The following is a 57,671-nucleotide window of genomic DNA, read 5'->3' as shown; positions in this document are numbered from 1 at the left end:
TTTACCACTCCTTCTTTTTTACATACTCTTTACGTTTTCCATATTTTATAGAAATAACACCTACTTCCATTGTAAAGAAAGAGAATTTCATCTTCAAATTTGGTGCACAAACTTATGTATAAATAGGTAACTGTCGTGTCTTATAAACAACATGTTTAATATGCTATAACAGTAACCAATTGAAAGTAGGTGAAATATACATGTGCGCTGGTCTTCTCGCTCAGTTTCCAGAGGAACCGAAAGAACCAAAACCCGCCTTGTCGCTTGATCAAGAATTTTCTATTAACGCAACCATTTATAGTGCTCGTGCTTGGTTATCTAATGATGAAACTTTTCCACAAACGATTTGGAAAGGCTCTCGCTTTGCTTCCGCATCACACGCTGGCAAGTCCATCTTACCAATCGGTACTGTAAAAATTTTAAACTTATCTGATGATACAATAACAGTTACTGCATCATCAGAATCAGATGATACTCTCAAAATAGTCGTACCCCCTCATTCTGAAGGTGTTTTAACATCTAACGCATTATCTGACGTGCAAGCAAGTACATCAGGAGGAGCAAGTAAAGTCACATTCCTCTTTCATATCTTTTTCTCAAGGGATCCTGGTTCAGATAAAAAACCATAAAAAAGGTACAGTTATGCACTGTACCTTTTTCACGCGCTCTATTCTCTTGATTTGATTAGTTCAATATTATAAGTTTCGATATCTGTTAACTTTCCTTTAAAATAAGGATTTTCTCTATACCAAGACTGTGTTGCAAAATACGCTTGCATATCTTTCGTTTGAAAAATATGTCCATGCCTTGCATATATTTCATTTCTAGCAATTTTCAACTGTTCTTTCGATAAATAGGTTAAATCTGTGCTCGTTAATTTTCGAATATCACTATCAGGAAAGATGAAACCATTATATACATACCCAGTCGCGGGCGTTGGAGTAACATTATAAACAACTGTTTTTTCTGCACTTTTCGTTTGGAATGGAAGATTATAAGACGAAAGTGCCGTTACCGTCTCTACTTTTGTCGTTTCCCGTCCATTTTCTCCATTTCGTTCTAAATAAATTTTCGCGCTTCCATCAGTCGCTACAGGCCCCCATGTAATTTCTTCTCCTGCGAGCGCTGTAACTGGTTTTTGATTTACGTACAATGTTGCACCAGGCGCGTTCGTTTGAACTGTAATATATTGACCTTGCAACGTTAAATCTATCGTTACGTTATTTTGGCTTTGTTTCATAAGTACAACCTTTTCCTCACGTGATAGTTTTACATAGTCATTTTTATATTCTGATTGAAACACTTGATTTCCCGGAAGAAATGGCCCATATTGCTTCTCAAACTTTTTGTCATCTGTCTTATCAATTTCTTTTCCGTTCATTTTTAACGATACGCCTTTTTCATTTGTAAGCAAAGTTGTATAGTACGTCTTCGCTTTCAATTTATACCGATCAAATATAAAGAAATACTTTCCGTCTTTCGTTAATGAAAAATCAGCTCTTTCTATTCCGTCCCGTTGTTTTTCACCTTGTCTCAAATATCCTTTTAATTCATTTACGTAAGATGGATTTTCTTTTATATATGAAAATAGAGGCGTTAAACTCTCTCTCGTTATCATAACCGACGGATCATCTGCCGTAACGATCTCAGCTAATTTCTCTCCGTCCCGCTCTTGTAAAATCGTAATCATCCGGTCTACTTGTGCCACCTGTGTATAATACGATGATCCGTACAAATACAATCCAATAATCGCTATAACAAATAGTGCTAACAGTGTAATGCCAACTTTTGTACCACTGCTCATGTTCTTCTTTACTACAGGACTTCCCCTCTTCATCCCGCAGTTTTGACAAAATTGTACACCATCTTCAAACTGAACTCCGCACTTTGTACATACATTCATTCAGTCAACCACCTTTTCATTAGAAGCCAGTTATCCCCTGTGTTAAGGCTTGAATTATCGTGCTAATGTAAGACCAAAGTACAATGAACGTTGCAATTCCAATTAAAACATTTGCAATAATAAGTGTGTAAACGAGATCTAATCCACCATTGTCTAGTTTTAATACGGCTACAGTTATACTAATCCCTATATAAGTTGCAACTACCGATAATAATATCGGTAAGAAAAAGATTAATAAAAAACTAAAAAGAAAAGAAAGAACTAATATGACAATAGCCGGCGTCGCTATCGTTCCCCATATACCAAATACTTCAAGAAACGAAAAAGATGATTTCATCATCTTACCACTTACAAAAATAATAAATCCAACAAATAAAGTTAAAATTAATAAAAAGAAAAAGACCGTTATAGATTCTCCAAAAAACGTGGGAGTAGATATATCTGGTGCAAATGTTCTCGTAACTGCTGATGCTGCACTCATCATTCTATAAAAAATACATGCTCCTAAAAAACAAATAAGAACAAGACTTAAAATTCCATTTCGCACTTCAATAGTGCCGCTTTTCATAATCGCTGTCGGTGCTTGTAATGCATGTTTAAAAAATTGAAAATAGCCGCTCGCAAACCGCTTCGCTTGTTCTACCGTTTCATTTGGACGCGTTTCCTTTTCTTGTGCCGCGCGCGCTTGTTCCGGCCCTTCTTCTTTGCCACTACTTGCCACTACTTCTTCCGTTAACGAATGTCCACAATTCCCGCAAAACTTTGCCTCTACTGCATGTTCTGTATGACATGACGGACATTTCATTCTCTTATCCCTCCTTAAGCATATACCTTATAGGGTGTTACAAGTTCAATATATGAATTTGTACATAAAACATGACTACAAGAAAAAGATTCTGAAATCCTTCTTCCGAAAGAAAATATATGTGCTAGCAATCTTGAAAAAAAATGCTATTATGAAACAGAATAAATAATATTTTTAACAGATTGGATGAAAGAAAATGGAATTGGTAAACTCAATTTTTCAAATACTCCTTACAAGCGTAATCCAATTATTATCTTTAATTGGCGTTATCATTGTAATTGGATTTCTATTAGGCTATTTAGAATCTCTCACACGCATGTATTGGTCGAGAGCTTTTGGAAGAAAAGGATTCCTATTAACGGCTTGGGTCGGTGTTCCGATTCACGAACTTGGACATGCCATTATGTGCGTACTGTTCCGTCATAAAATTGTGGCGACTCAGTTCTTCCCAACAGATACAAGTCAAGGGGCTTTAGGTTATATACAACATCAATACAATCAAAAAAGTGTGTATCAACGAATTGGGAATTTCTTTATCGGCATTGGGCCTATTATTTCTGGTATTACTGCATTAATCCTTTTAATGCGCTATTTCGTACCAGAATCATATTTTTTATTTAATACAACTCTCGAAAAAACGATTGCTTCTACTTCTATTAATGTAGAAATGATTCAAAACATGCTCTTGTCGACGTTTGTATTATTGAAAAGCTTATTTACAATCGGCAATTTATTGAATCCTTCCTTTTGGTTATTTTTATTTATCGCCATTTGCATTTCCGCACATATCGCTTTAAGTAAACCAGACATTAAAGGATCAATAGACGGTGTTGTCGTCATGTTTATCGTGTTATTTTTATTCAACATAATAGCAGGACTGTTTCAATACGACAGTAATCAGCTAATTGGACAGGTTATGAAATATAATATGTATCTCATTGCGTTTTCTAGTGTGGCACTGCTGTTCTCTTGTCTTTCTACACTCGTTAGTTTTTCGTTTTATAAAATAAGAAGAGGGCGTTCTTTTTGAACGCCCTCTTCTTATTAATTATTCCCCTTATAATCACAATGCTCAACAGGCACACGAGCATGCCCCTCTTCATCGGTACACCATGACTGTGATTGGAATGCAAGAAAGATACCAATCCATTCTTCTTCCTTTTCAAAGTGAATAAGTATTCCTCCATCTTGCCAGATGCCATCATCACCTTGCCATTTTTCTACATTCCCTTGATTCATGTGAATATCATGTATACCGTTTCCTGGTTTGAAATGAAAATAAGAATCTGGTGTGTTTTCTTCTGGTCCCCATCTTTCGCCAAACGCGTAAATAATTGCTTTTTCTTCCATCGCTCGCTTTATATAACGTTCTATTTTTTCGTTTAAATCATTATCTGCTCCTGCTTTTTCGGGAGGCAAAGGAATCATTTGTTTTGAGTCAAATAGATTTCCTCTTACATAATCTAAAGCTACTTTCGGTTCATTATTTTTTACTTCCGTAAAACCAAATGGTAATGTCGGTAAAATATGAATCGCCTCTGACCTAATATTGTTATTCGCAAAATATAAAACTTCTGACGGATAACTTTGCGACTTTACGTTAATAGCAATACGATAATCTACTCCAGTCTCGCCCTGTAAATGAACTTGATAATGAGGTGTCTTCCCTTTTCCAATCTTTGATTGTATAACTGTACCTTTTAACACACCGTAGTTTTTTAGGGGCATACATTTCATCTCCTATTCATCTAGTAGAAGCTATTCATATTTAAATCATTATCCATTCATAAAAAAAATCCTCCTATGTTAGGAGGATTTTTAATTTCTCAACATATACCAAACAATAACCTCTACCAATACAAGCAAAACCGCACCAAAGATCATTAACGTCGTCTTCTTTAATAGTTCATTTTCACGGTAAGGGATATTACATAAGTAAGCACCTAGTGTAATCCGTGATGGACAAGCGATTGTCGCTACTGATGATGCGGTGTTTTGAAGTGTTGTGACATATTGCCACGGGAGTGCTACGTTTTGTGCGGTTTGCATTTGTAGTTTTATAAACATTGCATTTGATCCTGCGTTACTACCTGTTAAAAATCCACCAATAGCGCCAATAAACGGCGCAACGAAAACGAAAAAGGTTCCAAATGTATCACCAGCTGTCTTTGCGAGTAATGAATGCATGCCTGATGCACCCATTAGTTCTGAAATGGCGATAAACATTGTCGTAGTAATAGCAAAAGGAATCCATTGTTTGATTGTTTGCGAGAGTGATTTTTTAATAATATTAGACGGGATGCGGAAGAAAATAATAGTAAATAAGCAAGTCATACCGAGCCAAAATCCTGGTGAATATAGTAACTCTAGTTTGTAAGAGTATGATTTCAAATCAAGAACCCCATATGATCTGAACAAATCATGTAATGCTGGAACGAGGCGAGAAAGTAAAATACAAACTGTTAGAAATATATAAGGGCTAATAATTTTTATAATGGATACTTCTCTCTCCGTTGCAGCCGCATGTTCTGTTATAAGATTTTGCCCACTTTTTCCTTTTAATTTAATGATAAGAAAGCCAAATGTAATCGTTACGATAGAACTTAATATCCCGGCTAGTTCAACACTTACGTACGCATTAGAAAGATAGATTCCGAGAGAAAATAATAGAAAGAATCCTACTCCTTCTTTCCACTTTTCTATAACCGCTTGCCAGCCGCCAACAACGTGTAAAGAAAGAATAACAAAGTAAGCAAACATCGGAATACTTAATAGCGCTGTATTTGTACCAAGTGTTGTAAGAGGCATATTTATTAGCTGCGAACCGATAATCGTACCAGTTGCCATTGCGCCCCATGAACTAGCTAGTAAGCCGATAAATGAGAGCAGTACAGCTTGAAATGGTTTATATCCTAGTGAAAGAAAAATAGGTGCTGCAACCATGAAGCCAATTCCGAATCCACTTACCGATTCAATTAGTGGGCAAATACCAAAGCACATAAGAAGCATTTGTAATAAACGATCTTGCGTCACTTCTTCTAAAAAACGCGCTACTTGGTCGATGTACCCCATTTTGTTCATGAGGTGAAATAAAAAAATACCGAAAAATAAAACGTACCCGACAATAAAACAAATTAACCATCCTTTAATCGTTGCGTGCACAGTTTCACTTATCCCTAATTGAAACATTGGCGAGAGTAAAACGATTCCAACAGACACAGCATAAGAAATTAACGAAGACCTTAATGACGTTTGTTTAAATAAAAATAAACAAATGAAAATCATCATAATTGGGATAAGTGCCAACAATATGGCCATGTTATCATCTCATTTCGTTTAAAATACAATTTTTAACTATTATATAACAGATGTTGTAATTTTCAATTGTTTTTAAGACAGATTTAAAAAAGGAGCCAAACGGCCCCTTTTCATTCACTCCCATTTTCTATTATCCTGAAAAACTGTCTGCTGTCCGATTATTTTTTTCAACACAACAAACACAATGTAAGTACATATTGCTTGCAATGCAATATTCCAAAATTTCATTAATGTAAATGAATGAATCCGTAGAAATAATTCGTTTAATAATACAATCGAAACGATACTAAATAATTCTATACTAATCGAAAATAGACATATTTCTAAAATAGACTGTTCTTGAATGCGATTTAAGTTGGAAAAGATAAATACATATCCTAAAAATAGAGCCATCAACTCTATTTTCGTCATGCTAATGAGCCAAGCGTATAGCGGTACAGTTAAAAGAAGATATAGTAGTTTACGTCTTAGCATGCCTTCTCACCCTCTAGATTATATGTATTTTCTGTATATTTTAACATTTATTACGCAAAACAAAAAGAAGAGACTACGCCTCTTCTTTTTGTTTTGTTGCCTGTATTAATTCACATATTTCTTCTCGTTTTTCATTTTCTAATAACTCAATCACTTTACTTCCAACGACAACACCGTCACATATTGTAACCATTTCTTCTACATGTTCTTTTGTTGAAATGCCAAATCCAGCGACTACTGGTAAGTTGACGTGTAATTTTACTTTTTCTAAGTAACTATGAATCTCCTCTTTAAAGTTTTGACGTACTCCCGTTACGCCCGCTACTGTAACAGCATAAACGAACCCTTCTGATTCACTCGTGATTTTTCCAATTCTTTCAATAGGGCTCGTTACGGTAACGAGTGGAATAAGCGCAATGTTTGCCTCTCGAAGTAACGGCGCAATAATATTTTGTTCTTCATACGGTAAGTCTGGAACGATAATACCATCCACACCGGCCTCTAAGCACTTCTCTACAAATCGTTCTTTTCCGAATGCGAGTACTGGATTTAAATATGTCATGAGTACAAACGGAATTTGCACTTCTTTCCTTACCTCTATTAATGCTTGAAAAATACCTTTTACTGTTACACCGCTATCTAGCGCTCGTTTCCCTGCTCTTTGAATCGTTGGACCGTCTGCGACTGGATCCGAAAACGGAATGCCGATTTCAACGATGCTCGCTCCTGCTTCATCTAAAAAACGAATTCTTTCTTTTAATTTTTCAAAGCCACCATCTCCGCCCATTACGTACGGAATAAATGCTTTCTTACCATTTTCAAACGCTGCTTTAATTTTTTCTACTCCCATTTTTTACACCTCTTCCATATAACGTTTTATACTCTCTACATCTTTATCACCACGGCCAGATAAACAAATAACAAGTCCTTCATCTTCCTTCATTTTCGGAGCTAATTTTAATGCGTATGCGACAGCATGCGAGCTTTCTAACGCCGGGATAATGCCTTCTTTTTTCGTTAATAATTGAAATGCTTCTAATGCTTCTTCGTCTGTTATCGAATGATAAGAAACGCGGCCAATATCTTTTAGCAAGCTATGTTCTGGACCAACACCTGGATAATCAAGTCCTGCTGAAATAGAGTGTGCTTCTTGAATTTGTCCTTCTTCGTTTTGCAGAAGATACATCATTGATCCGTGGAGAACGCCAACGCTTCCTTTCGTTAAAGTTGCTGCATGCTTTTCTGTATGAACGCCTTTTCCAGCTGCTTCTACGCCGTAAAGAGCAACTTCTTCATCGTGTACGAACGGATAAAACATCCCCATCGCATTACTACCACCGCCAATACAAGCAACGACTGCTTCTGGTAACTTTCCTTCTAACGCCTCATATTGTTTTTTCGTTTCATTTCCAATTACACTTTGGAAATCACGGACAATTTGCGGGAATGGATGTGGTCCGAGAACAGATCCCATAATGTAGTGCGTATCATGCACATGTGAAACCCAGTAACGAAGCGCCTCGTTTACCGCATCTTTTAATGTACCGCTACCTGCCGCTACACTTTCTACTTTCGCTCCGAGTAATTCCATTCGGAACACATTTAATTTTTGACGTCTTACATCTTCTTCTCCCATAAAAATGACGCATTCTAATCCGAGAAGAGCACATACAGTAGCTGTTGCAACTCCGTGTTGTCCAGCTCCTGTTTCAGCGACAACTTTTTTCTTGCCCATTCGCACTGCAAGTAGTGCCTGACCGATTGTATTGTTAATTTTATGAGCTCCTGTATGATTCAAATCTTCACGTTTTAAATAAATCTTTGCACCACCGCAATACTTCGTCATATTTTCAGCATAATATAGCGGTGTTTCTCTTCCGACGTACGTTTTTAAATAATGATTTAATTCCTTTTGAAATGCTTCATCTTGCATCGCTTCTTTATATGCTTCTTCTAGTTCTAGTACAGATTGCATTAACGTTTCTGGAACGTATCGTCCTCCGTATATACCGTAATGTCCTTTTTCATTTGGATATGCGTAGTTCATTTGGAACACTCCTTCGCTTTTATAATAAATTGTTTTATTTTCTCTACATCTTTCTTTCCTTCTGTCTCTACTCCGCTGCTCACATCGACCATATATGGCCGAACAGTTCGAATTGCTTCTTCTATATTAAGAGCGTTTAATCCACCAGCTAATATCATTTTCTTTCGCAATTCTTTTGGCATATCTCTAAGTAGTTCCCATGAAAATGTCTTTCCATTTCCTCCATGAAACTTTTCTTTCGGGCTATCAAATAATATATAATCCGCTTCATACCCTTGGGCGTTTTTCATATCACTCTCTGAAGTTACTCCTAGTGACTTTATAGACGGAATATTCAATCTTCTAATTTGATAATTGTCTTCATCCCCATGTAGTTGTACATGTGTTAACCCGCACTCATCTGCAATTTTCTGGATCACTTCTACTGATTCATTTACGAAAACACCGATTTTTAACACGTTGGCTGGAAGCTCCTGAATGATTTCTTCCGCTCTCTTTGGAGTGATTTCCCGCTTACTTTCTGCAAAAACAAATCCGAGTGCATCTGCGCCATATTCGCATGCACTTTTCGCTGTTTCCACATCAGTGATGCCGCAAATTTTCACTTTCATATATTCACCTTACAATCTTCAAAAAAACTACTAATAGAAGATGATGTCATAAGCGCCTCTCCAACTAATACACCTTCGGCTCCAGCTCTTTTAACACGAATAATATCTTCTTTTGAATGAATGCCACTTTCACTAATCCAAAGTAGTTTCTCCTCATTCAATCTTTTTCCAAGCTTTTCAGTTTGGCTTAAATCTACTTCGAACGTTTTTAAATTACGATTATTAATGCCAATAACGTGCGGATTTAATACAATCGCAGTTTCTAATTCCTGTTCATCATGAACTTCAACAATCGCTTCTAATCCTTTTTCTAACACGTAGCTATACAGCTCTTTTAACTTCTCTTTCGTTAACACTGCTACGATTAGTAAAATAATATCTGCTCCCGCTTCATACGCTCTATCGATTTGAATCTTATCGATTATGAAATCTTTACATAAAAGCGGAATGTTACTTTCTTCTCTTGCTGTTTGTAAATCGTGAAACGATCCTTTAAAAAATTGACCATCTGTTAAAACAGATACTGCTCCTGCACCACATTTCTCATATGTTCCCACTTGTTTTCGTACGTCAACGTGTAAATTGATATCTCCTTTTGATGGTGATGCTCGCTTTACTTCTGCAATGACAGTAAACTGCTGTAACGCTTCTACAAGTGAATGTGTCTTTCTTTTTGTTTTTACTGGTGTATATATTTCATATAACTCCGCAACTTCCTTTTTCTTCTGTTCTAAAATTTCATCTAAAATCGTCCCCACTTTAGTTCACCCTTTCTAATTTTTCGTTGCTTGCTACAATTAATAAGTTTAATTTGGCTAATGCTTTTCCAGAGTCAATGCTATGTGCCGCGAGTTTAATTCCTTCTTCAATCGTTTCCGTTTTTCCATTTGCGAAAAGAGCTAGACCTGCATTTAATAAAACGGTATCGCGATAAACACTCTTTTCTCCGCTCAATACGCCGACTGTAATCTTTGCATTTTCTTTTGAATTCCCCCCTCTAATTTCTTCATTTTTCACTCTTGAAAAACCATACTTTTCTGGATCAATACTCATTTCCACTATTTCATTATCTTTTAAAAGGACTACGTGATTTTCCCCTTGTAATGATGCTTCATCTAAAAAACCACTTCCATTTACGACAAGTGCTTGTTTCCGGCCTAACTTTTGTAATACTTGCGCAACTGGTAATAACATATCTCGTTTATAAATACCGACAAATTGTGTTTCTAAATTCACTGGATTTGTTAAAGGGCCAATTAAATTAAAGATCGTCGGCACGTTTAACTCTTTTCTTATTTTCATAATGCGCCTTAGTGCTGGATGCATCGCTGGTGCAAATAAAAATGCAATGCCCACATGCTCTAGTAAATAATCAATTTCGCTTGGCGTACTGCTAATATTTACACCTAATTCTTCTAATAAGTCCGCACTTCCTGTTTTACTAGAAACAGCACGATTACCATGTTTTGCAACCTTTACACCTGCTCCTGCCAGTACGAATGCTGAAGTTGTGCTAATATTAAACGTTTGAGCACCGTCACCACCCGTCCCGCAATTGTCCATTGCTCCTTGTATATGGTTCGAAAACGGCAATGCCTTTTCGCGAAGAGCTCGAACAAGGCCGTATATTTCTTCTGCAGTTTCACCTTTCGCTTTCAGTAAGACTAAGAAAGCTGCAATTTCACTTTCTAATATGTTTTCACTTAATAAAAGTAGTCCTGCTTTATACATTTCCTCTTCTGTTAAATGTTGACCCTCCACTAATTTACGAAGATAGTTATTCATACTCTTTCCTCCTCTTTTACTTCTGTTAAAAAGGCAAGTATTAACTTTCCGCCTTCTTCTGTTGCGATTGATTCCGGATGAAACTGTAATCCGAAGAGCGGATAATAATTGTGACGAACTGCCATAATTTCTCCATCGTCCATCGCTGTCGCTAGTATGTCAAAACACTTTGGCAAGCTCGTGTGCTCTGCAACAAGGGAATGATAGCGCATCGCCGTTAGCGGCTGTGTAGCGTATGAAAAGATTGACGTTCCGTTATGTTTCACACGCGATGTTTTTCCGTGTTTAATACGTTCTGCTCTAACAATGTCTCCTCCAAATGCAGCTATGATCGCTTGGTGGCCTAGACAAATCCCTAATATGGGAACGTTCTTATAAAAATGGCGGGTGACATCGATACAAATGCCAGCATCCTCTGGTTTTCCTGGTCCTGGTGAAAGTACAATTCCTCTTGGATTCATCTCTTCTAGCTGTTCTATCGTTATTTGATCATTTCTTACGACTACAATATCTTCTTCGTATTCACCTAACAGTTGATACAAGTTATAAGTAAATGAATCATAATTATCAATTAGTACAATCATTTCATTACCTCCAATAGTGCTCTCGCTTTATTTAACGTTTCTTCATATTCAGCTACTGGGTCTGAATCATAAACAATTCCCGCTCCTGCCTGAACGTATGCTTTTTCACCCTTTACGACCATCGTTCGAATAGCGAGCGCCATATCAAGATTCCCTGAAAAACTAACGTATCCAACTGCACCCGCGTATACATTTCTTTTTTCATTCTCTAGCTCATTTATAATTTCCATCGCTCTAATTTTCGGAGCTCCCGACACTGTTCCTGCTGGTAGACAATACGCTAATGCATCAAATCCACTCATTTGTTTTCGCAATGTTCCGTAAACTTCAGATACAATGTGCATAACGTGAGAGTATTTTTCTACTTTCATATATTTATCTATCGTAACCGAGCCGATTTCGCTCACTCTACCAATATCGTTTCGCCCAAGATCTACAAGCATCATATGCTCTGCTCGCTCTTTCTCATTGTCTAACAGTTCTTTTGCGATTTCCTCATCTTCCCTCTTCGTTTTCCCTCTCGGTCTTGTACCAGCAATTGGATTCGTCATTACTTTATCCTCCCTTACTGATAGCAAACTTTCCGGTGAAGAACCGAGTACAACATAATCTTGAAAATCGATATAGAACATATATGGTGATGGATTTGCAATTCGAAGTTTTCGGTATAACGCGAATGGATCACCAATACATTCACTTTGTAAACGCTGTGACAGCACGACTTGGAATATGTCTCCGGCTCTTATATGTTCTTTCGCCATTTCTACCATCTCACAAAACTCTTTTTCCGTTATAGAAGAAGTGAATGATAATGTGGATTGTATTGCATTTACTTCAGTTTCTTCTCCTTGTAGCACTTCCTCTTTGTATACTCGTAGCCTTTCGTATACTTCCTCATAATCTGCTGAATCATCTTCCCTGCATACATATACAAACGACAACCTTTGGCGTAAATGATCGTAAACGATAAACTCACGATATAGTAAGAGGTGTACTTCCGGAATATTTAATGGGTCGTGTAAATCCGCTCCAATGTTTTCATACTGCCGAATGACATCATATCCAATATAACCAACTGCTCCTCCGCAAAATGGAAATGGGCTGTCTACTTGTGATGGTGCGATTATTTCTTCTAACACTTGTAGTACGTTACCTTGTAACTTTTCTGCCCGGCCGAAAATCGTTCGTTCTACTTCCGTACCAACGCTTTTTACTTCTCCATAAGGATTATATCCTAAGTAAGAATAACGCCCTTTATCTTGATGAAGCTGTGAACTTTCTAATAAAAATTTCTTCTTTCCTTTCATACGTCTATATAAAGAAATTGGCGTAATGCTATCTCCTTCTTCTTCAGTAATTACTAAAAATGTCTTTCTCTCTCTTTTTTGTTTTATAAATTCTTCTTTCGTCATCATGTCCTTCACCTCACTCTGAAAAATAAAAAAGTCCCCTACATATCGAAAATATGTAGAGGACGATAAATATACCGCGGTACCACCTCGTGTTGGATGCAAAAGCATCCCGCTTTGTTCAGGTACAAATTTTATACCTTATCCTTGTAACGGCGGAACCCGGGTTGCCTACTAAAAATAATTGTTCAGCATACCTCTCGTAAGCCCATTCCGTATATGGCACCGTACCGGGCTCCCACCTATTCCCGGCTCTCTGTAACGTCTCCAATATACGTACTCTTCTTACTTAAACGATTTCATTTATTTAATTTTTTATACACAAAAAGGGAGTACTCATCCTATAGAAAGGACGGGTACTCCCGTGGTGCCACCTTAATTCGTTACAAATGTAACGCACTTTACCGTATCAAAAACAATACGTGTCTCTTGTATCGATGAGATCATGTCGCCAAAGCCTACTTCTTTCGTTTCGGTTTGGAAGCTCCGAAGCCCATTCCACATCAATTCCATACTGATTCGCACCAACCATCAGCTCTCTGACATGTTCATCATGTGTACTCTTCTTCATCAACGCTTGCATTTTTTTAAGTTGCACTCATTATAGACCTGACTTTTTTCACAAGTCAATACTTTTTTAAAAATTTTATTTTTCTTTCCTTTCAATATTATATTGACAAAACAACCTCTTTTTATGTAAATATAATAAATACTCTATTAAAAATAAGGTTTTTTGTATGAATATTATATATTAAAAAAGTAAAATAACATCAAAAAACGCTTACATTTCTGAAAATTCGTATTTCTATATGGATTTTTCAGAATAATCATGATAGATTATAAAGTGAAACTTTAATCAGTAGAGGGTGTTCATCCCCACTGATTATTAGTTGAACCAATCGGGCATTAACGGACAGTTGATCTCCCACCTAACTTCCTTGCCCAGCCAATTTTAAGGTGGGAGTTTTGCTGCCCGTTAATGCGGGATAAAAATATGCATAACCCATCAAAAGACCTGACAAAAGAAAGGGGAACTACATGAGTACGCAGATGTTAACTTTAACTTCTATCTCTATTTACATGCTCGGGATGTTAGTAATCGGCTATTTCGCCTACAAACGAACGTCCAACTTAACAGATTATATGCTTGGCGGGCGTACACTAGGCCCCGCAGTAACAGCATTAAGTGCTGGAGCATCCGATATGAGTGGTTGGCTTTTAATGGGATTACCCGGTGCAATGTTTAGCGTTGGATTAAGTAGTAGTTGGATTGCGATCGGCCTAACACTAGGCGCATATGCAAACTGGCTTTATGTCGCTCCTCGCTTACGTACCTACTCAGAAATTGCAAGCAACTCTATTACTATTCCAGAATTTTTGGAACACCGTTTCCACGACAAATCTCATATGCTACGCTTAGTATCCGGACTTGTTATTATGATTTTCTTTACTTTTTATGTAGCTTCAGGATTAGTTTCAGGCGCTGTATTATTTGAAAATTCATTTGGCATGAACTATCATGTTGGATTATTCATTGTTGCAGGCGTTGTTGTCGCTTACACATTATTTGGTGGTTTCTTAGCAGTAAGTTGGACAGACTTCGTACAAGGAATCATTATGGTAGTCGCTCTTATTCTTGTTCCTATCGTAACAATTATGAATTCGAACGGACTTGGACCTGCATTTGATACAATTCGATCTGTAGATCCAACACGTCTAGATATTTTTAAAGGTGCCTCTACTTTAGGAATGATTTCTCTATTCGCATGGGGCCTTGGTTATGTCGGACAACCTCATATTATCGTACGCTTTATGGCAATTTCTTCTGTAAAAGAACTTAAAAGTGCACGAAGAATTGGTATGAGCTGGATGATTTTCTCTGTTGTTGGAGCTATGTTTACTGGTCTTATTGGTATTGCTTACTATTCACAACAAGAGTTAACATTATCTAACCCAGAAACAATTTTCCTTGAACTTGGAAAAATTTTATTCCACCCACTTATTACTGGATTTTTATTAGCCGCTATTTTAGCAGCGATCATGAGTACAATCTCATCTCAGTTACTCGTTACTTCTAGTGCCGTAACGGAAGACTTATATCGTACATTCTTCAAACGTTCTGCATCTGATAAAGAACTTGTATTTGTCGGTCGTATGGCTGTGCTTGTTATTGCCTTAGTTGGGTGCGCTTTAGCGTTTAAACAAAATGATACGATTTTAGCTCTTGTTGGGTACGCTTGGGCTGGTTTTGGTTCTTCATTTGGACCTGCTATTTTATTAAGCTTATATTGGAAACGTATGACGAAATGGGGCGCGCTTGCTGGTATGATTTCTGGTGCCGCTACTGTTATTATATGGACTCAATTCAAATTCTTAAAAGATTTCTTATATGAAATGATTCCAGGTTTCGCTATTAGTTTACTAGCCATCGTAATTGTTAGTTTACTAACACAACCTTCAAAAGAAGTTGAAGAGCAATTTGAGGATTTCGAAAAACAACATCGTCATAATTTATAAAAAGAATCTCTGCTGTTATCGTAACAGCAGAGATTTTTTACAGTTCGACAATCTTCTTATCAAATTTAACAAATTCTTTATGTTTCGTTAAATTTAACATAACACTACTCCTTTATAGTATGAGTATCAGCACTTATACAGAAAGGGGACTCCAACATGTTAGCAGCTTTCCAGCAACAACAAACACGAAAATTTTCACCTATCACAAATACTTCTGCGTCTTGTTTAAACATGCAACCTAACCCGCCTAAAATTTCAATTGCTCCTTCTGTTATTTCAGTCATCGGTGTTCATATGGAAAAACATAAATTAAAAATAAAAACGGGACAAAACATTGTGTTATCAGCTTCCATTTTGCCAATACAAGCAACGCATAAAGAGCTTATTTGGTCAAATATGAATTCTGATATCATCACCATATATCCAAAAGGCGACACCGTGACAATTACTGGAAAAAGCGCAGGTAGAGCAGTCGTAATTGTCACAACTGCTGAAGGCAAATTCCGTGACCTATGTGTCATTCATGTACAACCTTATATGACAAATCCAAAGTAAAAGAGTGGCTTTGTAGCCACTCTTTTACTTGATTTCAATGTTTTAGTTTTTACTTTTTACAAGGTTAATAAAAAATTGTATATAACCATACATTTTTTTTGATGGAAATTCTACTAAACTTTCCCCGTCTTGATTTAAGTCAATGAATCTTCTTCTCTTCCCTATTACAATGAAAACAATATTAGAAAAGGAGGACATATTATGACTGAACGAAAGTACGCCTTATTTGCCAGCACATCTCTTCTTGTTATGGCATTCATTGCATTTTTCTCTTACGGTTTTGTTCATGGAAACCTCGTTATACAAGGAGATGCGAGTACAACATTCCATAATATCCAAACTTCAAATTCACTTTTCAAAGCGGAAGTTTTTGGGTGGATTATCATTTTTATCACTGATATTGTCGCTGCATGGGCTCTTTATTTCTTTCTAAAACCAATTCATACTAGCCTCTCATTACTAGCCGCTTTGCTTCGTCTTATGTATACAGCTATACTTGGGATTGCTATATTCAATCTAATATTGGCATTATTGCTTTCAAAAAATACAATTGCAAATCCAGAAACATATACAATGTTGTTTCTCAGTGCATTCGAATACATTTGGTCTGTAGGATTGATCATTTTTGGATTGCATCTTTTCGTTTTAGGCTATGTAGCTTTTCTCTCTAAACAGATACCAAAGTTTATTAGTATACTGCTGTTCATTGCTGCTACCGGTTATATGCTAATTCACGTCATGAATACAATGTTTACACAATACGATACAATGATTTCACTCATACAATCACTATTCCAATTACCTATGATTGCAGGTGAATTAGGACTTGCGATATGGCTACTATTGAAAGGTGGTAAACACTCTAATTAAGCCGTTTCTTAATTCTACTTAATGATTCTGGTGTCATGCCAAGATAGCTTGCTAGCTGATATTGTGGAACGCGATGAATTAAATACGGGCGTTTTCGTAACAATGTTTTATATCGCTCTTCTGGTGTCGATGAGATAAATACAGCAAGTTCATCTTGTACTTCACCGAAATTGTACTCGATCATTTTACGCGTCATTTCTTCTAATTGTGAATACTTATTATACATGTCCTTTTCACTATGTAGATCACCAACAACTACAGTACAATCTTCTAAACACGTTAACGTATATGATGAAGATTTATCTTGTTTATGATGGTTGAAATTCGAAATTGCCTGTTCTTCTGTATAAAAATTTGATGTAACTTCTTTCCCTGCTTCATCTATACTATGTTGCCTAACGCATCCTTTTAATACAAAATAACATTTTAACGGAACATTTCCTTGTCTTAGGAGCACTGTTCCTTTTTTATATTCTTCAATTTGTAATTCCCTGAGGATCATTTGCTGCTCTTCTTCACTTAGTGTTGTAAATCTATTCATATACTTCTTTAATATCTCTTCCATTTTCCTCCCCCTTCTACGCCCGCATTTCTATAAAACAAAAAGAGAAGTATCATAACTTCTCTTTTCTCCCCTAACACTATAATTCCTGTGTGTACACCGGCTCGTTTACGACATTTTTTGATGTTCGCTTTTGTTGCTGCAGTAAGAAAACAGATACACCAAACAATACGAGCATGCTACCGATAATTTGCATTGCATTTAATTTTTCTCCAAGTAAGAAGAACGCAAGTATAGATGCTCCAACAGGTTCTCCTAAAATACTCATTGAAATTGTCGTTGCATTTACATAATTTAATAGCCAGTTATTAATTACATGTGACACTGTCGGCACAACCGCAAGTAAAAGAAAAACGGTCCAATCCCACTTCGTATAACCTGTAAAGGGGACTTGCAATATGACATTATAAATCCCCATAAAAAGACCTGCGAATGCAAAGACTGTAAAGCTATAAATCCAGTGTGATACTTTCTTTACTGTCGTTTGCCCGATAAATAAATAACCGACAACTGCTATTACACTTAGAAAGGATAATATGTCTCCATAAATTGCTTGCTTACTTAAACCTAAATCTCCCCAACCAATGCACATTACGCCTAGAATAGCGATTCCCATCGTTGCAATGGCTGAATATGTTGTTCTTTCTTTGAACAGAAAAAAACCTCCAACTAAAGATACGATCGGTTGAAGTGCCAAAATAATTGTTGAACTAGCAACTGTTGTATGCTTTAAAGATTCAAACCATAAAAGAAAATGAAGTGCTAAAAAGAAACCAGATCCAATTAAAAAGCCCCAATCTTTCATTTGAATCCTATTAAATTCCTCTCTTTTTTTCCATACGATAGGCAGCATAATAAGTACGATAATCCATAAGCGGTACATACTTAATATTGAAGATGGTGCTGAGGACATCTTTACAAAAACTGCTGCAAAGGAAATAGCAATTATAGAAATAGCCAATGGTAGTGCGATTGATTTTTCTTGTTTCAAATCCTGTCTCCCCTCTCACCTGTCAAAAATCCCACTTCATTATATCCGTTTTCTTTCGTAACTTAAATACTAATTTTTTAGATTCTTCGTACCATTATGGTAAAATAGAAATTAAGGCACCAATTAGTGAATATTTATTTCCTTTTTCACTACAAGCGTCGCTCTTACAATCGTTACAGTAAATTTTTATTTAGGGGGATCTACATGAGTCAAACAATAGGGAGAATTGAAGAAATTTCATTTTATAGCGCATCACTTCAAGAAGACGTTACGCTTCTCGTTTATTTGCCAGTAAATTACACACCACTGCACAAACATACAGTTGTAATTGCACAAGATGGTAGAGATTATTTTCAGCTTGGTAAAGCGCACCGTGTAATTGAGCGCCTTCGTGAAACTGAAGAAATTGACCGTACAATTATTGTCGGTATTCCATATAAAAATGTACAGGATCGTAAAGAAAAATATTTCCCAAGTGAAGTGAAAAATGCTGCATATATTCGTTTCCTTGCTCATGAACTTGCACCATATATTGATGAAAATTATCCAACGTACCAAATGGGAAAAGGTCGTGTTTTAATTGGTGATTCTCTTGGCGGAACAGTTTCCTTTATGACTGCACTTATGTATCCGCATACATTCGGTAAAGTCGTTATGCAATCACCATTTGTGGATGAGACAGTGATGAACTTAGCAAAAGACTTCAAAGATCCACAAGCATTAGAACTGTATCACGTCATTGGTACAGAAGAAACGGCTGTAAAGCGTACTGATGGACAAGTATCTGATTTCGTAGAACCAAACCGTGAGTTAAATACACTTCTCACAGATAGAAATTTCATTACGCATTACGAGGAGTTTGAAGGTAATCATACTTGGAAATATTGGCAAACTGATTTACCGAAAGCCTTCTCTCATATTCTATCAATGAAATAATAGAGAGCAGTATTCAGAATAATTTGATATAATAGATAAAGAGATTTATTTATCTCAAAATCTAACTAGACTTACAAAGGGAGGAATTGGAACATGAAATTAGGCATTGTAATTTTTCCATCTAAAATGATTCAAGATAAAGCGAACGGATTGCGTAAGCGTTATGACCCGCACTACGCATTAGTTCCGCCACATATTACATTGAAAACACCCTTTGAGACGCAAGATGAACAATTAGAATCGATTGTAAACGAGCTACATACAATCGCAGGTAAAACGAATCCTTTCACCCTTCATGTTGGGAAAGTTGGTTCATTCGCACCTGTTAATAACGTCCTTTATTTTAAAGTAGAAAAAACACCTGAACTTACTTTCTTAAATGAAGAAATGCATGGCGGGTTATTCACACAAGAACGCGAATATGCTTTCGTACCTCACTTAACAATCGGACAAGGCTTATCAGATGCAGAGCATGCTGATGTATTGGGTCGATTACGTATGAAAGATTTCTATTATGAACAACCAATTGATCGTTTCCATCTTCTATATCAATTAGAAAATGGAACATGGACTGTACACGAAACATTCCACCTTGGAAAGGGGAACAACTAATTTGCACGCACAGATTGTACAAACGGACGAACAACTAAGAGATGCATTCTCTGTACGTAAACAAGTGTTTGTAAATGAACAACGTGTCTCTGCTGAAGAAGAGTACGATGAGTTTGAAGAAACTTCAACACACGTTGTTATATATGACAATGATGTTCCAGTTGGTGCTGGACGTTTTCGCACCCTTGATGGTATAGGGAAAATGGAACGCATTTGCGTGCTAGGTTCCCATCGTAAAAAAGGTATCGGAAAAATTGTTATGGATGCGCTTGAAGCGTATGCAAAAGAAAATTCGCTACCAAAATTGAAACTTCATGCTCAAACACATGCTGAAGATTTCTATAAAAAACTTGGCTATGTAACGAGTTCTGATGTATTTATGGAAGCAAATATCCCGCACGTCGTAATGATAAAAGAATTGTAATTTGAAAGCAGGAGGTGACCCCTCCTGTTTTTTACATTGCTATTTTCTTTTTCTTCCGCTAAAGTTAAATGTTGATGCTATAGTTTTGAAGGTGAACATATGACACAAGAAAAATTTTCACAAAAATCGTTAACACACGCCGATATTCCGCGTGCGACATATCATATTCCGAAAACATCTACCCATTTAATTATGGAAGAAGATGTAGATGCGGCTTATTTCCGCGCTCTCGAACAACAAAATGTTTTTTTAAACGAAAAACAATTAGAAGCCGTGCGCACAACAGAAGGTCCTGTTCTCACACTAGCTGGTGCTGGAAGCGGGAAAACATCTGTTTTAACAACTCGCGTTGGCTATTTAGTAAATGTAAAACAAGTTCATCCACGAAATATTTTATTACTTACATTTACACAAAAAGCAGCTGAAGAAATACGAAGTCGTGTTGCGAAGTTACCGGGTATGAATCATGCAGCAAGTAGCTATGTTGTTGCTGGTACATTCCACTCTGTTTTCTTAAAATTGCTTCGTAGTCAAGGGTATAATCAGCAAATTTTAGCAAATGAAAAACATAAACAAATTATGATAAAGAAAATCTTAAAAGAATTGCGTTTAAAAGACGATTATGATGCGGAAACGATACTCGCGATGATTTCACTTGAGAAAAACAAATTAAATCGTCCGAAAGATGTAAAAGCGAAAACACCAGTGGAACAAGAATTTAAAGAAGTATATGAACGTTTTGAAGAAGTAAAACAACGATACAATTATATTGATTTCGATGACATCTTATTGGAAACATATTATATGTTAGAAAATAATGCTCCTTTACTAACTCAATTACAACAACGTTTTCACTACATTGAAGTAGATGAGTTTCAAGATACATCGTATGCACAATATGAAATTGTAAAATTGTTAGCCACACCAAGAAATAATTTGTTCATCGCAGGTGATGATGATCAAGCTATCTATGGCTGGCGAGGGGCAAGTCACCAAATTATTTTATCTTTTCCAAAAGAATTTGATAACACAACAATCATTGCACTAAATACGAATTATCGATCCAATCCCTTTATCGTCGGGCTTGGAAATGAAGTTATAAAATTAAATCAAGAACGTTTTGATAAAGAGCTATACTCCGTTCGTGAGGAAGGTGTACAACCTTTTTATTCAAGACCTGCTACGACTCTTGATGAAGCAAATCAAATTTTACAGCTCATTCAAGAAAAAGTGGATAGCGGTGAACGAAACTATAAAGATTTTTGTTTACTGTATCGCACACATTCTGTAAGCCGTTCGTTACTTGATCAGCTTACCATTCATAAAATCCCGTTTATTAAACACGGGGCGAGCCAATCATTTTATGAACATTCTTTAATTAAGCCTGTATTAGATCATTTAAGACTCGTGATTGAGCCGTTTCGACTAGAATCACTTTCAAACATATTGCCGACGATGTATATCGGACGTGATGATTGTATTTCATTTATTGAGCGTGAACAATGGAAATATGGTGAAGGCCGTTTTCCTTCTCTTCTTCATTTCTTATTATTAAATCCGAGCTTAAAACCTTTTCAAGTGAAAAAAGTAAATGAGCGTATTGATTTTATTAAATTTATTAAAGAATTAGAACCGAAAAAAGCATTAAAAGAAATCATTCATGGTAAAGGAAAATATTTAGAGTACTTACAAAGTAACGATCGTTCTTCCTTTACGATGCATAAAGACATACAAGAAGAAATGTTGGAAGAATTAATGGAGTCTGCAACTCGTTTCACCGATATTCCAGCTTATTTACAATTTATTGACGAAGCAATTCAAGGTCAAAAAGAAATGGAAGCATTAAAAACAATGCCGCAAAAAGATGCCGTTTCACTTATGTCAATTCATAACGCAAAAGGCCTTGAATTTCCATGTGTCTTTTTACTTGGAGCGAGTGATGGGATCCTGCCGCATACTTCTTCTTTAAAAGATGCAAATGATCGTGTTACGGAAACTTCTGAAGCATTAGAAGAAGAACGCCGATTACTTTATGTCGCCATTACACGTGCGAAAGAAGAACTTTACATTTCTTCTCCGCAATTTTTCAGAGGAAAGAAATTAGATATATCTCGTTTTTTATATACTGTGCGAAAAGATTTACCTGAAAAGACATCCACTAAATAAGGATGTCTTTTTTTATAATGCGTTATGTACATCCCTCCTATATAAATTCCTTGTTTTTATCATAAGAATTAACGTAATATCAACCATATCCCACTCATATTGTAATAGTGTATGTCAGAACTCACGAGAAGGAGTGAACATAATGAGCTGCAATTGTAATGAAGATCATCAACATGAGTGTGATTTCAACTGTGTATCGAATGTTGTTCGTTTTATACATGAACTACAAGAATGTGCAACGACAACATGTGGATCTGGTTGCGAAGTTCCATTTTTAGGTGCACATAACAATGCATCAGTAGCTAATACACGTCCTTTTATTTTATACACAAAAACTGGAGAACCTTTTGAAGCATTCGCACCATCTTCAAGCCTTACTAGTTGCCGATCTCCTATTTTCCGCGTAGAAAGTATAGATGATGATGACTGTGCTGTATTGCGTGTATTAACTGTAGTTTTAGGTGATGGTACCGCTGTACCACCTGGTGACGACCCAATCTGTACGTTTTTAGCTGTACCAAATGCAAGACTAATATCAACCTCCACTTGCATTACTGTTGATTTAAGTTGCTTCTGCGCTATTCAATGCTTACGCGATGTTTCTATTTAAAACTAAATAATGAGTTAAGCATGGATTGGGTGGCAGATAATTCTGCCACCCAATCCATGCTTAAAGAGTATTCTTATGTAAATTTCTTAAAATTGGGAACTTGTCTAGAACATAGAACCTGTCCTTTTCATTAACTGAAAGTAGAAACAGATAAAGGAGTGAAAAACATGTTCTCTTCTGATTGCGAATTTACTAAAATCGATTGTGAGGCGAAGCCAGCTAGTACACTACCTGCCTTTGGTTTTGCTTTCAATGCTTCTGCACCTCAGTTTGCTTCACTATTTACACCACTATTATTACCTAGCGTAAGTCCAAATCCAAATATTACTGTTCCTGTAATCAACGATACAGTAAGTGTCGGAGATGGCATTCGAATTCTACGAGCTGGTATTTATCAAATCAGTTATACATTAACAATTAGTCTTGATAACTCACCTGTTGCACCAGAAGCTGGTCGTTTCTTCTTATCATTAAATACGCCAGCTAACATTATTCCTGGATCAGGTACAGCAGTTCGTTCTAACGTTATTGGTACTGGTGAAGTAGATGTATCCAGTGGTGTTATTCTTATTAACTTAAATCCTGGTGACTTAATTCAAATTGTGCCAGTTCAGTTAATTGGAACTGTAGACATCCGCGCAGCAGCATTAACAGTTGCACAAATTAGTTAGTAAAAAGCGGTATTTCTAATACAGAAATACCGCTTTTTATATAATAAAAAACACTCACAGTAGCATGAGTGTTTCATTCTTCATATTGTTTTATTGCGTTCTTCTTTTTCCCACAATTGCATCCCTTTTTCTTCACAAATCCTTGTTGTTGTAATTGTTCTTGATATGCCTGTTGTTGTGCTTGGTGTTGTTGCTGTATATGATACCACTGCTGCAGGTCATATGAATTTTGCCTTGGATTATTGCTCACAGCAAACATCTCCTCTACTGTCAATTCTGTCTATTTACTATATGAACAACTCTTTATTTCCGTTCCCTGATTCTTTTAAACTCCGCTTTTTCTCTTATTATGAAAAAATATTATTCTCCCATAAAATATCCTGTAACCGTTTCAATGATTGCTGCTGCACCTGCAATGGCTAATAATGCAAGTAACGGCTCCGCAATGATAGGAATCCAATTATATAAAACTAATAAAAAAGCACTAACCCATACACCTGTACACCAATAACAGCTTAACAATTCACCAATCCACTTTCTTAATCCTTTACCTTTTACTTTTGTAAATGTTGATACACTTCCATCCGGCTCCGTAATCTCTAATTCATCAATAAATGGTCTTCGCAAAAAGGCTGTTATTTTATCATATACAATTAAACGAGTGAGCCTAAAAGCAGCTAACGCAAAAATAAAAAATAAAAGCCAGCTTGTAAACAGCATAATTCCACCTTCCCTTATCCTCTTTCGCCTATTTAAAAAAAAAGGTCTTGAGATTGTGACCAAATCTCCTCGACTCCAATATCTTATTAATGTAAATACAAACAAGAAGATAAGGAGTGACATTAATGAGTTGTAACGAAAATAAACACCATGGCTCTTCTCATTGTGTAGTTGACGTTGTAAAATTCATCAATGAATTACAAGATTGTTCTACAACAACATGTGGATCTGGTTGTGAAATCCCATTCTTAGGTGCACACAATACTGCATCAGTAGCTAATACACGCCCTTTTATTTTATACACAAAAACTGGAGAACCTTTTGAAGCATTCGCACCATCTGCAAGCCTTACTAGCTGCCGATCTCCAATTTTCCGTGTGGAAAGCGTAGATGATGATAGCTGTGCTGTGCTACGTGTATTAACTGTAGTATTAGGTGACGGTACTCCAGTACCACCTGGTGACGATCCAATTTGTACGTTTTTAGCTGTACCAAATGCAAGATTAATATCGACAACTACTTGCCTTACTGTTGATTTAAGCTGTTTCTGTGCGATTCAATGCTTACGCGACGTTTCTATCGTAAAGTAAACTAAAAAACTATTGGGGTGGTAGAAGCATTCTACCACCTTTACATATTTAAAAGCCGGCCATACTAATCGATTGGATATCATCTATAGACAACCTAATATCTCTCATACTATTTTGCGGCATAATAGATACAATGCCATTACGATACGATATGATCGATCCAACATAAGAAACTGTAGCTGTTTTTATTCTGCACCTTACTTTCGGAATGTAATGAGGGCGGTTTAATAAAAAATGAATTTTTTCATCATTATTCATATCCTTAAATGATTTATTATACGGGACAGTTCTTACTGGCTCTTGCTGTTCTGGCTGTTCTTGCTCTGTCTGTTCTTCTTTTTCCTCTTCTTCTATTTTTTCTTCCACTTGCTGCTCTTCTTGTTGTTCTTGCTCTATTACCTCTTCCACAGCACTGCTTACAATATTTTCTTGTCTATTACTTTGCTCTTTTTGATCTTCATTTTCAAAGTTTGTCAGGATAATCCTTTTTATTTTCGGTGCAGCAAGTTCTAAACTTACTTGCGCAATATATAACAACGGTTTTCCAACTGTTGAACTTTTATTTTTATTCTTCACACTCGTCCCTCCCACTTCCATACGTAGCTGAATAAATCGTGTACTATTATAGTTATATTCATCACGTGGCAAGAACTTTCGTTAAAAATCGTTCTTTCTCAGAACAAATAAAAAGGACAATCTCAGCATTTAGAGATTGTCCTTTAAAAATTAATATTCTATTTATCCTAGGATATGATACCCTGAATCAACGTGAATGTTTTCTCCTGTTACTCCACGTGCTAAATCACTGAATAGGAATACTGCTGTATCGCCAACTTCTTCTGGAGTTGTTGTACGACGAAGTGGTGCGCGCTCCTCAATTTCTCTTAAGATTGAGTTGAAATCGCCTACACCTTTTGCAGACAACGTACGAATTGGTCCTGCAGAAATAGCGTTGACACGAATACCATGTTGACCTAAATCGTTCGCTAAATATTTCACGCTCGCTTCTAATGAAGCTTTCGCAACACCCATAACGTTATAATTTTTCACAACGCGCTCGCCGCCAAGGTATGTTAACGTTAAAATATTTCCGCCTTCTGTCATTACTTTCTTCGCTTCTCTTGCTACAGCTGTTAAAGAGAATGCACTAATATTTTGTGCAAGTAAAAATCCATCGCGAGAAGTATCTACAAATTCACCTTTTAAGTCATCGCGATTTGCAAAAGCAATACAATGTGCTACACCGTGAATAGTACCTACTTCTTGTTTAATTGTTTCAAAGCAAGCTGTAAGTTCCTCATCATTCGTTACATCACAAGGTAATACAAGTGATTCTTGTCCTTCTAATGTGTCCGCTAATTCACGAACGTTTCTTTCTAAACGTTCTCCTGCATATGTGAATATTAATTTTGCACCTGCATTATGCAAAGAGCGAGCAATTCCCCATGCAATACTTCTTTGGTTCGCAACGCCCATAACAACAAATGTTTTCCCTTGTAATAGTTCCATGATATATCCTCCCAGAAATACTTATACTTGTTATTAGTACCTGATACTATAATTATAGTACCATAAAACCGCTTAAAGGCAAACAAAAAAGTCATTAACAGAAATTTGTTAATGACTTTTGGTTTCTATAAAAAACCGCTCTAATCCTTCTTCCCAAGAAGGCATTTGTGAAAAACCATTTAATCGTAGCATGTTGTGTTGAAAAATAGAATATTTGGGCCTCGCAGCTGCAGCCCCGAATTCTTCCGTTGAAACAGGTAATACATGCACTTTCATATTTGCATACGAAAATATCTTTTGTGCAAATTCAAACCAAGAGCATGAGCCTCTGTTTGATACGTGGTATGTACCGTATAAAGAAGTATGAATGAGCTTATTAATAACCATATTTAAATCCGCCACATACGTAGGCGAGCCAACTTGATCCGCTACAACAGATATTTCATCTCTTTCTTTTCCTAATCGCATCATCGTTTTCACGAAATTTTTTCCATATTTACCATATAGCCACGATGTGCGAACGATAAAATATTTATTATGTAACTCTTTGACGAACTGCTCCCCCGCATACTTAGAGGCTCCATATATATTTATCGGCGCTGGACTATGAAATTCGTCGTATCCATCTGGTCTAGCGCCTTGAAATACATAATCAGTACTAATATAAACTAGCTTCGCCCCTACTAATTGTGAAGCAACCGCTACATTTCTAGCTCCGATTGCATTTATTCTATATGCAAGATCCTGTTCTTTCTCCGCATGATCTACTTTCGTATAGGCAGCACAATGAATAATTATATGTGGTTTTATTTCTTGTACCACTTGTTGTATTCGGGATATATTTGTCACATCTAATAACTTTTTATCAAATGGATATATATCATATTCTTCAGAGTTTAACTCTTCAAATAGTTGCTTTCCTAATTGACCGTTTGCTCCTGTTATGATAACCCTCTCTTTCATGTAACATGCCCCTTACTGGTCTTTTAGTGGTTTCCACCATTCCTTATTCTTTTCATACCATTTCACCGTCTCTTGTAATCCTTGTTCAAACGTATATTTCGGTTCCCAATCAAATTCATTCTTCATTTTCTCTGCATCAATCGCATAACGACGATCGTGCCCTAAACGATCTGTAACATATTCAATGTCTTTTTTTGTTTTTCCTAAAAGAGTAATAATTTGTTCCACAACTTCTACATTTGTTTTTTCATTATTTCCACCTATATTATATACTTCTCCTACACGTCCCTTATGCAAAACAACGTCAATCGCACTGCAATGATCCGTTACATGTAACCAATCTCTTACATTTAAACCATCACCATATAACGGTAGTTTTTTTCCTTCTAGTGCATTCGTAACCATTAATGGAATTAATTTTTCAGGATACTGGTACGGTCCATAATTGTTAGAACAACGCGTTACTATAACCGGTAATTGATATGTTTTATAGTAAGATAGAGCTATCATGTCCGCGCTCGCCTTACTTGAAGAATATGGACTATTTGGAGCTAACGGCGTTTTCTCTGTGAACTTCCCTGTTTTTCCTAAAGAGCCATACACTTCATCCGTTGATACTTGCACAAATTTTATATGCGAATATTTTTTAACTAGTTCTAATAAAGTGACCGTCCCAATTACATTTGTATCATAAAAAGGAATCGGATTTTCAATACTACGGTCCACATGTGATTCAGCTGCAAAATTTACAATCACTTGTACGTCCCGCTCTTTTATAACGTGTTCTAATAGCTCTCCATTTTGAATTTCTCCCTTTACAAAAAAGTAATTCGGGTGATTCTGAAGAGATTTTACATTATTTAAATTCCCGCTATATGTTAATGCATCGTAATTAATAATTTTATATGTTTCATAACTTTGTAGCATGTAATGAACGAAATTACTTCCAATAAATCCAGCCCCACCTGTTACTAATATATTCATAAACAACGCTCCTACTTAAAAACTATCTTCATATTCCTCTAATAATGGTAATATCTGATCCTTATCGGACAATATAGGATCGGTTACTGGCCAAGGAATTGCTAGATCTTTATCTTCCCAAAGTAATCCAGAGTCATGCTCTGCGCTATAATATTCATCTACTTTATACATAACGATAGTATGCGGGACAAGCGTGCAAAATCCATGTGCAAACCCTCTTGGCACTAGTAATTGCCGATGGTTATCTGCACTTAAAATATACCCTTTCCATTGTTTAAATGTTGGTGATTTTTTTCGTAAATCAACGATAACATCATAAATTGCCCCTTGCATAACTTGAATGAGTTTCGTTTGTGCTTTCGGTTTTTTTTGAAAGTGTAGTCCTCGAATCGTTCCAGCCTTAGCCGAATAAGATACGTTATCCTGTACAAATGAATACGTAATCCCTAATGTTTCTAGCACCTGCTTATTATAACTCTCTGAAAAAAAACCACGCTCGTCTCCAAATAACCTCGGTTCTAACAATTTTGCATCGGTAAAATTTGTTTCTATAACTTTCATATTCTCACCTATTCTCCGTTAAACTGTTTCCCAAAGTTAATATCCCGCGCTAACGTATTCGCCTTTTGAAGCGAAGCATGAGTTCCCGCATCAGTCCACCAGCCGCTCATTTCATTATAAGTAAGTACCCCTCGTTTTAAATACCAATTATTTATATCTGTAATTTCAAGTTCTCCCCGTGCCGAAGGTTTTAATTCTTTAATATAAGAAAAGACTTTCGAATCATACAAATAAATTCCCGTAACCGCATAAGAACTTTTCGGCTCTTTCGGCTTTTCTTCAATTTCAACTATTTTTCGATTTTGAATATGTGCTACGCCAAATCTTTCGGGATCTTCTACAGATTGCAATAGCACTTTCGCACCTTCTTTTTGATTTGCAAACTCTTCAACATACGGAAGAATATCATCTGAAAAAATATTATCCCCTAATATAACTACCATACGATCATTCCCGACGAAATCTTCACAAAGCCCTAACGCCTGTGCAATACCGCCTGCTTTATCTTGCACACGATACGTAAAGGACACTCCAAATTCATGACCACTTCCTAAAAAGCTAACAACATCCCCCATATGCTCTTTACCTGTAATAATCATAATATCTGTAATATCACATTGTTTTAGCTTATATACCGCATGATAAATCATCGGATACCGACCAACAGGAAGTAAATGTTTATTCGTTACTTTCGTTATTGGATATAATCTAGATCCAGTACCACCTGCTAAAATAATTCCTTTCACTTTGCATCTCTCCTTTATGATGGAGATAATATATCTTTGTAATGTTCTACAAACACTTTCCGGTACTTCTCATATGTATCCGCATCAAACTCATCCCCGTTGTAATGAATACACCATAAATTTGCTTGATTTGGGATACCGATTAAATAACCAGCCCTTTGAAACTCTAAAGACTGTGACACATCATAAAAGTGAAACCCTTGAAACAAATCTTCTCGCCACGGAATATCATACTGCGTTGCCATGAATAAACCATCAATTGCCTGAACTGACAAAAATGGTTGATTACCATAAAAAACCTGATCTAAATTTAATAATTGATAATTCTGTCTTCTATACTCAATCACTTTCCCTACTAAATTTTTTCCTTCCCACCATATCCCGTTATTCGGTAAAAACTGAGCTCCAGCGACTCCTATTAAACCAAGCTTTTCATTTTCTTTAAAAAGAGATATAAGTGTAGAAAACATGTCTCGATTAATAAGATATGTATCTTGATGTATATACACTTTGTATTTCGCTGGATATGAAAGGGCTCGGTTGTATGCACTCGCCATACTTTGTGCATCTCGTATCGGAAAAATTTGTACGACATAACCAGGGGGAACAAAAATATTTCTTATTTGGCTCTCACATTGTTTGAAAAGCTCCTCATTATTTACACAAACAACGACTAATATTGTATGATCTTTCATTTTTGTCCCCCCTTTTATTCTTCCTTATTTACATCTGACATATAGTGTTCCACAAATATTTTTCGATACTTTTCATAGTTCGTCATATTCACATCAAAATGATAATGGATACACCAAGCATCGCGCTGTACAGGTACACCAACTGTATATCCTGCTTTTTTAAATTCAAACGATTGAGATACATCATAAAAATCAAATCCGTCAAATAAGTCTTCTCGCCACGGAACATCATATTGTGTCGCCATTAATAAACCATCAATACATTCTACAGGAATAAATGTTTTTGATTCATGATACGGTTGTTCTAAACTTGCCATATAAAACAAATCATTCATATAACCAATGACCTTCCCTACAATTCCACGCCCTTCGTTCCATACACCAGTCGGAGGAACATATTGCGCTCCAACCATCCCAATCATCCCAAGGTGTTCATGTTCCTCAAATAATTGAAGTAATCCGTATAAAAAAGCCCTATTTATAATAAAAACATCTTGATGTAAATAAACTTTATACTTCGCAGGATGCGAAATGGCTTGATTGTATCCACTCGTCATACTTTTCGCATTTCGAATCGGCATAAATTGGACAATATATCCTGGCGGTACTAACAATTGCAATATATGTCGCACGCAGTTTGCATACAATTTCCGATCATTTATACATGTAACAAATAATATTGTTTTGTCTGCAGCACTCATAATTGTGATTTTTCAGCTTCAATAATATACTGAAATACAACTGTCTCAGCCATGAAGCCACTTCCAAGACGATATTTTTTACAAATTCCATATAACTCCTCAATAAGTGGTTCATACATTTTATGATCAACATATACACGATCTACTTTACTAATTGAATATCCTGCTTTTAAAAACATTCTTAGCATTTCATTGAATGTAAAGAAACGAATATGTGTTTTATCTAATAAACCATATTCTGTATACGTCCAATTTCCAGCAAGTAAGGGAGCTAATACTGAAATATGAGCAACGTTTGGTATACTTGCTAAAATCACACCATTTTGCTTTATATATGGCTTTACTTTTTCTATTACAGCCCACGGATCAAATAAATGCTCTAATACATCCCCAAATATGACGCAATCAAATTGCCCCTCCTCATAAGGAAGATCTATTTTTTCTATATCCCCTAAAATAACATGATCTAGTCTTTCTTTCGCTTTTTCTGCCGCCTCTGGAAATGCCTCAATTCCTGATACACGTGTACCATTTTCTTTAATAGCCGCTCCCAATGCACCGCTCGAGCAACCAATATCAAGAACTTCTTTCCATTCCTTTTTTATATGCTTTAATAAATTCGGATTCGCTGCATTATAATAATGCTCGGATTTTTCTTCATATAAAGAACTTTTTTCGCGATTCATTTCACACACTCCTTATGCAAATTGAATTAGAAATATAAATCTCATATGAATTCTATAAAGTGCAGATTTTGTTCATCCTCCACTGATTATTAGCCCACAAATAGCAGTATAAAATCTTTTATCTATATTGGTTACGTTACCGATACTCTAATATATAACCAATCTATTAGAGTTAGAATAAAGATACATCATTTCTAAGAAACGAAACCTATTACACTTTATACGGTTTATCAAAAACCCCCCGAAAATATTTACGGTTATATTCAATTGCAGCATTATTCGGAACATAAGAAGCTGCTAATTCATTGTAATAATACGCTTTATCCTGCTCTCCTAACCTGCTATAACAAATACACATTTGTAAATAGGGTAGCCATGTGTAGCTAGCTGGACTATGGAAAGGACTTTCCGTTGCCATCGGTACTTCCGTTGCAAGTTTAAACCAAAATATCGCTTCATTATATTTTTCTTGTTCCATATATATATATCCTATTCTTGTACAATTCTCTCCTCTAGGGACGTCATACCGAAACGACTTCACACAAGATTCGATTGCCTTCTCCCACATTCCGAGCTTCGCATAGCAATCTCCTAGCTTACCACATGCATAAATTTTTTCTTCATACCATCCTTCGTCTTGATTAAGAAATGTTTCATATAGAAGAACTGCATCATCATATTTTTGGTTATCCGTAGATTCATTTGCGTAATAAAATAAATCTCTCGGACTCAATTCTTCACCTGCAGCTACAGTATTTTGAAAAATTTTCAAATTACGATCTGTTACTTTTTTTTCTTTTTTATGTGTAATAGCAACATTACTACTAAAAACCTCACCAGAAATAGCCAAATACTCATGAACCTTTCCAAACCATTGAAATTGTTTTTCACGCTTTACAAGTCGATTTCTTTTTGTACAATATAAAGGTTTCCCGTTAGAATCCATTGCAAGGTGATAAGGCATCGAAACAGCATCAATTTTAGGATCTAATTCTCTTTTTAAAAGTTTCAATGCTTCTTGAGCATCTTCTAATAATACGTCATCTGCATCTAGCCACAATATATACTCTTGCGTCGCTTTTGAAAAAGAAAAATTTCTTGCTGCTGCAAAATCATCAATCCACTGGAAATCATATATGTTAGAAGTGTATTTCTCTACGATTTCTTTCGTTCGATCGACGGAACCTGTATCAACTACTATAATTTCATCCACAATTTTTTCAACTGTTTCTAAACAACGGGCTATTGTCTCCTCCTCATCTCGAACAATCATACATAAACTAATTGTAATTCCTTGCTTGTTCAACATAATCACCCTCTTCCAAATCAATCATATGTTATACATATACTAAACTTTCCATTTTTTTAAATTGTTCAAGTAGTTTAAGATTTCTTTTCAATAATTCAAATGTCCGTGTCATTTTCTTTCGGTTTTGCATCTACTATATAATGAACGCTTTATGGAGGTGAATTTATGTCAAATAATAATTATTCAAATGGATTAAATCCCGATGAATCTTTATCAGCTAGTGCATTTGACCCTAATCTTGTAGGACCTACATTACCACCGATACCACCGTTTACCCTTCCGACTGGGCCAACCGGGCCTACTGGACCGACTGGACCTACCGGGCCTACTGTACCTACCGGGCCTACTGGACCGACTGGACCTACGGGGCCTACTGGACCTACGGGGCCTACTGGACCTACTGGACCTACTGGACCTACTGGTGTCACTGGGACTACTGGACCTACGGGGCCTACTGGTGACACTGGGGCTACTGGACCTACGGGGCCTACTGGTGACACTGGGGCTACTGGACCTACGGGGCCTACTGGTGACACTGGGGCTACTGGACCTACGGGGCCTACTGGTGACACTGGAGCTACTGGACCTACGGGGCCTACTGGGGCTACTGGACCGACTGGACCGACTGGACCATCCGGACTAGGACTTCCAGCAGGATTGTATGCATTTAACTCCGCTGGAATTTCTTTAGATCTTGGACTTAATGCTCCAGTACCATTTAATACTGTTGGATCTCAGTTTGGTACAGCAATTTCTCAATTAGATGCTGATACTTTCGTTATTGCTGAAACTGGATTCTATAAAATCACTGTTATCGTATATACTGCGGCAATAAGTGTATTAGGGGGGCTTACAATCCAAGTAAATGGGGTATCTGTACCAGGTACTGGGGCTACTTTAATCTCAGTTGGAGCACCTATCGTTGTTCAAGCAATTACGCAAATTACGACAACTCCATCATTAGTTGAAGTAATCGTTACAGGACTTGGGCTATCATTAGCTCTTGGTACAAATGCATCTATTATTATTGAAAAAGTTGCTTAATTTTTTACTTAGCAGTAAAACTGTTATCAGTTTTACTGCTTTTTCAATTTTAAATTCAATCATGAAACATTCGCTATCTACATAATCATATTGTTGTATGACATTTTGCAGGAGGCACAAATATGGAAAGTAAATCTGCTGTTCAGCTTTATCTCGAATTGCTAAAGAAGACAATTTTATTTGAAATATGGTTGGAATATGAGGCATACTTACCCGCATCTCTACATATTTCGAAAGAACTAGAATTCGAACCAGTTACAGTCCCCCTCCCTTTATTCATTAAGCAATATGCTGAAAACCATAACTTAAAAATTGTAAAACCAAATGTTTCAAAAAGTGAACGTCATGATGGAATGGATTGGCCAAGAGCAGCACATAGCATGATTGGTCGAGAACGTATGAACCAATTACAAGAGGCAATGGAAACCGTTGTTCATGAAAATATAGAAGGAGATTTTATTGAAACAGGTGTATGGCGCGGAGGATCATGCATTTTTATGAATGGTTTTTTACAAGCAAACAACATTACGAATCGTAATGTGTGGGTCGCAGATTCATTTGAAGGTTTGCCAGCACCGAATCTAGAACAATATCCAAAAGATTACGGTGATTATTTACACACATTCGATTACTTACGCGTCTCTTTAGAACAAGTACAAGAGAATTTCAAAAAATATGATTTACTAAATGATCAAGTGAAATTTTTAAAAGGCTGGTTTAAAGATACTTTACCAACAGCACCAATTGAAAAAATAGCAATTGCACGGCTTGATGGTGATATGTACGAATCTACAATGGATGGTCTCGTGAACTTATATGATAAAGTTTCTAAAGGTGGCTATATAATTATCGATGACTACGGGCTACCGCCATGCGCTGAGGCTGTGACAGACTTTAGAAATCAACGGAATTTAAAAGCCCCTATTACTAAAATTGATGTATTTGGCGTTTATTGGAGAAAAGAATAAAAAAAGATTTAATCTATAGGAGATTCCATTTCTACTCATCCTTCTCTCACTTCTAATCCAATTAAGTATTCTTTTTCGGAATCTCCTTACATATAACAATGGTTTTCCTGTGTTCTCTCACTACAAATTGAAAATTTTATTAATAGATTTACTGCATCTTCTCATACAAGAAAGGGGTATACTCATGAGCGAACTTAACAAAGAAATGACTTTACTCCCCCCTCCTGAACTCGTCCAGTATGTAGGTGGCGACTTCAAAAAAGTTGGAAAAGAGTTCCTAAAGCATTTTATTCAAATTGGCGCTTTAAAATCAAATGAAAAAGTATTAGATGTAGGCTGCGGCGTCGGCCGAATGGCTGTACCATTATTGAATTACTTAAATGATGATGGAGCGTATTATGGATTTGATTTGTTTAAAGATGGAATTATTTGGTGTCAAAATAACATTTCAACTATGCGTAATAATTTTCACTTTGAACATGTTGACATATACAATCAATTCTATAATCCAGAAGGAACAGAAGATGCCTCTCAATATCGTTTTCCCTATGAAGATGGGACATTCGATTTTATCTTTTTAACTTCTGTATTTACACATCTTCTCCCAAAAGAATTAGAACATTACGTATCTGAAATTGTACGTGTATTAAAAAAAGACGGGAGATGTTTCATTACATTCTTTCTAATAAATCCTGAATCGTCCTATTATTTAAATGCAGGACAAAGTACATTAGGTTTTTATCATCGAATTGAAAATTGCTACGTTGTGAATAAAGATATTCCAAATTTTGCAGTTGCTTATCCTGAGACAGATATTTGCAATCTATTGAATAAGTACGGCCTAGAAATAATCAATAAGCCGCATTACGGTTTATGGTGCGGCAGACATGAATATACAAGTTACCAAGATATTGTTCTTACAAAAAAAAACTTCTGAAAGGAAGTTATGTATGATGAATGAAAAAAATCTACCTCTCGTTTCCATCCTTATTCCCACTTATAATCGGCCTCATTATTTTAAAATTGCTCTAGAAAGTGCATTGGCACAAACTTATTCAAATATTGAAATCATTATCGGAGATGATAGTACAAATGATGAAACAGCAACTTTAATACGCGAACAATACTTACCAAATTATAAAAATATAACATACATTCGAAATATCCCTACTCTAGGACAATTTCACAATGACCTTATGCTCATAGAAAAATCAAATGGTGAGTATATAAATTTTTTAATGGACGATGACGTGTTTTATAAGCATAAAATACAAAAAATGATGACCTATTTTGAGCAAGATCCCAATAAAAATCTTGCTCTTGTTACTTCTTATCGAGTACGTATTGATGATCATGGAAATCTAATAGGTGATTCCCATCCAACACAAAGGTTATATAGTGAAGACACTCCATTAAACGGGATATTTTTAGGTAATTGGATGTTAAAGGGCGGGCACAATATTATCGGTGAGCCTACAACTACTTTGTTCCGAAAAGAATTGCTCACTGATCCTTTTGGTACTCTTAAAGAGCGACAATATTCTTGTAGTGTTGATATGGCCTCATGGATTTCTTTACTTTCTAAAGGAAATGCAATATACATTTCTGAGCCTTTAAGTCAATTTCGCTACCATGCTGGACAACAAATACACAATAAGCTCCTTCAAGGTTGTGAAGATTTCACACACCTCGTTATAACAGCAAAAGAATATGGCTTTTTACAAAATACTACGGACTATAGAGCAGCTCTACTTAGTGCTTACCAATGGTGTAAAAGTTCCTTAAAATACTATCTTCATCAACTAGATATTTTTCCTGACGCACATGTACGTCTTTCCCATTGTTTGGATATAATTATTAAAGAGTTAAACAATTAAATTACTCTGCAAAATTAAAAGTGTATGGGCTATATGCGAATCATTCGTATAGTTCATACATTCTTTCTCATACTATAAAATCCATTACTATAAAGAGCATTAGAAAGGAATACCTACATTGAAAGATCCAAATTCTCAATATCAAATAGACTACGTATTACTATTTATTTTATTTGCCATTGGGATTGTTAGTTGTTGTGCTATTGCAAGTGCGCAAGCCTCTTTACCGCCATTTTTACAAAACGTCAATTTTGTACTAAAGCAAATCCAATGGTATTTCATTGGATTTATAGCCATTGGTGTTATTATGATTATCGATTTCGATCGTTATCAAAAAATTGCTTGGTATTTGTATAGCTTTGCAATGGTACTACTTATTGGACTAGAACTTCAAGTACCAGGTGCCGTTACAATTAAAGGCGCTACCGCTTGGTACAGGCTCCCAGGCATCGGGAATTTTCAGCCTTCTGAAATTATGAAATTGTTTTTAATTATCGTCATTGGAAGAATTATAGCAAATCATAATGAGAAATATTTTCCCCGAACAATGCGTGATGATTTTTTATTACTTGGAAAAATATTTGCGACAAGCTTGCCACCACTACTACTTATTGCAAAAGAACCAGATTTAGGAAACACAATGGTCATTTCAGCGATGCTTGCAGCAATGATACTAGTTTCTGGCATACGATGGCGTTTTATTTTCGGATTAGTTTCAGGTACTTTCGTTGCTGGATCTACATTAATATATATTTTTTTTACTCACACAGATTTCTTTAAAGCACACATTTTAAAAGAATATCAATTAAATCGCTTCTACGGATGGTTAGCACCTTACAAATATGATGCACAAGGCTATCAATTAAGACAAGCATTCTTAGCGACTGGATCCGGAGAAATGCAAGGAAAAGGGTGGGAAAATGGACAAGTATATTTTCCAGAACCACATACAGATTTTATTTTCACTAATGTCGCTGAACAATTTGGATTTCTAGGCGCAAGTGTCATTATTTCTCTTTTTTTCTTACTCATTTTTCGAATGATTCATATTGCTTTAGAAAGTAATGACCCCTTCGGTAGTTACATTTGCGCTGGTACAATCGGAATGTTTACTTTCCAAGTATTCCAAAATATCGGGATGACAATCGGATTACTTCCCATTACAGGGATAACATTACCTCTTATGAGTTACGGAGGAAGTTCACTGCTTACATACATGATTGCGATTGGATTCATTTTAAATGTTCGCTCAAGAACGAAAATCTTTATGTTTAAATGAACAACACAAAAACGCTATATTTTTATCTCTATCCTTTTTTAGATATACTAATGAAAAATACGATGGAGGTTTAAATATGAAATATGACATTATAGGAGATATTCATGGATGCTTCCAAGAGTTTCAAAATTTAACAGAGAAGCTAGGATATAACTGGAGTAGCGGTCTACCGGTTCACCCTGACCAACGTAAACTTGCATTCGTTGGCGATATTACAGACCGTGGTCCTCATTCATTACGTATGATTGAAATTGTATGGGAACTTGTCATACATAGAAAAGAAGCTTATTACGCTCCTGGAAATCACTGTAATAAACTATATCGATTTTTCCTTGGGCGTAATGTAACAGTCGCTCACGGACTTGAAACAACTGTTGCTGAATATGAGGCACTTCCTTCTCATAAGCAAAACATTATAAAAGAAAAGTTTATCACTCTTTATGAACAATCACCGCTCTACCACATACTAGATGAAAAAAGAGTAATCGTATGTCACGCTGGGATTCGGCAAGATTACATAGGAAGACGAGATAAAAAAGTACAAACCTTTGTATTATATGGCGATATTACAGGAGAAAAGCATGCCGATGGCTCACCTGTCCGTCGCGATTGGGCGCAAGAGTACAAGGGGCAAGCTTGGATTGTATATGGACATACACCAGTAGCAGAACCTCGATTCGTCAATCAGACAGTCAATATTGATACTGGTGCTGTATTTGGTGGCAAATTAACCGGATTACGTTATCCTGAAATGGAGACTATCTCTGTCCCTTCTTCGTTACCTTTTGTCGCTGAGAAATTCCGTCCAATTTCATAACTACCTTACTTAGCATTATTTAGGCAGATTTCATATAAAACTAGGTAAAGTAATTAAAAAAAGATGCAATAAAGTGCATCTTTTTTTAATTACCCTACATATAATGTCGCAGGAGGTGACAGAATGAAGAAAAAATCTTCTAAACAAAAAAGAAAATTTCCCCCTTTATATCTGCCCATGTACGGAATTAACAACTGGTGTAGTATTCGGGCTGCAGCGATAGAAGAACTGGAAGAACAAGAGTCATCAAAAAAAAGCAAAGTAAAACCAACATATGTCTCTTTAGAAAATGCTGTGATGAGCCGCATAATCGATCGTAAAAAAATAAAGATGAAACAAAAAAATAAACAGCTCTCAAATCAAGATGAACAGGTACTACATTCTAACCAAACAGAAGAAAAGGCCGAAGAAAATATTTCTGTAGCAATAAATAAAAAAGTGGAACCAGAAATTCCAGCTGCTATTATAAACAAAGTAAAAAAAATAAAAGAGGCATTGGCTTCATCGAATGATATACAAACTGAAAAACCACTCATAATTGAGACACCTACACCTGAAAATACAAAAGTTAAAAGGGGCGGCCGATATGCATATGCGGAGGGGCTTCACTCTCATGCGGAGGGCATGGCAGCACATGCGGAAGGCTTATTAACACACGCAAAAGGTTCTTTCTCTCATGCAGAAGGATCAAACTCAAAAGCAACCGGACATAGTTCGCATAGTGAGGGAAGTGAAACGACAGCAAGCGGTGCTTATTCTCATGCGGAGGGTAAACAGACGATTGCTTTAGGCGAAGCAGCACACGCAGAAGGAACCGCAACTATCGCTAACGGATCCTCTTCTCATGCGGAAGGTCATCATACATCAACAGCTCATTTTGCAGGTAGCCATATTATGGGGCGCTTCGGCACTGCAGAAGAAGCTTATTCTTGGTTTATTGCAAATGGTGTAAACGACACCGACCATAATATCGGGGCTAAATGGCTCGCCCATAATGGAGAAATGTACATTGAGGGCGCGTCTTACAATGCAAGCGGAACGGATTTTGCACAAATGTTTGAAACAGAAGGTCATAAACCTATTGATGTCGGTTATTTCGTTGCATTTAGTAGCGAAGAAAAAATTCGGATAGCTACTTCACACGATTCTTTCATTTTAGGAATATCTAGTGCAACCCCTGCACTTATAGGAAATAGCGGGGCTTTAAGTTGGCAAAAACGCTATAAAACAGATAACTTTGGAAAACGCCAATATGTATGGACGGAAACAGAAGAAATACAACCTCTTTTAAATACAGAATGGGATCCAGCTTGCAAATATGTAGCAAGAAAAGATCGCGCCGAGTGGCTTCCTGTCGGATTAATTGGACAAATGTTAGTACGTGATGACGGCACTTGCGAAGCACATGGATATTGTCGTCCAAATGACAATGGCATTGCTACAAAAGCCGAAAGTGGATTTTTCGTTATAAAGCGTACGGGTGAAAACCAAATTTTAATATTATTCCGCTAAGAAAAAAGGGAACAAAATTCTTTATAATATAAGAATTTTGTTCCCTTTTTAAGTATGCCGCAACACTTCTTGCATATCGCTTGGAAGCTTTATAGTGAAAGACATCTCTTTCTCTAAAATAGGATGATAAAACGTCAAAGATTTACTATGAAGTGCTTGCCGTTTCATTTCATCCCTTCTCCCTCCATATAAGCTATCACCAAGTAATGGATGTCCTATATGAGCCATATGCACACGAATTTGATGCGTTCTTCCTGTCTCAAGCTCAAGCCCTACATGTGTCTTATCATATGTACTATCAATTACTTTAAAATGAGTAACTGCCCTTTGTCCATCTTCACAAACCGTTCGCTCAATAATGCTATCAGATTTTCGACCAATTGGTGCATCAATCATTCCTTCTCGTTCTACAATCTTTCCGTGAACAATTGCTTCATACGTTCGTTTCACAGCTTTTTGTTGATGCTGCTTCGATAAAAGATGATGCACGAAACGATTTTTTGCAATAAGCATAAGCCCTGAAGTATCACGATCTAACCGTGTTACAATGTGCACTGTACTTGCAAGATGCTGCTTATCATAATGAGATAAAATCGCATTGGCAACACTCCCTGTCGGATGTTCTCTAGACGGAATCGTTGACATGTTCGCCTCTTTATCAATGATAAGAACCGCATCATCTTCATATACAATGCATAAAGGGATATCTTCTGCCATCATCCCTTCACTTCTTTCCTCGACTGGAAAAAAGACACTTAATTCTTCACCAGCGCGCAACTGATGACGAACACTCGCATGTTGACTATTTACTTCAATTGCCCCGCCGTGAAACTTTATATCCGTTAAAGCGGCTTTAGAAATACCTTTCGTTTTCAAAAATTCCCTAACTAAAGTTCCCTCTTCAGCCAGCCCTATATCCCATTTCAATGTAAATCTGTTCAAATATATAACCCTTTCTATTTATCTGCAACAAACGAGTCACGAACTCGTTTCCAGAACGGGAACGGGCGGAAACGAACAAATCGTACTTTCTCGTTTGCGACGCGATACTGGATTGATTTCACATCTTGATGGACCATTGTTAAATGATCCACTGTAATTTGTAAGTTCATTCCTGCAGCCGGCTTTAACACACATGTATGATGCTTCGGCAATACGAGTGGCGATCCTACAGTACGAAACACACGATTGTTAATGGACGCCATTTCTGCAATTTGAATCGCTTCAATAGATGGGTGAATAATTGCTCCGCCAAGCGCTTTATTATACGCAGTACTTCCTGAAGGAGTAGAAATACAAAGACCGTCCCCGCGGAATGTTTCAAAATATTCTCCGCGTATTTCTACTTCTGTTACTAATGTACCTTCTGCACTTTTTACAGTCGCCTCATTCATCGCTAAATACTGTGACTCTTTACTTCCATTCACATAGCGAATAATAACTTCTAAAAGCGGATATTCCACCACTTGGAATGGTGTTTTTGCAATCGCAATTACTAATTTCTCTACTTCTGTCGGTAACCAATCTGCATAGAAACCTAAATGTCCTGTATGTACACCAACAAATGCTGTTTCATCCAATCGATTATAATAACGATGAAACGCATACAAAAGCGTTCCATCTCCCCCAACAGAAATTACAATATCGGGTTCCTTTTCATCCATTATAAATCCAAAATCTAGCAAGTACTCTTTCATCGTGCTTGCCAGTGTATCTGATGATTGATCTCCCTTTGACATAATTGTAAATTTCATCGCCCAACACCCTTTAGTTTATGATTCGGAATCTTTCGTTTCTTGCTTTCTTGAAAAAGCCTTTTGCGCTTCTTGAATTTCAAGACGAATAGAAGACATTTCTTCATCTAATAAAAACGCCGCTTCAGCTGCACGTTGCAAGCGTATTTTAATATCTTCAGGAAAACGTCCACTATATTTATAATTTAAAGAATGCTCAATTGTTGCCCAAAAGTTCATTGCTAGCGTGCGTATTTGGATTTCTACCAATACTTTTTGTTCACCCTGAATCGTTTGAACAGGATAACTAATGACAACATGATAAGAACGATAACCGCTATCTTTCTTTTGCGTGACATAATCACGTTCTTCCACGATTTCAAAGTCATTTCGTTTTCGAAGATATTCTACAACAGGCTTAATCTCATCAACAAATTGACACATCATTCTAAGCCCAGCAATATCCTGCATATCTTCTCTCAATCGGTCTAGCGGTACATTTCTCTTCTCCGCTTTATCAATAATACTTGCAACCGACTTTACCCTTCCTGTTACAAACTCAATTGGAGAATGCTCTGTTAACATTGCAAATTGAGTACGCATTCCTTTTAGTTTCACTTTCAGCTCTGCCACCGCTTGGTGGTAAGGTGCTAAAAATTCTTCCCAATTTCGATTCATTTCAACCACCACCAAAATCAATCCATTTGCTTATAGAAATACTTTTTCTACAGCAGTTACTAATTCTTCTCCGTAATTTGCATTACCTTCAATATTTTCAACTAAATATTCCACTTCTTCTTTTAATCCTTCTAATTCCATTTCAATGTCATTCACGCTAACGAACATAACCACATCGTTATTCATCGCTTCATGCATTGCTTCCCAGCATGTGTGCGGAATACTTACATAAATAAAAGATGATTCATTTTCTAAGATATATAAAAATGATAAATTGTCTGAGTCTACAAGTACGTGATTACGTGCACTTAACTCCTTTACCTCTATTTCACTATTTTCCGCACAAAAAATAAGAGCATTCTCTCTCTTTTCTACGCTCTTAACTTGGATTTTATTTTGCATGCTCTAACTCCTCCATCTCAACTTCCTGTCTTACTTAACAGTATTATTGTATCATAACATGGACGCAAACAAATAAAACATTGAACCAAATTTATGAAAAAGCGATAATGTGTAAAGAATTATTTTTCAAAAGGAGATTATACAATGACACAAGAAATTGAAATTGAATTCAAAAATATCGTTACAAAAGAAGAATTCGATACATTATGCAAATCGTTTTCTATTGAAGCATTTACGAAACAAGTGAATCACTACTTTGAAACACCTGACTTCTCGTTAAAAGAAGCTGGCTCTGCACTTCGTATTCGTCATAAAGGAGAAACTTATACGTTAACGTTGAAACAACCTGCAGAAATCGGTTTATTAGAAACGCATCAAATCGTAACAGAAGACGAAGCAAAAATGATGATGGAAACAAACACAATCATTCAAGGAGCAGTAGTAGATCAATTACACAAATTACAAATTCCTGTTTCTGCTTTAACATATATGGGTAGTTTAACAACAGAAAGAGCAGAAACATTATTTAAAGGCGGAACGCTTGTCTTTGATCATAGTTTCTATTACAATCACGATGATTATGAAATTGAATTTGAAGTGCAAGATGAAGAAACAGGAAAAGCTGCATTTATTCATTTATTAACGCAACATAACATACCTGTTCGTCATACAAATAACAAAGTAAAACGCTTTTTCCTTGCCAAACAAAACAAAGCACGCTAAAGTGAAAATTCCACTAGTGAATATGTTTCGCTAGTGGATATACCTCACTAAAAAAATTTACATCCGTAGAATAAGCAAAGAATCTTTGAGAAGGCTGTTTATTTGCCCTCTCGAACATTCCATTGCTACAATAGATATACATTTCATGGAAAAAGGAGTTTATAAAGGATGAGCAAGCAACCGATGACACCATTTGAAGCAATTGGCGGTGAACAATGCATTGCAATATTAGTAGATACATTTTATTCCTATGTCAGTAAACACCCTGACTTATCTCCCATCTTCCCGGAAGATTTAACAGAAACCGCTAGGAAGCAGAAGCAATTTTTAACACAATATTTAGGTGGTCCTAATTTGTACACTGAAGAACATGGTCATCCTATGTTAAGAGCACGCCATCTTCCGTTTGAGATTACTCCAAAACGAGCAGAGGCTTGGCTATCATGTATGGAGCAAGCAATGGATGATACTGGAGTGCATGGTCATATAAGAGAGTTTGTTTTTGAACGTTTAGCATTAACCGCTCAGCATATGGTTAATACTCCAAACGAAACAGGTGAAGTGTAATGGATAAGCAGGAAGCAAAGCATATAAATATGCCATCTCCTTCCGCATGCGAGCATAAGTCTGTAGAAGCATATTTATTTATTGATCCACTTTGTAAAGATTGCTGGGAAATTGAGCCTTTTATTATTAAACTATGGCTTGAATACGGGAAATACTTCTCTATTCGTCATATCGTAACAGGAAAAGTGGATGGAACGAACGCTTCCTCACACAAATGGAATAAACCTGCTAATATTCGATTTGTGTGGGAAAAGACAACAAGTTTACAAGGTTTTTCATGTGATGGAAAGGTACATATGCAAGAAGCATCGTCAACACCATATTTAGTTTCGATGGCGATTAAGGCAGCGGAGTTACAGGGCCGAAAAGCAGGTTCGAAGTTTTTGCGAAAACTCCAAGAATACATTTTCCTTGAAAATGTATCAACCCCTGACTGCGAACTATTACTTGCATGTGCGAAAGATAGCAATATTGATGTAGAAGAATTTAAAAAAGATCTACATTCTGCTAGTGCAAAAAAAGCTTTCCAATGTGACTTGAAATTCACGAATGAAATGCATATTACAGAAATACCCTCCCTCGTCTTTTTTCATGCGAACTCAGATGAAGAAGGTATTAAAATCGCTGGAAATTATTCCTACGATGTATACGTACAATTATTGAAAGAACTTGTAAAATGTGAAATTGAGCCAGAACCATTACCACCTTTAGAAGTGCTACTAGAAGCAACACAATTTATATCTTCAAAAGAAGTAGCATTTATTTATGACTGTCCGCAACAAGAAATTGAGCGCGAGCTTAAAAAATTACAACTGAAACGAAAAGTACAAATGATTGAAGTAAAATGCGAACGTTATTGGAAATGGATAGCAAAAGAAAAAGACCTGGTGTAAACACCAGGTCTTCTTCTTTACGGCTTATAAAAATATTAAAGGGGATGGGAGAAATTTTCACGTTCAAACAAAGGGGTATATGTTTGTATGTGAATTCGTTCACGCTTATTATATTACAAGATTCGACGTCAGATGACAACCCCTTTTGTCGAATTTCACACTTTTGTCACATTCTAAACGTTTTCATTTTTGAATAAGCTATAAAAAAGGTCATTTAGGGGGTTTATTTATGAAAAAATCTTATATTGCTCTTCTCTTTCTAGCTGTCATCGTTTCTTTTTTCTTGTACATCCTCTCTCTATTACAAGCTTTTCCTAAAATTATTGCCTTACCTCTTTTATTCGTAATCATCGTTATCACTCTCTCTTATTTCAATCATAAAAAACGATTCAAAGGGTTTTAATTTCAAAAATCAGCCGTAAAACTATCCTTTCAGTTAGAAAAAACAAAGAAATTCACCTTGTTTTTTCGACATATATCGACATTTAATCTATTCAAAAAAAGACGAGGATACAATCCCTCGTCTTTTTTCATTACTTTTCTTCAAATAATAATGCTTCTAATTCATTTAATTTCTCTTCAAATACTTGTAGTGCCTCTTTTACTGGTTCAGGAGATGCCATATCTACTCCTGCTTTTTTCAGCACTTCAATTGGATAATCAGAGCTTCCTGCTTTTAAGAACTCGTTAATATAACGTTCTACTGCTGGTTGTCCTTCTTCTAAAATCTGTTTAGATAGAGCAGTCGCTGCACTAAATCCTGTTGCGTATTGATATACGTAATAGTTGTAGTAGAAGTGTGGAATACGAGACCATTCTAAACCAATCTCTTCGTCGATTACTAAAGCGTCACCGAAATATTTCTTATTTAAATCATAGTAGATTTCCGTTAGCATATCTGGCGTAACAGCATGTCCTTCTTGTACTTTCTTATGAATAATATGTTCAAACTCTGCAAACATCGTTTGACGGAATACAGTACCACGGAACCCTTCTAAATAATGATTTAATAAATATAGACGCTCTTTCTTATCTTCTGTCGTTTTTAATAAATAATCATTTAGAAGCGCTTCATTACAAGTAGATGCCACTTCTGCTACAAAGATGGAATAATCACCATATACGTGCGGTTGTGTTTTTCTTGTATAGTAACTATGCACCGAATGACCAAACTCATGAGCAAGTGTAAATAAATTATTTACATTATCATGCCAGTTCATTAAAATATACGGATTTGTTCCATATGCACCAGATGAGTATGCCCCGCTTCGTTTTCCTTTATTCTCATACACATCTACCCAGCGATTTTCATATGCCTCTTTCAAAATATCAACATATTCATCACCAAGTACGTTTAAAGATTTTAATAAAAGGTCTTGCGCTTCTTCGTATTTCACATTCATTTTCACTTCTGGTACAAGTGGTGTATATAAATCATACATATGAAGCTCATCAAGTCCTAATGCACGCTTACGAATATCGATGTAACGGTGTAATAAATGTAAGTTGTCATTTACCGTTTCAACGAGTTGATCGTATACTGCTTCCGGAATATTATTATTGCTCAGTGCAGCTTGGCGAGCAGAATCATATTTACGAACACGCGCATTGAAATTATTACGTTTTACTGCTCCACTTAACGTACTTGCGAATGTATTTTTAAATTTCCCATACGTTTCATATACAGCTTTAAATGCATCTTTGCGAACACGAGGATCATCACTTTCTAAAAACTGAATGTAACGACCATGTGTAATTTCTATTTCTTCTCCGTCTTCACCTTTAATAGATGGGAATTTTAAATCTGCGTTATTCAACATACCGAATGTATTGCTTGATGAACTCATTACTTCAGATGCTTCCGCTAATAAAGCCTCCTCAGCTTCTGATAATACGTGCGGGCGTTGACGTGTAATTTCTTCTAATGCATGTTCATATACACTTAAATCTCTATTTTCCTTCAAGAATGTTTGCAGTGTATCTTCTGAAATTGATAAAATTTCAGGCACAATATACGCTGTGCTACTAGATACTTGTGAATATAAATTTGTTGCGCGATCATTTAATGCTTGATATACAGAGTTTGTTGTATCTTGATCGTAACGCATATGAGCATATGTATATAGCTTACCTAATCGCATTGAAATTTCATCTTCATATTGCAATGCCTCAAGTAAATTGTCCGCAGAGTCACCAAGTTTCCCTTTAAATTCAGTTAACTTCGGTAATAGCTCTTTAATAGCCTGGAATTCTTTTTCCCATTCTGCATCCGTTTGGAAAATATCTTCTAATCGCCACGTACTTGCTTCTTCAATCTCGTTGCGATCTGGTAATGCTTTCGCTTTGTTTTGTTCAGACATTCTTTAAGCCCTCCTTTAAATATCTCTACTTAAGTACAATTCGTTTTTTCTTATGTAATTCCTTCACAATCATTCTTTATTATATCCCCTTTTCCTCCTCTCATGTTAAAATTTGCCTCAAATAAAGATAGCGCATGTATTAAGCAAATCTCATCATGTTTCATAATTTCCTCCTCTGTTTTTAACATCACTACATCCCTTATTTTTCGGTACGTATAACTTCCCGCTTTATGCAATACACCTATATAGCATAAAAATGTCATATATTCAGTAACTGCCACTTTCCATGTGTGCTGTGAAAAGTACGGAAGTATCCGCCTTTTCGTATACCTTTTTACATAACTACACACATATTGAAGAGAAATACACTCTCCTACTGCAAGCCCCCCTATACACTTCATATATAGAAAAGCTTGCCATATAAATGGGTTTGTTTGAAAAGCAAATCCAGAAGGGAGTGGAACACCAATTTCAGAAGGAAAGCTCGCTGGGGTACATTTAAATTGATATAAGAGGCGTAATAATGACTTATAGTTATAATTCCAAATAGGCAGAGCGTTTTGCCGAAAATAATCCTTTCGCTTCTTCCATTCTCGTTCTAATATTTCCTTTTTGAAAGGAATAGGAGAAAAAAGCATTTCAAAAGTAGTCGTTTCAATTGGTAAATATATAATATGTGAGAAAGAGACGCTTGTAGAAAATGAAGTGATAAATGCACATTTCATAAATGATTTTTCTTTCGAACAGAAGAAAATAAGAAATGGTTGAGGATAAGATTGTAAGGAGAAAGCCATAAGTGAGGAGAATTTCATCCAATATGCCGATTGCTTTTTCAATTGATTTCCACCAACGATCCAAATGACCTGTATACCAGCTCGCCAATATGAATAGGTTCTTTTGTACAGCTGCTCTATAGCAAGGTTTGCACATTGGTATTCAATTGCAATTTTTCTGCCCGCCCTCTCTACAAAAATATCTGGTCGTTGCTTAATTTCCGGAAGGTAGTACTCAATATCCACCTGAAAGTTTTGACGTTTGAACCATCTATATAACAATTCTTTACCGTGCATATGATACGTTGATTCCGCTTCATAAAAGGCAAGACATGAATCCACTTTTTTATGAGCAAAATGCCAACTTTTTTGTTTCCCTAATTTCATTTGCACTTCCTTTCCACAAGCTACACAAAAGAATCGTTCCTGTTGGCGCATACGGCGCAAAAGCTCTTCATTACAATTATAGAGTAAATGAATTTTTTCTCCGTTTTCTCTTTTAGCTATAAATATCGGAATCACACCCTTTCAGCTCCTTATATTCTACAATTTATTACAAATTCCTTTTAAAAAAGAGATGTCCCAATTTCGGACATCTCTTTTTATAATAATGGCGATAATAACCGGTACGTTGATTCAACAATTCGTCTATGCAGACGCCTTTTATGAAAACGATCGACGTGAATTTCACTGGATTCTTCTAAATCGTCTTTAAAGTCTTGAACAAGTCTTTTAATGCTATCTGTATCATATAAAAAGGCATTTACTTCAAAATTCAAATGAAAACTTCTCATATCCATATTAGCTGTCCCAATTGAAGCTAAATCAGAATCAACGATGACAATTTTACTATGAAGAAAACCTTTTTCGTATTCATATATCTTTACTCCTGCGTCTAAAAGCTCTGGGAAGTACGATCTCGATGCGTAAAAGACAGTGCGCTTATCAGGTTTACTCGGCATCAACAAACGGACATCAATACCAGCAAGTGCAGCAACCTTTAATGCGGATAAAATATCATCATCCGGAATAAAATACGGCGTTGCAATCCAAATAGATTTCCGAGCAGAAGCGATCATTGCGAAATATAAATGCTTAATCGTTTCCCACTTATTATCGGGGCCGCCTGCAACTAGCTGCACTCCTCCCCAATGATCACCCTCAACTGCTTTTGCTTGTAAATATTCAGGAGCTAGCACAGCCTCTCCAGTCATATAAAACCAATCTTGAAGGAAAATAAGCTGTAAACTTTGAACCGCTTCACCACGTAAATACAAATGAGTGTCTCGCCAAAAGCCAAAATATTTACTTTTTCCTAAATACTCATCACCAATATTTAATCCGCCCACAAACCCTTCGTTCCCATCAATCACAACAATTTTCCTATGATTTCGATAATTAATCTTATCGTTTAAAATCGGAAAGCGCACAGGAAAGAACGGAATCATTTCTACACCTGCATCGTTTAATTCTTCAATATACGATTTCGATAACTTAAAACTTCCAACCGCATCATATAAAAAGCGAACAACAACGCCCTCTTTTGATTTTTGTATTAAAATATCTTTAATTTCTGTTCCTAATTTATCATCACGCACAATGTAATATTCCATATGAATGTGATGTTTCGCTCGTTTTAACCCATTTAAAATGGCCTGAAACGTTTCATCTCCATTTGTTAATGTCCTCGTTTCAGTTTGAAATGAAATATTTAAAGCACCTAATCGATCCGCTAAACGAAATAACAATTCTTGATGCTTATGATTGCGTAAAATTCGTTCTTCGTAATCTTCATGCCCTTTATATTGTAAAAACGCCTGTTCATCAAGTAACGCCTTCTTTTGAAACATTCTTTTTCTCCGAAAATTTTGTCCAAATAATAAATAAGCAAAGAAGCCAAATACCGGAAAAATCCCTAACACAATTAACCATGTAAGTGTTTTAGATGGATGGCGATTTTCTAAGAAAATAACGCAACCAATTAAAAACGCAGATACCGTAAATAAAATACTAATAATACCTAAAATCGAAACATCTTTTATCCCAATCACATCTGAATAAAATGCTACATCAATAAACATACGTAACGAAACAAATAATGCGAACAATAGCAGGATAAAGAAAATCAGCTTTAACGTATTTTTCATCTCTTACCTCCTAACTAAGAAAGCTTTCCTATTCTTCATATAAAAAGCCGATTTCATACTACAGAAATCGGCCTACGTTTTAGCAGGAAAATTATTGCGAATCGTTTCAAGCGCATGCTCTTTCACAATTTGTTTTCCATACTCACTTACACGATGAATTGTTAAAGTTGATTCTTCCCCATATTCTAAAACAATACTTAAAATACGATCGATTTCTTCTTCATCATGTAGCACTTCATCGAATTCCACATATACATAATAGCGGTCCTCAAATGAATACAGCTCATCTTTTATATCTTCAAAGATAAGACGATGACTTAATGAAATGACATCTTCAAAATCATTAAATTTAATTAAAAAGCCAAACGTACCATCTTCATTAAAGTTTGTTCCTGTTTGTTCTTCTACCTCTTCGACTAACTCTTGTTGGAATAATGATTCGATGCCTTCATCTAGAGGAATATCTATAATTTTGTCTACCCCTATCGGTAGTTCCAGCTTTTGTCCGTCCTTTGAAAGCTCTGCTTTCGTGACAAGTACTTCAATCCCTTTATCGACTGCTTGCACTTGAATCCATAACGGCCCATCAATAAAGAAATCGTCATGATCACGAGCTTCGTCCATCATCTCCCAAAAGAGCTCTTCACTTCGTTCGCGATCATACCAAATTTCTTCACGATTAAATCCTCTATCCTCTATATCAATGTACGTAATAAAAAATTTCATCGTATGATCATTAATTCTTTCAATATCCAAAATACAACTCTCCCTTCCTGCTTAGAATTGTTATGAAGGGATTCCCCACTCATATGACAAATCAATAGATTCTTGTACTCTCATTTTATGATAAGATTCTCCAGAATGGAAATAAAATCGATTTATTTTACAAAAATAGTTATATGCCTATCTTTACTCGATTAACTACATAAATATATTATTATAGCGATTTCTTACTTACAAAAAATTTGGACATACATTTCCACATTCCCCCGTACACTGTAATAAAGTGAAACTTCTATTGAAAGAGATTATTTAACAACAACTTTCTGCATCACATACATACAGTTCGCTTATTAAAACATCATAAATGGAGGCAGACGAATGGACTTAGAGTTTTTAACATCCGTACTAATGATTGTCGGTATCGATGTTGTATTAGGTGGTGACAATGCAATCGTCATCGCACTAGCTAGCCGAAATTTACCTGAATCGAAACGAAATAAAGCTATTTTGATCGGTACTCTTTTAGCAATCGTACTAAGAATTATCCTTACTATACTAGCTGTCTATTTACTCGACATTCCATTCCTACAATTGATTGGCGGGGTTTTACTTACATTAATTGCAGTCAATTTATTAACTGATGATAGCAACGACCTTTCTGCCATTCAAGGAAAAACAACTTTATTTCAAGCTGTGCGGACAATTGTTTTCGCGGATCTCGTTATGGGGTTTGATAATGTTATTGCCATTGCAGGTGCAGCTCACGGGAGATTTTTACTCGTCATAATCGGCTTACTCATTTCTATCCCTATTATTATTTGGGGAAGTAAACTTATTTTAATACTTATGGAACGATTTCCATTCCTCATTTATTGCGGTGCAGCAATTCTTGCCTATACTGCAGGGAAAATGGTTACACATGAAGACAGACTTGCAACCTTTTTTCATAACAACCCAAGTTTCACTGCAAGCATTCCTTATTTGTTCATTTTCACTATTTTATGCATCGGCTTTATCGTAAAACAAGTTCGATTACGCAATGTGAAACATTAAAAAAAACCTTCTACTATATAATAGGTAGAAGGTTTTCATATTATTATAATTAATTTACAAGACGTTGTGCTTCACGTAATTGGAACGTTCTTACTGTACGTGGTAAGAAACGGCGAATTTCGTCTTCGTTGTAACCAACTTGAAGGCGTTTCTCGTCAATCATAATTGGACGACGTAAAATCCCCGGATAGTCACGAATCATCTTATATAAATCTTGAAGTGGTAAAGATTCTAAGTTTACATTCAATTCTTGGAAAACTTTCGAACGAGTAGAAATAATCTCATCCGTTCCGCTTTCTGTCATACGTAAAATCTCTTTAATTTCCTCAATCGTTAATGGATCTGAGAAAATATTACGTTCTGTATAGGGAATATGATTTTCCTCTAGCCATAATTTCGCCTTTCTACAAGACGTACAGCTTGGAGAACTATATAATGTTACCATACAAAGCTCACTCTCCTTAAAGAGTACAAATTCTGTACTACATACAGTTTTAATTTCTAACTTAAGCAATTTTTCGCGATAACTTGTCTTATTGAAAAGTACAAAAATCGCATTTCATGTAAGCAACAACTTATAATAAACAACAATTACTTTTAATAAGTAACTTCTATAATCATTATACAATAGATTTTGCAAGAAATATACAGTAAATTTCCTGCTAGTTGAGAAAACTCTTCCGTGTATTCCACTGCTATGTAACATGATTACGCTCAATTTAGCTGTACTTGAACAATAACTTTCAACCCTTTTAATACTCATTTCCTCTAGATTTTTCATATAATATATAGTTATTTATCTATAATCTTCCCTATGAAAAAGAGAACGTTTTCTTACTTTTTCCTGATAAATCAATTAAGAAATGTAAGACTATACAAATGAGAATAAAAAGGAACGTTTGTTCTCATTTTAACAAACATTCTCCCTCCTGTCTACACGATTTCTAAAGTAAATTAAATATTTTTCTGATATTTCTTTCTTTTTCATTTTTTATCTCATACAATAAACATACAGACAGGCAAAGGGGGAGTTTGCAAATGATTGCTTTTTTTATTGATTTTATTACGGTTGCTGCCCTCATCATCGGAATAACAGCATTGATCGGTGTCATTACAAATAGCATCGGCGAAAAGCTCTTTGGTGGAAAAGAAAAAATGAAGTTTGTTAACAAAAGTTTGGATGTGCAATCCGGCTGGAATCAAGTTGGCGGAAAAGGCATTTATAAGAAACGAACGTATTAAAAAAAGCAGGTGGTTAGCCTGCTTTTTTTATTTTCCTAGGGATGCCCATTTGAAGCTCACATCGGGGCCATATTTATGGTTGTACATATCTTTAATTGTTTCTCTTTGTAAGTATGCTCTACCACGTTGGTATACTGGAACAATCGCAGCGTCATCAAGTAACATTTTTTCTGCCTCAAGTAAGTTTTTCCAGCGAGCATTTACATCGCTTCCATCTTTTTTCGCTTTCATAATGATTTCATCGTATTTCGGATTAGAGTACTTCATCTTATTTTGTGACCCATCTGTTACAAACATATCAAGATATGTAATCGGATCTGGGAAGTCTGCCCCCCATCCAGAGAATGACATGACATAATCACCCGCATCTTCTAATTTTAGTTTTTGTGCGAATGGTTGTTGTTTAATTTTCACTGTTAAACCTGGTAAATTTTTTTCTAATTCACCTTTTAAATATTCACCAGTTTTCTTAGATAACTCTACATCTTCATTTAATAATTCTAATTCGATTTCATTTTTACCAAGTTCTTTTTTGCCAGCTTCCCAATATTTCTTCGCTTCTTTCACGTTTGGTTTTACAATATCCCCGTTTACAGCACGGAAATCTTTTTTATCTGGTCCTTTAATGAAGTTATCAGGAATTAATCCTGTCGCTGCCTTAGAACCGTTATTTAATAATGTATCAACGAACGGCTTACGATCAAAAGCAAGTGAAATTGCTTTACGAATATTTTTATTTGCTAAAGCTGGATCTTTTTGATTTAAGCGTAGGAAAAATACAGATGTCTCTTCTACTGTTTTGAAATCTGGTTTTCCTTTATATTTATCGATGAACTCTGCTAATAACGTCGCTCGATCGATTGCATTTGTTTCATATAAGTTAATTGGCGTAGATGTATCTTTTACAATATTAAAGTTTACTTCTTCAAGCTTCACTTCTTTATTGTCCCAATATGATGAGCTCTTTGTCATTTTAAAACTGCGTTCATGCTGCCAATCGCTTAATGTAAACGGTCCGTTATAAAGTGTTGTATTTGCTTCTAAACCAAACTTCGCACCTTGCTCTTTCACAAATTTCTCATTCACAGGATAAAAGATTGGATATACCATTAAATCTACAAGATATGGAATAGAATTGTCTAATTCTACTTCTAATGTGTAATCATCAATTGCTTTTACACCTAATTGATCAGGACGCATCTCTTTTTTATTAATTTTCTCTGCATTTTTTATATCATACATAATGTATGCTGATTTCGCAGCTGTGTCTGGATTGATCGCTCTTTGCCATGCGTATACAAAATCTTTCGCTGTTAAAGGCTCACCGTTTGACCATTTCGCGTCTTCACGTAATTTAAATGTATATTTTTTACCGTCTTCTGACTTTTTAAATTCTTTTGCTACACCTGGAACTAACTTATCATCTTTTCCAAGGCGGTATAGACCTTCCATCGTGTTGTTCATTACTTTTGAAGAAACTGCGTCAGCTGATAATGCTGGGTCCATCGTTGGAATTTCTTGTGTTTCAATTAAATTAAGAACTTGCTTCGCATCGCTTTTCCCGCTATCCCCTTTTGCGTTTGCTTGCGGTTCATCTTTTTGATAGCTACATGCCCCTAACATCATGCTCATTGCTACTGTTGATACTACAAAAACTGGTATCTTTTTTTTCATACTTCCACCCTCCAAAAAAATGTTAGCCCTTTCATTTTCAAACAGAAAGAAATATATATATGTTCTAACAATTCATATTATACACACAAATATATTTCTTGTATATTTATATTTCTATTTCATTAAAATTTTCTGTCAAAAAATATATGTTTGTAAACGTTTTATACTGCTAATTATCCTTACTAAAGTGCCGAAAATAATTATTTTTATATTTTTCTAAATTATCAAATAAAAACAAATTTTATATTTCATAATACTTTATGTATAATTATCCCACCCTTTTTAACATAAAATAGCAAGCCCTTCATATTAAAAATATGTAGGCTAAAATGAGTGCAAAGGATAAGAAAGTATGTTACGATACATTTTGCTAAAAATAGATATCGGTAAAGAGGGGACGGACATGACAGCAATTCAGGCAAAAAATGGGACGGCAGAAAAATTAAGTTTATTCTTATTAACATGGCCTATTTTTCTAGAAGTTTTTCTTTTTATGTTGATGGGGATCGCTGATACTTTCATGTTAAGTGCATTATCAGACGATGCTGTATCTGGGGTTGGTGCAGCGAATCAATATCTTCATATCGCGATTTTGGTATTAGAAGTCATCGGGAACGGCGCTGCTATCGTTGTATCTCAATACCTCGGTTCCAAACGCTTTATGGAGGCATCTAAAATATCAGCATTAGCCGTCACATTAAATTTAATAGTCGGGCTCGTTATAAGCGCTGGTTTTCTTTTATTTTCGAAACATATGATGCTCGCAATGAACTTACAAGGCGATGTACTAACGTATGCACAAAACTACTTATCTATCGTCGGAGGGGCTATCTTCCTGCAAGCTATTATTAACTCATTAGCCGCAATTATCCGTGTACACGGTTTTACAAAGCAAGCGATGTTTATTTCACTCGGAATGAATATTATTCATATCGCTGGAAACTACGTACTCATTTTCGGGAAATTTGGTTTCCCTGAGCTCGGTGTACAAGGAGCTGCAATTTCTTCCGCTATCAGTCGATTGATCGCACTTATTGTTTTCTTCTGGTTACTATACCGCGTTATGGAATATCGCGTGAAATTACAATATTACTTCACTTTATCCAAAGAATACATTGGGAAAATTTTAAAAATCGGTATTCCATCTGCATTTGAACAAGTGATGTATCAAGCTTGTCAAATCGTCTTCCTTTATTACGCAACGTACTTAGGAACGGAATCATTAGCTGCTAGACAATACGCTACTAACATTTCCATGTTCACTTATTTATTTGCAATTGCGATTGGTATGGGAACAGCCATTATTATTGGCCGCCTTGTTGGTGGTGGCGAAAAGGATGAAGCATACGAACGCTTATGGAAAAGTGTAAAATGGGCGATTGGTGTAACTCTATGTATGGTCGCTCTCGTTATTACATTCCGTACACAATTAATGGGACTGTTTACAGATAATCCGCACATTATCGGGTTAGGCGCAAGTGTTCTTTTACTAAGTGTACTACTTGAAACGGGACGTACGATGAATATCGTCATCATTAATTCGCTTCGTGCAGCTGGTGATGCAAAATATCCTGTTTTAATCGGTGCATTCTCTATGGTGTTAATGAGTTTACCACTAGGTTACTTTTTCGCCTTTCATTTAGATATGGGGCTCGTTGGTATTTGGCTAGCGATCGCCATCGACGAATGGACGCGTGCCATTATTATGTTCTTCCGCTGGAAAAGCAGGGCGTGGGAACGTTACGCACTTGTGAAACCAGAAGAGCAAGACGAGATTGGTTCTGTTCAGGCACAGTAGTACTTGTTTGATCATGATGTAGTTATTAATAAATGCAATTTATATCGACTTACCGACAACTCATTTATATAGTATAGAAAAAAGCCATCCTTTC

Annotated in this window: 62 protein-coding genes and 2 other annotated features; of the genes, 26 read left to right on the top strand and 36 right to left on the bottom strand. The window is 36.0% G+C overall.

Features of this window, described 5'->3' with window-relative positions:
* Window positions 1-200 precede the first annotated feature (200 nt).
* Complete coding sequence (locus OXT04_RS22745; RefSeq protein WP_065482744.1) at window positions 201-629, top strand: hypothetical protein; 429 nt, start codon at window positions 201-203, stop codon at window positions 627-629.
* 38 nt (window positions 630-667) lie between these two features.
* On the opposite strand, the gene OXT04_RS22740 is transcribed toward OXT04_RS22745, so the two are convergent.
* Complete coding sequence (locus OXT04_RS22740) at window positions 668-1,903, bottom strand: TcaA 3rd/4th domain-containing protein (RefSeq protein WP_098566888.1); 1,236 nt, start codon at window positions 1,901-1,903, stop codon at window positions 668-670.
* A 19-nt stretch (window positions 1,904-1,922) separates the two neighbouring features.
* Entirely contained in the window at window positions 1,923-2,708 is a 786-nt protein-coding gene (locus OXT04_RS22735) for a zinc ribbon domain-containing protein (RefSeq protein WP_098256695.1), read from the bottom strand.
* A gap of 196 nt (window positions 2,709-2,904) precedes the next feature.
* Here OXT04_RS22735 and OXT04_RS22730 point away from each other — a divergent pair, with 196 nt between their 5' ends.
* The gene (locus OXT04_RS22730) at window positions 2,905-3,738 is read left to right on the top strand and encodes a hypothetical protein (protein ID WP_098256694.1); all 834 of its coding nucleotides are present in this window, start codon (window positions 2,905-2,907) and stop codon (window positions 3,736-3,738) included.
* Window positions 3,739-3,752: 14 nt separating this feature from the next.
* Here the strand turns inward: OXT04_RS22730 and OXT04_RS22725 are convergent, their stop codons facing one another.
* From OXT04_RS22725 to trpE, 10 genes are all read right to left on the bottom strand, one after another.
* Window positions 3,753-4,436, bottom strand: coding sequence for a DUF2278 family protein (locus OXT04_RS22725; protein ID WP_098236658.1), 684 nt, complete (start codon window positions 4,434-4,436; stop codon window positions 3,753-3,755).
* A gap of 90 nt (window positions 4,437-4,526) precedes the next feature.
* Entirely contained in the window at window positions 4,527-6,026 is a 1,500-nt protein-coding gene (locus OXT04_RS22720) for an L-lactate permease (RefSeq protein WP_110496198.1), read from the bottom strand.
* A 114-nt stretch (window positions 6,027-6,140) separates the two neighbouring features.
* Entirely contained in the window at window positions 6,141-6,500 is a 360-nt protein-coding gene (locus OXT04_RS22715) for a DUF4029 domain-containing protein (RefSeq protein ID WP_000946150.1), read from the bottom strand.
* Between the two features lie 73 nt (window positions 6,501-6,573).
* Window positions 6,574-7,350 (bottom strand): tryptophan synthase subunit alpha, encoded by a 777-nt coding sequence (trpA, locus tag OXT04_RS22710; RefSeq protein ID WP_098235207.1) that lies wholly within the window; start codon window positions 7,348-7,350, stop codon window positions 6,574-6,576.
* Between the two features lie 3 nt (window positions 7,351-7,353).
* Window positions 7,354-8,547 carry a tryptophan synthase subunit beta gene (trpB, locus tag OXT04_RS22705; RefSeq protein ID WP_267417774.1) on the bottom strand — a complete coding sequence of 398 codons (1,194 nt, stop codon included), beginning with the start codon at window positions 8,545-8,547 and terminating at the stop codon, window positions 7,354-7,356.
* Window positions 8,544-9,158, bottom strand: a complete 615-nt coding sequence (locus tag OXT04_RS22700; protein WP_000865141.1) for a phosphoribosylanthranilate isomerase — start codon at window positions 9,156-9,158, stop codon at window positions 8,544-8,546. Before OXT04_RS22700 ends, trpB begins: the two co-directional genes overlap by 4 nt.
* On the bottom strand, window positions 9,155-9,916 hold the full coding sequence (gene trpC, locus OXT04_RS22695; RefSeq protein WP_110496194.1) for an indole-3-glycerol phosphate synthase TrpC: 762 nt from the start codon (window positions 9,914-9,916) through the stop codon (window positions 9,155-9,157). The genes OXT04_RS22700 and trpC overlap by 4 nt, the downstream gene beginning before the upstream one ends.
* A 1-nt stretch (window position 9,917) precedes the next feature.
* A complete protein-coding gene (trpD, locus tag OXT04_RS22690; protein ID WP_001067370.1) occupies window positions 9,918-10,943 on the bottom strand; it encodes an anthranilate phosphoribosyltransferase in 1,026 nt (341 codons plus the stop codon).
* Window positions 10,940-11,527 (bottom strand): aminodeoxychorismate/anthranilate synthase component II, encoded by a 588-nt coding sequence (locus OXT04_RS22685; RefSeq protein WP_267417770.1) that lies wholly within the window; start codon window positions 11,525-11,527, stop codon window positions 10,940-10,942. Before OXT04_RS22685 ends, trpD begins: the two co-directional genes overlap by 4 nt.
* Window positions 11,524-12,942 (bottom strand): anthranilate synthase component I, encoded by a 1,419-nt coding sequence (gene trpE / locus OXT04_RS22680; protein WP_141541743.1) that lies wholly within the window; start codon window positions 12,940-12,942, stop codon window positions 11,524-11,526. The genes OXT04_RS22685 and trpE overlap by 4 nt, the downstream gene beginning before the upstream one ends.
* Window positions 12,943-12,994: 52 nt before the next feature.
* Window positions 12,995-13,239 (bottom strand) — a binding site (T-box leader).
* 42 nt (window positions 13,240-13,281) lie between these two features.
* Window positions 13,282-13,519: a binding site (T-box leader), on the bottom strand.
* Window positions 13,520-13,974: 455 nt separating this feature from the next.
* Between trpE and putP the strand changes: the two genes are divergently transcribed.
* The 3 genes from putP to OXT04_RS22665 all read left to right on the top strand — a co-directional run bounded on the left by putP (window position 13,975) and on the right by OXT04_RS22665 (window position 16,878).
* Window positions 13,975-15,453, top strand: a complete 1,479-nt coding sequence (gene putP / locus OXT04_RS22675; protein ID WP_053564997.1) for a sodium/proline symporter PutP — start codon at window positions 13,975-13,977, stop codon at window positions 15,451-15,453.
* Between the two features lie 156 nt (window positions 15,454-15,609).
* Window positions 15,610-16,008: an Ig-like domain-containing protein gene (locus OXT04_RS22670; RefSeq protein ID WP_075718265.1), complete on the top strand. Its 399-nt coding sequence runs from the start codon at window positions 15,610-15,612 to the stop codon at window positions 16,006-16,008.
* 201 nt (window positions 16,009-16,209) lie between these two features.
* Window positions 16,210-16,878: a DUF4386 domain-containing protein gene (locus OXT04_RS22665; RefSeq protein WP_000140099.1), complete on the top strand. Its 669-nt coding sequence runs from the start codon at window positions 16,210-16,212 to the stop codon at window positions 16,876-16,878.
* Here OXT04_RS22665 and OXT04_RS22660 read toward each other — a convergent pair.
* Together OXT04_RS22660 and OXT04_RS22655 are read right to left on the bottom strand one after the other, a co-directional pair.
* On the bottom strand, window positions 16,871-17,443 hold the full coding sequence (locus OXT04_RS22660; RefSeq protein WP_070757200.1) for a Crp/Fnr family transcriptional regulator: 573 nt from the start codon (window positions 17,441-17,443) through the stop codon (window positions 16,871-16,873). The genes OXT04_RS22665 and OXT04_RS22660 overlap by 8 nt on opposite strands.
* 76 nt (window positions 17,444-17,519) lie before the next feature.
* Complete coding sequence (locus OXT04_RS22655) at window positions 17,520-18,431, bottom strand: DMT family transporter (protein WP_016082441.1); 912 nt, start codon at window positions 18,429-18,431, stop codon at window positions 17,520-17,522.
* A gap of 204 nt (window positions 18,432-18,635) precedes the next feature.
* Here OXT04_RS22655 and OXT04_RS22650 point away from each other — a divergent pair, with 204 nt between their 5' ends.
* The 6 genes from OXT04_RS22650 to exsF all read left to right on the top strand — a co-directional run bounded on the left by OXT04_RS22650 (window position 18,636) and on the right by exsF (window position 23,850).
* Window positions 18,636-19,367: an alpha/beta hydrolase gene (locus OXT04_RS22650; protein ID WP_000084015.1), complete on the top strand. Its 732-nt coding sequence runs from the start codon at window positions 18,636-18,638 to the stop codon at window positions 19,365-19,367.
* 93 nt (window positions 19,368-19,460) lie between these two features.
* Complete coding sequence (locus OXT04_RS22645; RefSeq protein WP_000765871.1) at window positions 19,461-19,979, top strand: YjcG family protein; 519 nt, start codon at window positions 19,461-19,463, stop codon at window positions 19,977-19,979.
* Between the two features lies 1 nt (window position 19,980).
* Entirely contained in the window at window positions 19,981-20,403 is a 423-nt protein-coding gene (locus tag OXT04_RS22640) for a GNAT family N-acetyltransferase (RefSeq protein ID WP_000543305.1), read from the top strand.
* 99 nt (window positions 20,404-20,502) lie between these two features.
* Window positions 20,503-22,569 (top strand): ATP-dependent helicase, encoded by a 2,067-nt coding sequence (locus OXT04_RS22635; RefSeq protein WP_072939702.1) that lies wholly within the window; start codon window positions 20,503-20,505, stop codon window positions 22,567-22,569.
* Between the two features lie 142 nt (window positions 22,570-22,711).
* Entirely contained in the window at window positions 22,712-23,179 is a 468-nt protein-coding gene (gene cotY / locus OXT04_RS22630) for a spore coat protein CotY (protein WP_001277719.1), read from the top strand.
* 167 nt (window positions 23,180-23,346) lie between these two features.
* Window positions 23,347-23,850 carry an exosporium protein ExsF gene (gene exsF / locus OXT04_RS22625; protein ID WP_000492939.1) on the top strand — a complete coding sequence of 168 codons (504 nt, stop codon included), beginning with the start codon at window positions 23,347-23,349 and terminating at the stop codon, window positions 23,848-23,850.
* A gap of 73 nt (window positions 23,851-23,923) precedes the next feature.
* Here the strand turns inward: exsF and OXT04_RS22620 are convergent, their stop codons facing one another.
* Together OXT04_RS22620 and OXT04_RS22615 are read right to left on the bottom strand one after the other, a co-directional pair.
* Window positions 23,924-24,109, bottom strand: a complete 186-nt coding sequence (locus tag OXT04_RS22620; protein ID WP_023521433.1) for a hypothetical protein — start codon at window positions 24,107-24,109, stop codon at window positions 23,924-23,926.
* Between the two features lie 101 nt (window positions 24,110-24,210).
* A complete protein-coding gene (locus tag OXT04_RS22615; RefSeq protein ID WP_000899660.1) occupies window positions 24,211-24,570 on the bottom strand; it encodes a DUF1360 domain-containing protein in 360 nt (119 codons plus the stop codon).
* 125 nt (window positions 24,571-24,695) lie between these two features.
* Between OXT04_RS22615 and exsY the strand changes: the two genes are divergently transcribed.
* Window positions 24,696-25,160, top strand: coding sequence for an exosporium assembly protein ExsY (exsY, locus tag OXT04_RS22610; RefSeq protein WP_001277739.1), 465 nt, complete (start codon window positions 24,696-24,698; stop codon window positions 25,158-25,160).
* A 48-nt stretch (window positions 25,161-25,208) separates the two neighbouring features.
* On the opposite strand, the gene OXT04_RS22605 is transcribed toward exsY, so the two are convergent.
* The 10 genes from OXT04_RS22605 to OXT04_RS22560 form a co-directional block, all read right to left on the bottom strand.
* Window positions 25,209-25,757, bottom strand: coding sequence for a spore coat CotO family protein (locus tag OXT04_RS22605; protein ID WP_081366311.1), 549 nt, complete (start codon window positions 25,755-25,757; stop codon window positions 25,209-25,211).
* Window positions 25,758-25,898: 141 nt separating this feature from the next.
* Entirely contained in the window at window positions 25,899-26,669 is a 771-nt protein-coding gene (gene fabI, locus OXT04_RS22600; protein WP_000421885.1) for an enoyl-ACP reductase FabI, read from the bottom strand.
* A gap of 108 nt (window positions 26,670-26,777) precedes the next feature.
* On the bottom strand, window positions 26,778-27,632 hold the full coding sequence (gene rfbD, locus OXT04_RS22595) for a dTDP-4-dehydrorhamnose reductase (protein WP_110496190.1): 855 nt from the start codon (window positions 27,630-27,632) through the stop codon (window positions 26,778-26,780).
* A gap of 12 nt (window positions 27,633-27,644) precedes the next feature.
* Window positions 27,645-28,616 carry a dTDP-glucose 4,6-dehydratase gene (gene rfbB / locus OXT04_RS22590; protein ID WP_001024177.1) on the bottom strand — a complete coding sequence of 324 codons (972 nt, stop codon included), beginning with the start codon at window positions 28,614-28,616 and terminating at the stop codon, window positions 27,645-27,647.
* Between the two features lie 15 nt (window positions 28,617-28,631).
* Window positions 28,632-29,177, bottom strand: a complete 546-nt coding sequence (gene rfbC / locus OXT04_RS22585) for a dTDP-4-dehydrorhamnose 3,5-epimerase (RefSeq protein ID WP_000864165.1) — start codon at window positions 29,175-29,177, stop codon at window positions 28,632-28,634.
* 8 nt (window positions 29,178-29,185) lie between these two features.
* Window positions 29,186-29,923, bottom strand: a complete 738-nt coding sequence (locus OXT04_RS22580) for a sugar phosphate nucleotidyltransferase (protein WP_000676160.1) — start codon at window positions 29,921-29,923, stop codon at window positions 29,186-29,188.
* Between the two features lie 14 nt (window positions 29,924-29,937).
* A complete protein-coding gene (locus OXT04_RS22575; RefSeq protein WP_000651524.1) occupies window positions 29,938-30,618 on the bottom strand; it encodes a glycosyltransferase family protein in 681 nt (226 codons plus the stop codon).
* Between the two features lie 14 nt (window positions 30,619-30,632).
* Window positions 30,633-31,319 (bottom strand): glycosyltransferase family protein, encoded by a 687-nt coding sequence (locus tag OXT04_RS22570; RefSeq protein ID WP_001271183.1) that lies wholly within the window; start codon window positions 31,317-31,319, stop codon window positions 30,633-30,635.
* Window positions 31,316-32,005, bottom strand: coding sequence for a class I SAM-dependent methyltransferase (locus OXT04_RS22565; RefSeq protein ID WP_001078430.1), 690 nt, complete (start codon window positions 32,003-32,005; stop codon window positions 31,316-31,318). The genes OXT04_RS22570 and OXT04_RS22565 overlap by 4 nt, the downstream gene beginning before the upstream one ends.
* 211 nt (window positions 32,006-32,216) lie before the next feature.
* Window positions 32,217-33,314 (bottom strand): glycosyltransferase, encoded by a 1,098-nt coding sequence (locus OXT04_RS22560; RefSeq protein WP_090975820.1) that lies wholly within the window; start codon window positions 33,312-33,314, stop codon window positions 32,217-32,219.
* A gap of 165 nt (window positions 33,315-33,479) precedes the next feature.
* On the opposite strand from OXT04_RS22560, the gene OXT04_RS22555 reads away from it, so the two are divergent.
* The 7 genes from OXT04_RS22555 to OXT04_RS22525 all read left to right on the top strand — a co-directional run bounded on the left by OXT04_RS22555 (window position 33,480) and on the right by OXT04_RS22525 (window position 40,811).
* Window positions 33,480-34,358, top strand: a complete 879-nt coding sequence (locus OXT04_RS22555) for a BclA C-terminal domain-containing protein (protein ID WP_267417741.1) — start codon at window positions 33,480-33,482, stop codon at window positions 34,356-34,358.
* A 122-nt stretch (window positions 34,359-34,480) separates the two neighbouring features.
* Window positions 34,481-35,326: a TylF/MycF family methyltransferase gene (locus OXT04_RS22550; RefSeq protein ID WP_267417739.1), complete on the top strand. Its 846-nt coding sequence runs from the start codon at window positions 34,481-34,483 to the stop codon at window positions 35,324-35,326.
* Window positions 35,327-35,510: 184 nt separating this feature from the next.
* Entirely contained in the window at window positions 35,511-36,263 is a 753-nt protein-coding gene (locus OXT04_RS22545; protein ID WP_065228468.1) for a class I SAM-dependent methyltransferase, read from the top strand.
* A gap of 13 nt (window positions 36,264-36,276) precedes the next feature.
* Window positions 36,277-37,203 carry a glycosyltransferase family 2 protein gene (locus OXT04_RS22540; protein WP_065228475.1) on the top strand — a complete coding sequence of 309 codons (927 nt, stop codon included), beginning with the start codon at window positions 36,277-36,279 and terminating at the stop codon, window positions 37,201-37,203.
* Window positions 37,204-37,321: 118 nt separating this feature from the next.
* Window positions 37,322-38,482: an FtsW/RodA/SpoVE family cell cycle protein gene (locus OXT04_RS22535; RefSeq protein ID WP_000654698.1), complete on the top strand. Its 1,161-nt coding sequence runs from the start codon at window positions 37,322-37,324 to the stop codon at window positions 38,480-38,482.
* Between the two features lie 76 nt (window positions 38,483-38,558).
* Window positions 38,559-39,299: a bis(5'-nucleosyl)-tetraphosphatase PrpE gene (gene prpE, locus OXT04_RS22530; RefSeq protein ID WP_000872702.1), complete on the top strand. Its 741-nt coding sequence runs from the start codon at window positions 38,559-38,561 to the stop codon at window positions 39,297-39,299.
* Between the two features lie 123 nt (window positions 39,300-39,422).
* The gene (locus OXT04_RS22525) at window positions 39,423-40,811 is read left to right on the top strand and encodes a peptidase G2 autoproteolytic cleavage domain-containing protein (RefSeq protein ID WP_090975815.1); all 1,389 of its coding nucleotides are present in this window, start codon (window positions 39,423-39,425) and stop codon (window positions 40,809-40,811) included.
* A 48-nt stretch (window positions 40,812-40,859) separates the two neighbouring features.
* On the opposite strand, the gene OXT04_RS22520 is transcribed toward OXT04_RS22525, so the two are convergent.
* The 4 genes from OXT04_RS22520 to OXT04_RS22505 are packed head-to-tail and all read right to left on the bottom strand — an operon-like array spanning window position 40,860 to window position 43,624.
* Window positions 40,860-41,753 carry an RluA family pseudouridine synthase gene (locus OXT04_RS22520; RefSeq protein ID WP_065228464.1) on the bottom strand — a complete coding sequence of 298 codons (894 nt, stop codon included), beginning with the start codon at window positions 41,751-41,753 and terminating at the stop codon, window positions 40,860-40,862.
* A gap of 14 nt (window positions 41,754-41,767) precedes the next feature.
* Entirely contained in the window at window positions 41,768-42,565 is a 798-nt protein-coding gene (locus OXT04_RS22515) for an NAD kinase (protein ID WP_000673190.1), read from the bottom strand.
* Between the two features lie 18 nt (window positions 42,566-42,583).
* Window positions 42,584-43,222: a GTP diphosphokinase gene (gene yjbM / locus OXT04_RS22510; RefSeq protein WP_001081482.1), complete on the bottom strand. Its 639-nt coding sequence runs from the start codon at window positions 43,220-43,222 to the stop codon at window positions 42,584-42,586.
* Between the two features lie 30 nt (window positions 43,223-43,252).
* Window positions 43,253-43,624: a UPF0738 family protein gene (locus OXT04_RS22505; protein ID WP_001180005.1), complete on the bottom strand. Its 372-nt coding sequence runs from the start codon at window positions 43,622-43,624 to the stop codon at window positions 43,253-43,255.
* 144 nt (window positions 43,625-43,768) lie between these two features.
* On the opposite strand from OXT04_RS22505, the gene OXT04_RS22500 reads away from it, so the two are divergent.
* The 4 genes from OXT04_RS22500 to OXT04_RS22485 all read left to right on the top strand — a co-directional run bounded on the left by OXT04_RS22500 (window position 43,769) and on the right by OXT04_RS22485 (window position 46,210).
* On the top strand, window positions 43,769-44,347 hold the full coding sequence (locus OXT04_RS22500) for a CYTH domain-containing protein (protein ID WP_065228463.1): 579 nt from the start codon (window positions 43,769-43,771) through the stop codon (window positions 44,345-44,347).
* A gap of 168 nt (window positions 44,348-44,515) precedes the next feature.
* Window positions 44,516-44,914 (top strand): globin domain-containing protein, encoded by a 399-nt coding sequence (locus tag OXT04_RS22495; protein WP_000043386.1) that lies wholly within the window; start codon window positions 44,516-44,518, stop codon window positions 44,912-44,914.
* Window positions 44,914-45,807 (top strand): ClpXP adapter SpxH family protein, encoded by an 894-nt coding sequence (locus OXT04_RS22490; protein ID WP_000360660.1) that lies wholly within the window; start codon window positions 44,914-44,916, stop codon window positions 45,805-45,807. Before OXT04_RS22495 ends, OXT04_RS22490 begins: the two co-directional genes overlap by 1 nt.
* A gap of 229 nt (window positions 45,808-46,036) precedes the next feature.
* Window positions 46,037-46,210, top strand: a complete 174-nt coding sequence (locus tag OXT04_RS22485; protein WP_081366397.1) for a hypothetical protein — start codon at window positions 46,037-46,039, stop codon at window positions 46,208-46,210.
* Window positions 46,211-46,340: 130 nt separating this feature from the next.
* On the opposite strand, the gene pepF is transcribed toward OXT04_RS22485, so the two are convergent.
* The 4 genes from pepF to mecA form a co-directional block, all read right to left on the bottom strand.
* Window positions 46,341-48,167 carry an oligoendopeptidase F gene (pepF, locus tag OXT04_RS22480; RefSeq protein WP_000003348.1) on the bottom strand — a complete coding sequence of 609 codons (1,827 nt, stop codon included), beginning with the start codon at window positions 48,165-48,167 and terminating at the stop codon, window positions 46,341-46,343.
* Window positions 48,168-48,217: 50 nt separating this feature from the next.
* On the bottom strand, window positions 48,218-49,462 hold the full coding sequence (locus OXT04_RS22475) for a competence protein CoiA (RefSeq protein ID WP_090975813.1): 1,245 nt from the start codon (window positions 49,460-49,462) through the stop codon (window positions 48,218-48,220).
* Between the two features lie 80 nt (window positions 49,463-49,542).
* Window positions 49,543-51,087, bottom strand: coding sequence for a cardiolipin synthase (locus OXT04_RS22470; protein WP_000799191.1), 1,545 nt, complete (start codon window positions 51,085-51,087; stop codon window positions 49,543-49,545).
* Between the two features lie 72 nt (window positions 51,088-51,159).
* On the bottom strand, window positions 51,160-51,843 hold the full coding sequence (gene mecA, locus OXT04_RS22465; protein WP_000350715.1) for an adaptor protein MecA: 684 nt from the start codon (window positions 51,841-51,843) through the stop codon (window positions 51,160-51,162).
* A gap of 345 nt (window positions 51,844-52,188) precedes the next feature.
* Here mecA and OXT04_RS22460 point away from each other — a divergent pair, with 345 nt between their 5' ends.
* Window positions 52,189-52,863 carry a TerC family protein gene (locus tag OXT04_RS22460; protein WP_000362604.1) on the top strand — a complete coding sequence of 225 codons (675 nt, stop codon included), beginning with the start codon at window positions 52,189-52,191 and terminating at the stop codon, window positions 52,861-52,863.
* Window positions 52,864-52,912: 49 nt separating this feature from the next.
* On the opposite strand, the gene spx is transcribed toward OXT04_RS22460, so the two are convergent.
* Window positions 52,913-53,308: a transcriptional regulator Spx gene (gene spx / locus OXT04_RS22455; RefSeq protein WP_000258267.1), complete on the bottom strand. Its 396-nt coding sequence runs from the start codon at window positions 53,306-53,308 to the stop codon at window positions 52,913-52,915.
* A gap of 593 nt (window positions 53,309-53,901) precedes the next feature.
* Here spx and OXT04_RS22450 point away from each other — a divergent pair.
* On the top strand, window positions 53,902-54,105 hold the full coding sequence (locus OXT04_RS22450) for a hypothetical protein (protein ID WP_000559971.1): 204 nt from the start codon (window positions 53,902-53,904) through the stop codon (window positions 54,103-54,105).
* A gap of 27 nt (window positions 54,106-54,132) precedes the next feature.
* On the opposite strand, the gene OXT04_RS22445 is transcribed toward OXT04_RS22450, so the two are convergent.
* Entirely contained in the window at window positions 54,133-55,779 is a 1,647-nt protein-coding gene (locus OXT04_RS22445) for a peptide ABC transporter substrate-binding protein (RefSeq protein WP_000727254.1), read from the bottom strand.
* 352 nt (window positions 55,780-56,131) lie between these two features.
* On the opposite strand from OXT04_RS22445, the gene OXT04_RS22440 reads away from it, so the two are divergent.
* Complete coding sequence (locus OXT04_RS22440) at window positions 56,132-57,577, top strand: MATE family efflux transporter (protein ID WP_002093905.1); 1,446 nt, start codon at window positions 56,132-56,134, stop codon at window positions 57,575-57,577.
* Window positions 57,578-57,671: the final 94 nt, after the last annotated feature.

It is taken from the genome of Bacillus sp. GC_Bacil_1 (assembly GCF_026540675.1).
Lineage (GTDB): Bacteria > Bacillota > Bacilli > Bacillales > Bacillaceae_G > Bacillus_A > Bacillus_A cereus.
Note: the sequence above shows the minus strand (reverse complement) of the source record. Positions and strands in the feature narration are given on the sequence as shown.

Excerpts from the sequence above, each read along its gene's own strand:
- OXT04_RS22620 (WP_023521433.1), bottom strand. The coding sequence starts at position 24,109 with ATGTTTGCTGTGAGCAATAATCCAAGGCAAAATTCATATGACCTGCAG.
- OXT04_RS22665 (WP_000140099.1), top strand. The coding sequence starts at position 16,210 with ATGACTGAACGAAAGTACGCCTTATTTGCCAGCACATCTCTTCTTGTT.
- rfbD (WP_110496190.1), bottom strand. The coding sequence starts at position 27,632 with ATGAAAGAGAGGGTTATCATAACAGGAGCAAACGGTCAATTAGGAAAG.
- OXT04_RS22745 (WP_065482744.1), top strand. The coding sequence starts at position 201 with ATGTGCGCTGGTCTTCTCGCTCAGTTTCCAGAGGAACCGAAAGAACCA.
- OXT04_RS22550 (WP_267417739.1), top strand. The coding sequence starts at position 34,481 with ATGGAAAGTAAATCTGCTGTTCAGCTTTATCTCGAATTGCTAAAGAAG.
- OXT04_RS22715 (WP_000946150.1), bottom strand. The coding sequence starts at position 6,500 with ATGCTAAGACGTAAACTACTATATCTTCTTTTAACTGTACCGCTATAC.
- OXT04_RS22470 (WP_000799191.1), bottom strand. The coding sequence starts at position 51,087 with ATGAAAAATACGTTAAAGCTGATTTTCTTTATCCTGCTATTGTTCGCA.
- OXT04_RS22660 (WP_070757200.1), bottom strand. The coding sequence starts at position 17,443 with ATGGAAGAGATATTAAAGAAGTATATGAATAGATTTACAACACTAAGT.
- pepF (WP_000003348.1), bottom strand. The coding sequence starts at position 48,167 with ATGTCTGAACAAAACAAAGCGAAAGCATTACCAGATCGCAACGAGATT.
- OXT04_RS22565 (WP_001078430.1), bottom strand. The coding sequence starts at position 32,005 with ATGAATCGCGAAAAAAGTTCTTTATATGAAGAAAAATCCGAGCATTAT.
- OXT04_RS22540 (WP_065228475.1), top strand. The coding sequence starts at position 36,277 with ATGATGAATGAAAAAAATCTACCTCTCGTTTCCATCCTTATTCCCACT.
- OXT04_RS22685 (WP_267417770.1), bottom strand. The coding sequence starts at position 11,527 with ATGATTGTACTAATTGATAATTATGATTCATTTACTTATAACTTGTAT.
- OXT04_RS22485 (WP_081366397.1), top strand. The coding sequence starts at position 46,037 with ATGAAAAAATCTTATATTGCTCTTCTCTTTCTAGCTGTCATCGTTTCT.
- OXT04_RS22560 (WP_090975820.1), bottom strand. The coding sequence starts at position 33,314 with ATGTTGAACAAGCAAGGAATTACAATTAGTTTATGTATGATTGTTCGA.
- OXT04_RS22730 (WP_098256694.1), top strand. The coding sequence starts at position 2,905 with ATGGAATTGGTAAACTCAATTTTTCAAATACTCCTTACAAGCGTAATC.
- exsF (WP_000492939.1), top strand. The coding sequence starts at position 23,347 with ATGTTCTCTTCTGATTGCGAATTTACTAAAATCGATTGTGAGGCGAAG.
- OXT04_RS22570 (WP_001271183.1), bottom strand. The coding sequence starts at position 31,319 with ATGAGTGCTGCAGACAAAACAATATTATTTGTTACATGTATAAATGAT.
- rfbB (WP_001024177.1), bottom strand. The coding sequence starts at position 28,616 with ATGAATATATTAGTAACAGGTGGGGCTGGATTTATTGGAAGTAATTTC.
- OXT04_RS22495 (WP_000043386.1), top strand. The coding sequence starts at position 44,516 with ATGAGCAAGCAACCGATGACACCATTTGAAGCAATTGGCGGTGAACAA.
- exsY (WP_001277739.1), top strand. The coding sequence starts at position 24,696 with ATGAGTTGTAACGAAAATAAACACCATGGCTCTTCTCATTGTGTAGTT.
- OXT04_RS22670 (WP_075718265.1), top strand. The coding sequence starts at position 15,610 with ATGTTAGCAGCTTTCCAGCAACAACAAACACGAAAATTTTCACCTATC.
- prpE (WP_000872702.1), top strand. The coding sequence starts at position 38,559 with ATGAAATATGACATTATAGGAGATATTCATGGATGCTTCCAAGAGTTT.
- OXT04_RS22460 (WP_000362604.1), top strand. The coding sequence starts at position 52,189 with ATGGACTTAGAGTTTTTAACATCCGTACTAATGATTGTCGGTATCGAT.
- OXT04_RS22505 (WP_001180005.1), bottom strand. The coding sequence starts at position 43,624 with ATGCAAAATAAAATCCAAGTTAAGAGCGTAGAAAAGAGAGAGAATGCT.
- OXT04_RS22700 (WP_000865141.1), bottom strand. The coding sequence starts at position 9,158 with ATGAAAGTGAAAATTTGCGGCATCACTGATGTGGAAACAGCGAAAAGT.
- rfbC (WP_000864165.1), bottom strand. The coding sequence starts at position 29,177 with ATGAAAGTTATAGAAACAAATTTTACCGATGCAAAATTGTTAGAACCG.
- OXT04_RS22645 (WP_000765871.1), top strand. The coding sequence starts at position 19,461 with ATGAAATTAGGCATTGTAATTTTTCCATCTAAAATGATTCAAGATAAA.
- OXT04_RS22555 (WP_267417741.1), top strand. The coding sequence starts at position 33,480 with ATGTCAAATAATAATTATTCAAATGGATTAAATCCCGATGAATCTTTA.
- OXT04_RS22515 (WP_000673190.1), bottom strand. The coding sequence starts at position 42,565 with ATGAAATTTACAATTATGTCAAAGGGAGATCAATCATCAGATACACTG.
- OXT04_RS22650 (WP_000084015.1), top strand. The coding sequence starts at position 18,636 with ATGAGTCAAACAATAGGGAGAATTGAAGAAATTTCATTTTATAGCGCA.
- trpA (WP_098235207.1), bottom strand. The coding sequence starts at position 7,350 with ATGGGAGTAGAAAAAATTAAAGCAGCGTTTGAAAATGGTAAGAAAGCA.
- OXT04_RS22490 (WP_000360660.1), top strand. The coding sequence starts at position 44,914 with ATGGATAAGCAGGAAGCAAAGCATATAAATATGCCATCTCCTTCCGCA.
- OXT04_RS22500 (WP_065228463.1), top strand. The coding sequence starts at position 43,769 with ATGACACAAGAAATTGAAATTGAATTCAAAAATATCGTTACAAAAGAA.
- trpE (WP_141541743.1), bottom strand. The coding sequence starts at position 12,942 with ATGATGACGAAAGAAGAATTTATAAAACAAAAAAGAGAGAGAAAGACA.
- OXT04_RS22445 (WP_000727254.1), bottom strand. The coding sequence starts at position 55,779 with ATGAAAAAAAAGATACCAGTTTTTGTAGTATCAACAGTAGCAATGAGC.
- OXT04_RS22605 (WP_081366311.1), bottom strand. The coding sequence starts at position 25,757 with ATGGAAGTGGGAGGGACGAGTGTGAAGAATAAAAATAAAAGTTCAACA.
- fabI (WP_000421885.1), bottom strand. The coding sequence starts at position 26,669 with ATGGAACTATTACAAGGGAAAACATTTGTTGTTATGGGCGTTGCGAAC.
- OXT04_RS22525 (WP_090975815.1), top strand. The coding sequence starts at position 39,423 with ATGAAGAAAAAATCTTCTAAACAAAAAAGAAAATTTCCCCCTTTATAT.
- cotY (WP_001277719.1), top strand. The coding sequence starts at position 22,712 with ATGAGCTGCAATTGTAATGAAGATCATCAACATGAGTGTGATTTCAAC.
- OXT04_RS22735 (WP_098256695.1), bottom strand. The coding sequence starts at position 2,708 with ATGAAATGTCCGTCATGTCATACAGAACATGCAGTAGAGGCAAAGTTT.
- spx (WP_000258267.1), bottom strand. The coding sequence starts at position 53,308 with ATGGTAACATTATATAGTTCTCCAAGCTGTACGTCTTGTAGAAAGGCG.
- OXT04_RS22725 (WP_098236658.1), bottom strand. The coding sequence starts at position 4,436 with ATGCCCCTAAAAAACTACGGTGTGTTAAAAGGTACAGTTATACAATCA.
- OXT04_RS22545 (WP_065228468.1), top strand. The coding sequence starts at position 35,511 with ATGAGCGAACTTAACAAAGAAATGACTTTACTCCCCCCTCCTGAACTC.
- trpD (WP_001067370.1), bottom strand. The coding sequence starts at position 10,943 with ATGAATAACTATCTTCGTAAATTAGTGGAGGGTCAACATTTAACAGAA.
- putP (WP_053564997.1), top strand. The coding sequence starts at position 13,975 with ATGAGTACGCAGATGTTAACTTTAACTTCTATCTCTATTTACATGCTC.
- OXT04_RS22575 (WP_000651524.1), bottom strand. The coding sequence starts at position 30,618 with ATGAAAGATCATACAATATTAGTCGTTGTTTGTGTAAATAATGAGGAG.
- OXT04_RS22440 (WP_002093905.1), top strand. The coding sequence starts at position 56,132 with ATGTTACGATACATTTTGCTAAAAATAGATATCGGTAAAGAGGGGACG.
- OXT04_RS22720 (WP_110496198.1), bottom strand. The coding sequence starts at position 6,026 with ATGGCCATATTGTTGGCACTTATCCCAATTATGATGATTTTCATTTGT.
- OXT04_RS22450 (WP_000559971.1), top strand. The coding sequence starts at position 53,902 with ATGATTGCTTTTTTTATTGATTTTATTACGGTTGCTGCCCTCATCATC.
- OXT04_RS22615 (WP_000899660.1), bottom strand. The coding sequence starts at position 24,570 with ATGCTGTTTACAAGCTGGCTTTTATTTTTTATTTTTGCGTTAGCTGCT.
- OXT04_RS22635 (WP_072939702.1), top strand. The coding sequence starts at position 20,503 with ATGACACAAGAAAAATTTTCACAAAAATCGTTAACACACGCCGATATT.
- yjbM (WP_001081482.1), bottom strand. The coding sequence starts at position 43,222 with ATGAATCGAAATTGGGAAGAATTTTTAGCACCTTACCACCAAGCGGTG.
- OXT04_RS22740 (WP_098566888.1), bottom strand. The coding sequence starts at position 1,903 with ATGAATGTATGTACAAAGTGCGGAGTTCAGTTTGAAGATGGTGTACAA.
- trpB (WP_267417774.1), bottom strand. The coding sequence starts at position 8,547 with ATGAACTACGCATATCCAAATGAAAAAGGACATTACGGTATATACGGA.